Source organism: Azospirillum sp. Marseille-Q6669, assembly GCF_965111635.1.
Map to the genome: position 1 here is coordinate 153,381 of NZ_CBCOOP010000006.1, position 46,620 is coordinate 200,000.

Here is a 46,620-nt window from a genome sequence, read left to right on the forward strand (position 1 = left end):
GCACGACAAACGGCGCAGCGGAACGACCGCCGGCCCCACCGCCGGCTCCTGGCTCTCCCGCCTGACCGGCTGGCGCGAGCGGCGGGCCTTGCGCCGCGCCCTGGCCCGCATGGACGCGCATCTCTGGGCCGACCTCGGCTTCGACGAGGCAGCGGCGCGGGAGGAGATGGACAAGCCATTCTGGAAAGGGTGAGCGGGCCGGCGGTTCAAGGCCGCCGGTAGGCGCTGCCGTCCTCGGCACAGGCGGGCGTCTCGACGTAGGTTCCGTGGTCCGGCACGGCGATCCGGTCGAAATCGCGGGCAAGCTCATGGAGCGCCGCCCGCATTCCGCCTCCACGCATGGCGGGACCGTGGCCGGTGACAACAAGTTCGGGCTCCAACCCCGCCAGCAGAACCACCGAGTCCCGCGCCTTCTGCCAATCCGTCGTGTAGTACATTGGCGGGCCGTGCATCTCCGGGTCCTGCACCGCCACGGCGTAGGCGGATTCCTGGCGCGTCGTGATGAAGGCGTCGCCCGCGATGAGGCTGCGGTCCGCCGCGCGCCAGAAGGAGACGTGTCCAGGGCTGTGCCCCGGCGTCGCGAGCCAGCGCCATCCCGGCATGCCCGGCACGCTGCCGTCCTCCGGAAGGCGGCGCAGCCGGCCGCCCACATTCACCGGCCCGCGGGGGTAGAGCGGCGCCATCAAGGACATCAGGCCGCCGCCGACCGACGGATCGGGCGGCGGATAGGACGCGCTGCCGTCGAGATAGGGATGCTCCAGCCCGTGGGCGTAGACCGGCGCGTCCCAGCGCTCGGCCAGATCCTCAAGGGCGCCGACATGGTCGAAATGCCCGTGGGTCCTCACGATGGCCGCGGGTCGCGAGTCCGGCCCGAAACGCTCCTCCGCCGCCTTGGCGATGAGGCCCGCCGTGCCCATGACGCCGGTGTCGATCAGCACCCATTGCCGGTCGCGGCTGGGCCGATCGCCGGGCCGGTCGCCACCCCCCGGCGCGCCAACGAAGACGACGTTGACGATGGCAAGCCGCCGGTAGGCCATATCAGAGGCGATCTCGTGCGTGCCGTCGTCGCGCGCCCGGTCCCGCTCCGGATCGTCGGCACGCCCCGCGGAGTCGAGAGGAATCTGCCGCGCCATGCGCCGCCCTCCGTGCTGCGATGGGTGAGGGTCGGCACCGCTCACCGTTCGTAGGCAAACTGCAGGTGGCGGCGAAGGTTCCCCAACGCAGGGTGGTGGCGGCTACTCCATCGGCTGGTCGAGCGGGCGGCCCATCGCCCCGCCCGCCGCAGCCCCCAGCGCGCAGCCCAGCGCCGCGGCCGGGCCGGTCGCCGGCAGGGCGGCCCCGCCGGTCGCCGCACCCGCCGCGACGGCGCCTGTCGCCCCCATCGCCCCGCCGGCCAGACAGCCGAGCGTCAGCCCCGCCACCGTGTGCCGGTTCTGGTACAGCGGGGCGCCGCCGAGAATGATCGCGCGCTCAGCCCCGTCGCGCAGCCCGTCCGCACTGTCGGACAGCCAGCCGCGCCACTCCGATGTTGGCGACGCGGCCTGGGCCACTGGTGCGGCCATAAGCACGAGCGTGGCGAGACCCGCCACCGCGAGAGGTCGGCCCGTCCTGTGTCGCATGGGAAGCTCCTCTTCCAGGCCGTGAGGATACGCCATCGCGGCCGGAACGCCGTCCCGAAAGCAGGGATGAGCGACCGCCGACCGGGCTACTCCCTTCACGTCGTGCCTGTAGTAGATACTTACTGCCACACAAACAATCCGCATCACTAACATTTACGCTGGAGCCACCAACCGGAACGGAGCCAGCCCCCATGGCCAAGGCCATCCACATGATGATCCGGGTCCTCGACGAGGAACGGTCGCGGGACTTCTACGCCCGCGCGTTCGGCCTGGAATGCGCCGACCGCTACGCCTTCGACGGCTTCACCCTGGTCTATCTGCGCAACGCCGAAAACGACTTCGAGATCGAGCTGACCATCAACCACGGCCGCAGCGAACCCTACGCCCACGGCGACGGCTACGGCCATCTGGCCGTCTGCGTCGAGGATCTGGACGGGGAACACCGGCGCTTCACGGCGCTCGGCTACGGCCCCAACCCGATCAAGGAGTTCGCGCGGGACGGCGCGCTGATGGCCCGCTTCTTTTTCGTCCAGGACCCCGACGGCTACAAGATCGAGGTCCTGCAGCGTCACGGCCGCTACCGCTGACAAAGGCGCGGCCCCCTCGAAGCAAAAATCATAATCGGTCTTGGGAGGAAGCCATGCGTTCTCCGACGAGCACAACAGCAAAACCCGCCCCGAACCCCACCATGCATCGGCGCGCCTTCCTGGCGGCCTCGGCCACCGCCGCCGCGGCGACGGCCATCCTGGTGTCGGGCGGGGCGATCCTCTGCCCGCGCGAGGCCTGGGGGTATGAGACCAAGGCCCTGGCGCCCGACACCATGCGCTCGCTGATCCGGGTGTCGCGGGACATCTACCCGCACGACCGGCTGGCCGACCGCTTCTACGCCGTCGCCATGAAGGCGCAGGACGAGAAGGCGGCCGCCGACGCCGCGCTCAAGGAGCTGTACGAGTCCGGCATGGCGAAGCTCGACCGGCTGGCCAAGGCCAAGCACGACGCCCCCTACGCGGAGGTCGGCTGGGAGGCCGACCGGGTCCGCCTGCTGCACGAGATCGAGGCCGATCCGTTCTTCCAGACGGTGCGCGGCGGGCTGGTCACCGGGATCTACAACAACCAGGAGGTCTGGCCGCTCTTCGGCTACGAGGGCGAGAGCGCGGCCAAGGGCGGCTACATCGACCGCGGGTTCAACGACATCGAGTGGCTCTGACCACCGTCTCGGGAAGGATGTTTCAGCCATGGCAGCGAAATTCGACCTGAACGACGACAGCGTCGTGGTGATCGTGGGCTCCGGGGCCGGCGGCGGCACGCTGGGCACCCAACTGGCGCTGAAGGGCATCAAGACGGTGATCCTGGAAGCTGGCGGCCGCCACAACATGGAGGATTTCCAGAACGACGAATGGGCCAGCTTCGCCCAGATCTCCTGGCTCGACCCGCGCACCACCTCGGGAAGCTGGCGGGTGTCGCGGGATTTCCCGGGCCTGCCGGCCTGGATCGTCAAGGCGGTCGGCGGCTCCACCGTGCATTGGGCGGGTGCGGCGCTGCGCTTCCAGCCGCACGAGTTCAAGACGCGCACGACCTACGGCGAGGTCGCCGGCGCCAACCTGCTGGACTGGCCGATCACGCTGGAGGAACTGGAGCCGTGGTACGCCAAGGCGGAGGATCGCATGGGCGTCACACGCACCAACGGCATCCCCGGCCTGCCCGGCAACAACAACTTCAAGGTCCTGAAGGCCGGCGCCGACAAGATGGGCTACACGGAGTGCCACACCGGCAACATGGCCATCAACTCGGCGCCCCGCGACGGGCGCGGGAGTTGCCAGCAGATCGGCTTCTGTTTCCAGGGCTGCAAGTCCGGGGCGAAATGGTCGACCCTGATCGCCGAGATCCCCAAGGGCGAGGAGACCGGCAAGCTGGAGGTCCGCGCTAACGCCCAGGTGCTGAAGATCGAGCACGACGCCAAGGGCAAGGTGACCGGCGTCGTCTACGCCGACAAGGACGGGGCGATCCAGCGCCAGAAGGCCCGCATCGTCGCGGTGGCCGGCAACTCCATCGAAAGCCCCCGCCTGCTGCTGAACTCTGCGTCCTCCCTGTTCCCGGACGGTCTTGCCAACTCCTCCGGCCAGGTGGGGCGGAACTACATGCGTCACATGACCGGCTCGGTCTACGGCGTGTTCGAGAAGCCGGTGCGCATGCACCGCGGCACCACCATGGCCGGCATCATCCGTGACGAGGCGAAGAACAAGCCCGACCGCGGCTTCGTCGGCGGGTATGAGATGGAGACCCTGTCGCTCGGCCTGCCCTTCATGGCCGCCTTCCTCGACCCCGGTGCCTGGGGGCGGGAGTTCACCTCGGCGCTCGACGGCTACGACCATATGGCCGGCATGTGGCTGGTCGGCGAGGACATGCCGCAGGAGAGCAACCGCATCACCCTGCACGCCGACAAGAAGGACAAGCACGGGATGCCCGTCCCCAACGTCCATTTCGACGACCACCCCAACGACGTCGCCATGCGCCAGCACGCCTACCGGCAGGGCATGGCGCTGTATGAGTCGGTGGGGGCGACCCGCAGCTTCCCGACGCCGCCCTACCCGTCCACCCACAATCTGGGCACCAACCGGATGAGCGAGAAGGCGCGCGACGGCGTGGTGAACAAGTGGGGCCAGACCCACGATGTGGCGAACCTGTTCGTGTCCGACGGTTCGCAGTTCACCACCGGCGGCGCCGAAAATCCGACCCTGACCATCGTCGCGCTGGCGCTGCGGCAAGCCGACTACATCGCCGGCCAAATGACCAAGAACGCGATCTGACCGCTGCTCTGTCCCATTATTCGGGACGCCGCGCGGATTACAGCCCCTCTCTTCCGGACGGAGGAGGGGGGCACTCTTTTGCGCTCAGGCCGTCTCGCGTTCTTTTTCCGGGGCGGTGAAAGAGGTCGGAATGCCCGCCGGAAGGACGGCGGCGGCCACCGCAGCGAAATCGGTGCGCGCCTCTCGCTCCAGTTCTTCCACGCAGGGGCGGTGGCCCTTCACTTCCTGGGCGTAGGTCAGGCAAGCGCAGCGCAGCAGGCCGGCGAAATTGCGCCGCTCCACCCCTCGGGCCAAGACTTCATCGTGCAACTTTGACAAGAAGCGGCCCAGAGAGACGCCCTGCATCGCCGCGATTTCCTCCAGCGCGTCCCAGAAGGCCGCTTCCAGACAGACACTCGTCGAATGACCGCTGAGGCGGACCCGCCGGGTTACCATGCGGAAACGCTCCGGGTCCTGACCGGCAAAAATTCGGCACATCCCTCGTCTCCTTCCAAACTTCCCCGACTCCTTGAATGCACTATGAACGGAAAATCCGTAATGCGCATTAATTTCTGAAAGACGGAACCCGCTCAGGTCGAGTGAAGAGAGAGACACATCACCAAATCCGCGCGCATCGAAAAGGACTGGAGACGCGCAGTCTTCCCCGGATACCACCCCCGCCCGCTGAAATATGCGCTTACCTCAGCCAACCCGGCGCAAAAGAACGAGCGTTGAAAATATGGGGAACCGTTTTCCGCAACGCATTTCTGTCACGGAACCCACCCCTGCCGACCCCGTTATTGGTTTCCGGTTTTCGACGTCACTCCGCTGCGCCGCAAAAGTCCACTGTATTCGTGGCGAATTCCCCAGCGGCAATCCGATGACACGTCATTGATGAGAGGATGGACACATGAGTTGGGCCGGCCAACACCAGTTCCCAATCGGCAGAAACCGAAAAAGAACACGTCCGACCGCCGACTCTCCGCATTCCAAAACCATCGACATCGCATCGCAGACCCTGATCTGCTTCTCGCACCTGCGCTGGAGCTTCGTTTATCAGCGTCCACAACATCTTATGTCGCGATTCGCGCGCGACCACCGCGTGCTGTTCGTCGAGGAGCCGATCCACAACGACACGCCCGAGCCCTGGCTGGACGTGCGCGAGGATGAGGGCGTCCTCGTCCTGGTGCCCCGCCTGCCCGCCGGCGTGGACGGCGAGGCGGCGGTCACCGCCCAGCGCCAGCTTCTCGACCGTTATCTGGCCGAGGAGGGGGTGACCGATCCGATCCTCTGGTACTACACGCCGATGAGCCTCGGCCTGTCCGGCCATCTGCGCGGGGCGCTGGTGGTCTACGACTGCATGGACGAGCTGTCGGCCTTCCACGGCGCCCCGCCGGAACTGGTCGAGCGCGAGCGGCAGCTGATGGCGCGGGCCGACGTGGTGTTCACCGGCGGCGTCAGCCTCTACGAGGCCAAGCGCACCCTGCACCCCAACGCCCACGCCTTCCCCAGCAGCGTCGACGTCGCCCATTTCGCCGCCGCCCGCGGCATCGTCGAGGAGCCCGCCGATCAGGCGGCCATCCCGCACCCGCGGCTCGGCTTCTACGGTGTTATCGACGAGCGGCTGGACATCGCCCTGCTCGACGCCGCAGCCGCGGCCCGGCCCGACTGGCAGTTCGTCCTGGTCGGCCCGGTGGTGAAGATCGACCCGGCCGACCTGCCCCGCCGTCCGAACATCCACTATCTCGGTCCGAAGAGCTACGACGACCTGCCGCATTATCTGGCGGGCTGGGACGTCGCCCTGATGCCCTTCGCGCGCAACGAATCCACCCGCTTCATCAGCCCGACCAAGACGCCGGAATATCTGGCCGCCGGGCGCCCGGTCGTCTCCACCTCGATCACCGACGTGGTGCGCGGCTATGGCGACAGCGGCGTCGTGCGCATCGCCGACGCGCCGGAGGAATTCGTCGCCGCCGTCGAGGCCGCCCTGGCCGACACCGCCGACCCGGAGCGCCTGCGCGCCACCGCCGACCATGTCCTGCGCGACATGTCCTGGGACAGGACGCAGGGCCGCATGAAGACGCTGATGGAACAGGCCCGCCAGCGCGGACGCGCCGCGCCGCCGGCCCATCGCCCGGCTCCCGCGATCCACCATCCGGCCAAGCACGCCAACGGGCGCGCCGCCGGCCGCCGCTCCGGCTTCGACTATCTGATCGTCGGGGCGGGCTTCGCCGGCAGCGTGCTGGCGGAACGGCTGGCCGCGGGGCTGAACAAGCGCGTCCTGCTGATCGATCGGCGCCCGCACATCGGCGGCAACGCCTACGATCACTACGACGATGCGGGCGTGCTGATCCACCGCTACGGCCCGCACATCTTCCACACCAATTCCAAGCCGGTCGCCGACTACCTGTCACGCTTCACCAAGTGGCGCCCCTACGAGCACCGCGTCCTGGCGCGGGTGGACGAGCGGCTCGTCCCCATCCCGATCAACCGGACGACGGTCAACCAACTGTACGGGCTGGACCTCGACGAGGCCGGCGTGGCGGAGTTCCTCAAAAGCCGGTCGGAGCCGGTGGCCGACGTCCGCACCTCGGAGGACGTGGTGGTCGGCGCGATCGGGCGGGAACTGTACGAGAAGTTCTTCCGCGGCTACACCCGCAAGCAGTGGGGCCTCGACCCGTCGCAGCTCGACAAGGCGGTGACCGCCCGCGTGCCGACGCGGACCAACGACGACGACCGCTATTTCGGCGACAGCTTCCAGGCGATGCCGCTGAACGGCTACACGCGGATGTTCGAGAGCATGCTCGACCACCCGAACATCAAGGTGATGCTGAACACCGATTTCGACGACGTGCGCGACGAGATCGCCTACGACCGCATCGTCTTCACCGGCCCGATCGACGAGTATTTCGGCCACCGCTTCGGCAAGCTGCCCTACCGCTCCCTGACCTTCCGGCACGAGACGGTCGACCAAGAGTGGTTCCAGCCCGTCGCCGTGGTGAACGAGCCGTCGGAGGCGGTGCCCTACACCCGCGTCACCGAGTACAAGCACCTGACCGGGCAAAGCCACCCGAAGACCAGCATCACCTACGAGTATCCCTCCGCGCAGGGCGATCCCTACTACCCGATCCCCCGCCCGGAGAACCAGGAGCTGTTCCGCAAGTACCAGGCGCTGGCCGACGGCACCCCGGACGTGATCTTCCTGGGCCGGCTCGGCACCTACCGCTACTACAACATGGATCAGGTGGTGGCGCAGGCGCTGGCGGTCTATGCCCGCCTGGAGAAGGAGGAGCAGCAGAGCCGCGGTCTCGCCGCCGCCGCGCGGGCCTTCGGCTCGCTGGGCGCGGAGCGGGAAGTGCGGGTCGCGGGGATGGGGGATTAGGAGGAGCTGCGCGCATCCTTGCCCCCACCCTTCCCACGGCTTCGCCGCGGGCCCCTTCCCTCCCCGCTTCGCAGGAGAGGGGAGCTTAATCCCCTCCCCTGCGCAGCGGGGAGGGTTAGGGAGGGGGGGCAATGCCTCCCCGACTCCCCGCCCTCCACGAAGAGCACCCCATGCACACCCCCACCCTGTTCGACAGCGTCTTCCTCGGCGGTTTCGAATGCTCGACGCACCGGCGGCACGACGGGCGCCGGCTCGACCTGATCGCGGCGACCGGCCACGACCGGCTGGCCGCCGAGGACTACCGGCGCATGGCCGCCCACGGCCTGCACAGCGTGCGCGACGGCGTGCGCTGGCACCTCATCGAGACCACGCCGGGCCACTACGACTGGTCCAGCCTGCTGCCCATGGTCCGCGCGGCGCGGGAGGCCGGGGTCCAGGTGATCTGGGACCTCTGCCATTACGGCTGGCCGGACGACATCGACATCTGGCGGCCCGCCTTCGTGGAGCGCTTCGCCCGTTTCGCCGGGGCCACCGCCGCCTTGCTGCGCGATGAGGGCGTTGGTGAGGGCGTGGAGACGCCCGCCTATTGCCCGGTCAATGAAATCTCCTACTGGGCCTGGGCCGGCGGCGACATGAAGCGCTTCATCAACCCCATGGCCGAGCGCCGCGGGGCCGAACTCAAGCACCAACTCGTCCGCGCCAGCATCGCGGCCATCGACGCGATCCGCGCCGCCGACCCGCGCGCCCGCATCGTCCAGGTCGATCCGGTCATCAATGTGCTGCCACGCCCCGACCGCAAGGGCGACGCCGGAGCTGCGGAGGAGGCTAGGCTGGCCCAGTACGAGGCGTGGGACATGATCGGCGGCTACGCCTGGCCAGGGCTGGGCGGCAAGCCCGAGTATCTGGACGTCATCGGCGTCAACTACTACTCCGACAACCAGTGGTTCCTGAAGGGCGGCACCATCGGACGCGACGACCCGCGCTACCGCCCCTTCGCCGACATCCTGGCGGAGGTCCACCAGCGCTACGGCCGCCCGGTCCTGGTGGCCGAAACCGGCGCCGAGGGCGACGCCCGCGTGCCCTGGCTCGACTATGTGACGGGGGAGGTGATCACGGCCTTGAAGGCCGAGGTGCCGGTGGAGGGCGTCTGCCTCTACCCGATCCTCGACTATCCCGGCTGGGCCAACGACCGCCATTGCGAGACCGGCCTCTACGGCCTGTGCGACGAGCAGGGTGGGCGTTGCCTGTATCAGCCGCTGGCCGCCGCGTTGGAGCGCGGACAGGCCCGCATCGGCGCGCTGCTCGGCCAGCCGCAATCCACCCGGCCGGAACTCCAGGCGGCTCAATGAGCGGTTCGAGCAAGGACACCATCCCGGACCGTCCCGGCCGCTTCCTGATGCGCTACATCCGGCGGCGGCCCTGGTCGTTCGGCGGGCTGTTCTCGGTGATCGTGGCGGCGGCGGGCTGTGCGGTCGCCGTGCAGTACGGGATGAAGCTGCTGATCGACGCCATGGCCTCTCCCGACCGGGCGGCGGCGGATGTCTGGACTCCGCTCGGCCTGTTCCTCGGCTTCATCGCGGCGGAGAATGTGCTGTGGCGGCTGGGCGGCTGGCTTGGTTGCCGGACCGTGCTGGCGACCGGCGTCGACATGCGGCTGGACCTGTTCCGGCACCTGACCGGCCATTCGATGCGCTACTTCTCGACGCATCTGGCCGGGTCGCTGGGTAACCGCATCGCCGCCACCGAGAACGCCGCCACCACCATCTTCCGCACCCTGACCTGGAGCATCGTCCCGCCGGTCACCGATTTCCTGGGGGCGGTGCTGGTGCTGCTGACCATCCATTGGGGCATGGCGGCGGCGTTGGTGATGTTCGCCGTGGTGGTCGCCGTCGCCATCGTCGGGCTGGGGCTGCGCGGCCGGACCGTCCACCACGCCTTCGCCGAGCAGTCCGCCCGCACCAACGGCGAGCTGGTCGACGTCGTGTCCAACGTCTGGACGGTGAAGGCCTTCTCCGCCCGCGGCCGGGAGCGCGAGCGCCTGCGGCAGGCCTTCACGGTGGAGGCCGGGGCGCACCGCCGGAGCTGGATGCATCTGGAGAAGACCCGCGTCGTCCATGACGTCTGCCTGTGGGTGATGGCCGGATCGATGCTGCTGTGGGCGCTGCTGCTGTGGCGGGACGGCACGATCACCACCGGCGATGTGGTGATCGTCAGCGCGCTCACCTTCCGCATCCTGCACGGCTCCCGCGACCTCGCCTTCGCGCTGGTCACCGCCACCCAGCAGGTCAGCGCCATTGATGAGAGCCTGCGGGCGATCGCCCGCCCCCACGACGTGCTCGACCCCGTTCCCGCCGAACCCGCCAAGCCCGGCGGCGGCGCCATCGCGTTCGAGCGGGTCTCCTACCGCTATCCCGAAGGGCGCAAGGTGCTGGAGGATTTCAGCCTGACCATCCCGGCCGGGCAGAAGGTCGGTCTGGTCGGCCCGTCGGGAGCCGGCAAGTCCACCATCATCAGCCTGATCCAGCGATTGGACGACGTGCAGCGCGGCGACATCCTCATTGACGGTCAGCCGCTGACCACGCTCGCCCAGGACGACCTGCGGGCCAAGATCGCGGTGGTGCCCCAGGACATCGCTCTGTTCCACCGCCCAATCCTGGAGAACATCCGCTACGGCCGCCCCGACGCCAGCGACGAGGAGGTGTTCGAGGCCGCCCGCCACGCCTTCTGCGACGGCTTCATCCGGCAGTTGCCGGAGGGCTACGGCACGCTGGTCGGCGAGCGTGGCGTGCGGCTGTCGGGCGGGCAGCGGCAGCGGCTGGGCATCGCCCGCGCCTTCCTGAAGAACGCGCCGATCCTGATCCTCGACGAGGCGACCTCGGCCCTCGACACCCAGTCGGAGCAGGAGATCCAGGCGGCGCTGGCCGATCTGGCCCAGGGGCGGACGGTGGTCGCGGTGGCGCACCGCCTGTCCACGGTGTCGGCCTTCGACCGCGTGCTGGTCCTGGTGGACGGCCGCATCGCGGAGGACGGCCACCCCACGGAGCTGCGGCGGCGCGGCGGACTTTTCAACTCCCTGTGGCAGCTCCAGGCGCAGGGCTTCGCGGCGGAGTAAATGACGTCCCCCGCACCGTGGCGCGGAGGCCGCATCAGCCGGAACGGTTAGGGAAAACCGCCCTTCGACGAGCTATCTTTCCGGGCGTTGTGTGTTAAGACACCAGACGCAACCTCGCCTCGGCCCGAAAGCTCGATGAAAGCCACGACCGACGATAGCAGCCTTGAACATCAAACCCTTATTCCGTGCAAAATCCGCGGAGTCGGCGTATGACCGACCTGCCGGTGATTGGCGGCAACTTGGATTTCCTGTCCGGCGGGGGCGAGATGGGAGAGCGGATGCGCTCCCACGACTGGGCATCCACGGCGCTCGGCCCGCCGGAGGGCTGGCCGCAGAGCCTGCGCACCATCGTCAGCGTCGTCCTCTCCTCCCGGCAGGCGATGTTCGTGGCCTGGGGGCCCGAGTTGGCCTTCCTCTACAACGACGGCTATGTGCCGATCTTCGGGGCCAAGCACCCGGAGGCGCTCGGCCGTCCGTTCGCGGAGGTGTGGTGGGACATCTGGCACCAGATCAAGCCGCTGGTCGACCGCACGCTGTCCGGCGAAGCCTCCTGGTACGAGGATCTGCTGATCCCGATGGAGCGCCGGGGCTTCCGCGAGGACGCCTGGTTCACCTTCTCCTACACCCCGGTGCGGGGCGAGGACGGGCGCATTCCGGGGATGTTCTGCGCCGTCGTCGAGACGACCGCACAGGTGCTCGCCGCCCGGCGCACCGCCTTCCATCTGGAGCTGGAATCCCGGCTGCGCCAGCTCTCCGACCCTTTCGCGGTGGCGGCGGCGGCGGCGGAAGCCCTGGGTCGCCACCTGGGAGCCAGCCGCGTCGGTTACGGCGTGATGGACGAGACCGCGCGCTTTTTCACGACGGAGCGGAACTGGACCGACGGCAGCGTCGATCATCAGGCCGGCACCCATGACCTGCTGAGCTTCGGACCGGAACTTCTGGACACGCTGCGCGGCGGCGGGACGCTGACCATCCACGACACAGCGACGGACCCGCGATTCGCCGCGCCGGACCGCCAAGCCGCCTTCGCGGCGCTGAACCTCGCCTCCACCGTCACCACCAGCCTGGTGAAGAACGGGCGGATGGTCGCGGCCCTCTACATCCACGACCGCAAGGCGCGGCGCTGGCATCCGGACGAGGTCCGGCTGGTCGAGGAGGTGGCGGAGCGCACATGGTCCGCCCTGGAGCGCGCCCAGGCCGAGGAGTCGCTGCGCCGCGCCAATGCCCGGCTGGCCGCGGAGGGGGAGCAGATGCGCACCCTGTTCCGGCAGGCGCCCAACTTCATGTGTGTGCTGCGCGGCCCGGACCATGTGTTCGAACTGGCCAACGACTCCTACCGGCAACTGGTTGGCGACCGCCCCCTGATCGGCAAGCCGGTGCACGAGGCCATGCCGGAGGTCGCCGGGCAGGGCTTCTTCGAGTTGCTGGGCCGCGTCTACGACAGCGGGAAGCCCTTCGTCGGGCACGCCCTGCCGGTGCGGGTCGTCCGCCAACCCGGCGCGCCCGTCGAGGTACGCTTCATCACCTTCATCTACCAGCCGATCAAGGACGCCGACGGGCGGGTGACCGGGATCTTCTGCGAAGGCAGCGACGTCACCGAGGCCAAACGGGCCGAGGACGCGCTGCGCGACCTGAACGCCACGCTGGAGCAGCGCGTCGCCGAACGCACCGCCGACCGCGACCGCATGTGGCGCCTGTCCACCGATGTCATGCTGGTGGCGCGCTTCGACGGCGCCATCAGCGCGGTGAACCCGGCCTGGACCAGCCTGCTGGGCTGGTCGGAGGGCGAACTGGCGACGCGCAACTTCTTGGACTTCGTGCATCCGGACGATCTGGAGCGCACGCGGGCCGAGGCGGCACGGCTGGGCGCCGGGCACACCACGCCGCGCTTCGAGAACCGCTACCGCCACAAGGACGGGCGTTATCTCTGGCTGTCCTGGGTCGCCGTACCGGACGACCGCTTCATCCACGCCGTGGGCCGCGACATCACCGCCCAGAAGGAGGCCGACGCCGCCCTGCGGCAGACCGAGGAGCAGCTTCGCCAAGCCCAAAAGATGGAGGCGGTCGGCCAGTTGACCGGCGGCGTGGCTCACGACTTCAACAATCTGCTCCAGGCGCTGGAAGGCTGCCTGTCGATGATCGGGCGCCGCACGGAGGAGCCGCAGGTCCACGCCCTGCTCGACGCCGGGCAGCAGGCGGTGGGGCGCGGAGCCAAGCTGGTGCAGCAGCTCATGGCCTTCGCCCGGCGCGACAGCCTGCGCCCGGAAGCCATCGGCGTGCGCGACCGGATGCTCGCCATGTCGGCCCTGCTGGAACGGGCGCTGCGCGCCGACATCGCGCTGGATCTCCGCCTCGGCGACGATCTCTGGCCCGTCGAGGTGGACCCGACCCAGTTCGAACTGGCGGTCATCAACCTCGCCGTCAACGCGCGCGACGCCATGCCGTCCGGCGGGCGGCTGACGGTGGAGGCGGTCAACACGGTGTTTCCTCCGGGCGATCCGCGGGGGGTGGAGGGCGAATTCCTGCACCTGTCCGTGTCGGACACCGGCTGCGGCATGCCCGCCGCGGTGGCAGCCCGTGCCTTCGAGCCGTTCTTCACGACGAAGGACCTCGGTAAGGGGACGGGGCTGGGGCTGGCCCAGGTCTACGGCCTCGCCCGGCAGGCCGGCGGCACCGCCTGGATCGACAGCGCGCCGGACCGCGGCACGACGGTGCATCTTCTGCTCCGCCGCTCCGCCGTGACTCCGGCGGTGGAGCCCGCCCTGCCCGCCGCCATCGTGCCGCCGTCGGTTGGCGCGCGGCGCCACGGCCGCGTCCTTGTGGTGGAGGACGATCCCATCGTCGCCATGACCGTCAGCACGGCGCTGGAGGACGCCGGGTTCGCCGTGCTCTCCGCAGCCACTGCGGAGGAAGCGCTGCCCCACCTGTCGGACGACGGGGTCGACGTGCTGCTGAGCGACGTGGTGATGCCCGGTGGGATGAGCGGCATCGACCTGGCCCGCGAAGCCCGCGAGCGGCGACCCAGCCTGCCGGTCATCCTGGCGACCGGCTACAGCGAGGACATCGCCCGCGCCACCGGCATCCCGGTGCTGGCGAAGCCCTATCGGATCGACGAACTGGTCGGGCGGATCGACGCGATCCTGATGGGCCAAAACGAGGAATAAAAAGGTCGGGGAATAAAAAAGGCGGAGCCCCCAGGGGGACTCCGCCTTGGCCGGCCGCGATCCGGTTGGTCAGATGTGGTCGGAGGACAGGATGGCCTCGGCGTCGCCGCCGGTGCCGCGGCCCGGCAGGACCGCGTTCAGGACGACACCCATCAGCGCCGCCAGCGCCATCGAGGAGACGACGAAGCCGCCGTCGCCGAACTTCAGCGACGCCCCGCCAATGCCGATCACCAGGATGGTCGAGGAGATCAGCAGGTTGCGCTTGTCGCCCAGATCCACCTTGCCTTCGATCAGGGTGCGGATGCCCGAGGACGCGATGACGCCGAACAGGGCGATGGACACGCCGCCCATCACCGCCGTGGGGATGCTGGACAGGAAAGCCGACAGCTTGCCCACGAAACCCAGGATGATGGCGAGCGTCGCCGCCCCGCCGATCACCCAGACGCTGAACACGCGGGTCACCGCCAACACGCCGATGTTCTCACCGTAGGTCGTCGCCGGGGGACCGCCCAGCGCGCCCGCCACCATGGTCGCCACGCCGTCGCCGAACACCGAGCGGTGCAGGCCCGGATCGGCGATGAAGTTGCGGCCGACGACGCGGCTCAGCACGATCTGCCCGCCGATGTGCTCGGCGATGGTGACCAGCGCCACCGGCGCCACCAGCAGGATCATCGCCCAGGCCGAGACGCCCTCCTTCATGCCGGAGAACAGCAGGTGGAAGTCGGGCATCCGCAGGAAGGGCGCCGCAGCGACCGGTCCGAAGTCCACCATGCCGAAGACCACGCCCAGCGCATAGCCGGTCAGGATGCCCAGCAGGATCGGCACCACCGTGAAGAAGCCGCGCAGCACGATGGAGTAGAGGAAGATGCTGCCCAGCGTCGCCAGCGCCAGCAGGAAGTGCGGCAGGCTGTACTCGCCGCCGCCGGCGGTGTTCTGGGCCATGCCCACGGCGACCGAGGCGAGGCCGAGGCCGATCACCACGATCACCGGCCCGACGACGATGGGCGGCAGGATGGCCAGCAGCCAGCGCACGCCGAAGGCGCGGATCAGCAGGGCGACCGCCACATAGACCGCCCCCGCCGCACAGGCCCCGACCAGCGCGCCGCCGGTCCCGCCGATCTGGGTGGCGGCGACGATCGGGCCGATGAAGGCGAAGGAGGAGCCCAGATAGGCGGGCAGCCGCCATTTGGTGAAGGCCAGATAGATCAGGGTGCCCAGACCGCTGGTGACGAGCGCCACCGACGGGTCGAGACCGGTGAGGATCGGCACCAGCACGTTGGCGCCGAACATGGCGAACAGGTGCTGGAGGCTGAGCAGGAAAAAGGTGGCCGGGGGCGGACGGTCGTGGACGTCCAGCACCCGGTCGCGCGGGGCTGTCATGAACTGCGGTTCCCGTATCGGTGGTTGCGCGGCAAGGGTTACTCCGCGACGGCCTGCCCGGTCAAACGCCACCATGCGGAATTTTTCGGCACAAGGCCCCCACGAGGCCCGGGGGCACCGTCATAGGCGTGAAATCATTCCTTCGTTGCCTCACCATAGGCCATTCGTTAGTATGATGTTTGATAAAAATTCCCGTGAATGGACATGAGACTGCGTTCCCGCACGCGATGCGGGTTTGAGCGCTTGCCTTTAGAGTGATTGACCGCATGGCCGACGAACTGTTTGCACAACTTTCAGACACTCTTTCGTCGGCGAAGACGGTGGAGGAGCTGACGCGGCCCCTGCTGTCGCTTCTGGAGCTGGTGACGGAGCTGGAGGCCACCTACCTCACCCGGATCGAGCTGGAACACGGCATCCAGCGCATTCTCTTCTCCTGCAACACCAAAACCCTGACCATTCCTGAAGGGCTGGCCGTTCCGTGGGAGGGCACGCTGTGCAAGCGGGCGCTCGACGAAGGGAAGCTCTACACCGACGACGTGCCCAACTGCTGGGGCGACTCCGAGGCGGCGGCGGCTCTGGGCATCCGCACCTATGTCAGCACGCCCGTCCATCTCGACGACGGCAGCCTGTTCGGCACGCTCTGCGCCGCCAGCTCGGAGCAAAAGCCGCTGACGCCCAAGGGAGAGCAGGTGCTGCGCCTGTTCGCCTCGCTGATCGCCCTTCACATCCAGCGCGAACAACTCCTGACCCAGTTCCGGGAATTGAACGCGGCGCTGGAATCCTATTCCTACACCGACGCGCTGACCGGTCTGCCGAACCGGCGCGCCGTGGTCGCGGAGTTGCACCGGCTGTTCGCTATGGCCGAGCGGGCCGGCCAGAGCGTGCTGATTGGCTTCATCGACCTGGACGGCTTCAAGGCCATCAACGACACCCACGGGCACGAGGCGGGCGACGAATTCTTAACCGAGGTGGGGCGGCGCATCGGCACGGGGCTGCGGGCGGGCGACACGCTGGGCCGGCTGGGCGGCGACGAGTTCATCATCGTCGGCATGGGCGCCACGCCCGGCGCCGAGGGGGATGACGCCGCCGACGCCCTGCGCGAGCGGGTGACACCGCTGATCCGCGGCGCCTACCGCCTGGGCGGTTGCGCCTTCGACTATCCCGGGGCGAGCGTCGGGGTGGTCAGCGCTGACCCCGGCACCACGACGCCCGACGACGCGCTGCGCGCCGCCGACGCCGCCATGTATGTTCAGAAGAAGATTCGGCGGGCCGCCCGGGCCTGAGGCCCAAGCCAGACGCCGCCCGCGGCGATTGCCGGCGCCTTACGGGCCGTTGGCCACGCTCCAGGGGTCGGGAGCGGTCACATCGTAGGGCTGGGCGATGCCGCCCATCGACAGCGCATGGACCGAATTGCTGGTGAAGCCGCAGGCCTGTTCCGGATTCACGGCGGCGTTGGGACGGACGGCGTAGGGCCGCGGGGCGTCGGGCGACACCGAAGTGGCCTTGGTGCGCACGACCAGCCCATGGCCCGTCGGAACGCTCTGCTCCACCCAAATCCAGAGAACGTCCGGGTTGTCGCGGAAGCGGGCCAGCAGGGTGGACAGCGCCTCCGTGCAGGCGGCGTGGTCGAGCTGGTGGGCGCCGCGATCGATGATGGCCGAGGCCGGCCCGGACGAGGACGCGTCCGCGGGATTCCAGGTGAACGCCATGAGGCCGGACAGAGCGATGCCAGCGATGGAGGTTCCCCAGAGAACCCCGGCGTCGAAACCGGAATCACCGTGACGGCTGGAATGATCGCGCATCGTGACCCCTCTACAAAACACTCAACCGCGGCAACCGGCGTCTGCAGTGTCCCCGTCTGTTTGACAGGAACGCAGGCCCGTGACCTTGATCCAGAACAAGCATTTTATAATGCTCGTCCGGTTCATTGCTTATTGTGCACCGCAACATCTGCCCGTCAACACCCACCGGAAGCATGGCAGGGCTGATTCCGCGCGCTTTCACGCCCGCGTGGCGATGAACGCGGCAATTTGCCGCTCCTCCGTGCCGGAGCACCGTGACGACCAGCGGATGCGCCGTCGGCCGGCAGGCTCCCAGACAACGGTCCCGGCGGCGACATGGTTCCCGTCGCCGTCCGATTCGCCAACAAAGTCAGTTGGTTATATTTACGCACATTCAGGATTACAAACGAAGCCCGTCCTTCAATCCCAGGCCCCGCAGAACGATTGCGAACGCGCGGATGCCATTCCCTTTCACCCGCGCCGCCGCCGCGCGCTATGGTGCGCCCGGCGACCGGTGGACCGGCAAGAGTCCGGGGCGCCCGCAAGACGAGCACAAAGACAAAGAGCACGAGAACCGGAAGGGACGAGCATGAGTGACGAAACCCCCAGCCGCCGCGCCGCCGCGGCCTTCGCCCAGACCGCGGACACCGCGACCCCCGTCGCCTTCGCCGATCTGGTGGCCCTTCTGGAGCGCATCTTCCGGCGCCACGGCGCGTCGGAGCGGGTGGCGGCGATCCTGGCGGAGAACTGCGCGTCCTGCGAGCGCGACGGCTCCACCAGCCACGGCGTGTTCCGCATCCCCGGCTATGTGGGCTCGCTGAAGAGCGGATGGGTGGATGGGCGGGCCGAACCGACGGTGGAGGAGGCCGGTCCCGCCTTCCTGCGCGTCGATGCCGCCAACGGCTTCACCCAGCCCGCCTTCCTGGCCGCCCGCGACCGTTTCCTGGAGATGGTGCGCGACAACGGCGTCGCCGTGATGGCGATCCGCAACTCCCACCATTTCAGCGCCCTGTGGCCGGACGTCGAGCCCTTCGCGCGGGAGGGGCTGGTGGCGCTCTCCTTCGTCAACAGCTTCGCCTGCGTCGTGCCGCCGGGCGGCAAGGCCGCCGTCTACGGCACCAACCCGATGGCCTTCGCCACCCCGGTGGCCGGCGGCGACCCGATGGTGTTCGACCAGGCGGCCAGCTCCATGGCCAACGGCGACGTGCGCATCGCGGCGCGCGAGGGGCACACCATCCCCGCCGGCTCCGGCGTGGATCGCGACGGCAAGCCGACCACCGACCCCAAGGCCGTTCTCGACGGCGGCGCCCTGCTGCCCTTCGGCGGCCACAAGGGCGGCTCCATCGCCTTCATGATCGAGGTGCTGGCGGCGGCGCTGACCGGCGGCAAATACTCGCGCGAGGTCGATTGGTCGGCCCATCCCGGCGCCGAGACGCCCTGCACCGGCCAGCTCTTCATCGTCATCGACCCGGAGCGCGGCGGGACCGGCGCCTTCGCCGACCGCGTCGCCGGCCTCATCGGGAACGTCAAGGAGGCGGGGCAGGACCGCATGCCGGGCGAGCGCCGCTACGCCCGCCGCGCCCGCACCCTGCGCGACGGCATCCCGCTGGCCCCCGCCCGGCTGGCCGAGCTGCGCCCCCTGGCCGGCGACGCCTGACCCCCCTCCCCCCCCTTAAACCCGGGTCGTTTCCCGCCATGACGACGCCCACCATCGCCACCCTGTCCCGCCAGCTCGACGACGGCGCCACCACCAGCCGCCAGCTCGTCGACGCCGCCCTCGCCGCCATCGCGGCCGGAGGCGAGGAGGCGCGCAAGACCTACACCGCCCTGCACGCCGAGCCGGCCCGCGCGGCGGCGGACGCCCAGGACCTGCTGCGCCGGGCCGGGCAGCACCCCTCCCCGCTGGCCGGCCTGCCGATCTCGGTCAAGGACCTGTTCGACGAGGCCGGGAACGTCACGCGGGCCGGGTCGCGGGCGCTGGAGGGCGCCGCCCCCGCCGACCGCGACGCCGACGCGGTGGCCCGGCTGCGCGCCGCCGGGGCGGTGGTGGTGGGGCGGACCAACATGACGGAGTTCGCCTTCTCCGGCGTCGGCATCAACCCGCATTACGGCACCCCCGGCAACCCCGCCGATCCCGCGCGCATCCCCGGCGGCTCGTCGTCGGGCGCCGGGGTGTCGGTGGCGGCCGGCCATGTCCCGCTGGCGCTGGGCACCGACACCGGCGGCTCGGTCCGCATCCCGGCGGCGCTGTGCGGCATCGTCGGCTTCAAGCCGACGCAGCGCCGGGTGTCGCTGCGCGGCGCCCTGCCGCTGTCCTGGTCGCTGGATTCCATCGGGCCGCTCGCCCGGACGGTGGAGTGCTGCGCCATCGCCGACGCCGTCCTGGCCGGCGAGGCGGAGTGGGTGCCCCCGCCGGTCAGGGTGGCCGGGCTGCGCTTCGCCGTGCCGCAAACCGTGGTCCTGGATGGCATGGAGGACGCGGTGGCCGCCGCCTTCGACGCCGCCTGCCGCCGCCTGTCCGAGGCCGGGGCGCGCATCATCGACATCCCCATGGCGGAGCTGGCGGAAGTCGGCCCGGCCAACGCCAAGGGCGGCCTGCCCGCGGCGGAGGCGGCCCACTGGCACCGCGATCTGCTGGCGGAGAAGGGCGACCTCTACGATCCCCGCGTCCGCGTGCGGATCGAGCGCGGCCGGACCATGAGCGCCGCCGATTACATCGAGGTCACTCAGCGCCGCGCCGACCTGATCGCCCGCACCGACCGGACCACGGCGGACTACGACGCGCTGCTGATGCCGACCGTGCCGCTGCTGGCGCCGCGCATCGACGCCTTCGCCGATGATGCGGAGTTCGCACGACTGAACCTGCTGCTGCTGCGCAACTGCGCGCTGTTCAATTTTCTGGACCGCTGCGCCATCAGCCTGCCGATGCAGCGCGCCGGCGACCTGCCCAGCGGCCTGATGCTGGTCGGCGCGGCGGGGGCCGACCGCCGTCTGCTGTCCATCGCCGCGGCGGTGGAACCGGTGGTGGGCGCCTGACGCGAGGGGGGCGGCGCAACCGCCCCTCCCAAGAGGCCCCCATCAAAACCCCAAGGCGCAGCCGTCCTTGCGGTGGTCCGAGCCGGCGATCAGCAGGCCGGCCGCGTGGTCGATCCAGATCGCCTGCCCACCGCCCATCGCCTCGTCCCGGCGGACCACCGCGTGGCCGCGGCGCGCCAGTTCCGCCGCGGTGTCCTCCGCCACGGTGGGTTCGATCTCCAGAACCCCGTTGAAGGCGAAGCTGCGCGGCTGGTCGATGGCGGTCTGGACGTCCAACCCGCGGTCGAGCACCGCCGATACGAAGGCGCCGTGCCCGGCCGCCTGATAATGGCCGCCCATCACGCCGAAGGGGCAGACCGCGCGCCCGTCCTTGCGGATCAGGCCGGGGATGATGGTGTGCAGCGGGCGGCGGCGCGGCGCCAGGGCGTTGGGGTGCCCCTCAGTCAGGCGGAAGGAGGTGCCGCGGCTGTGCAGGAGGACGCCGGTCGCCGGGTCGAGCTGCACGCTGCCGAAGCTGTGGAAAATCGAGTTGATGAAGGAGATGGCGTTGCCGTCGCGGTCGACCACGCTGAGGCAGACCGTGTCCTTGTGCTCCGCCTCCGTCCACAGCGCGGGGGGCTGGGCGCGGGCCGGGTTGATGCGGCGGCGCAGCGCCGCCGTCGCCTCCGCGGACAGCAGCGCCGCGGCGGCGTCCGGTCCGCCCTCCCCCACCAGGACGTCGCGGTGGTGGTAGGCGAGCTTGGTCGCCTCGGCCTGCAGATGGTGGCGGTCCGCGTCGCCGACCGACGGCGACAGGTCGAAGCCGCCCAGCGCGTTCAGGATCATCAGCGCGGCGAGGCCCTGGCCGTTCGGCGGGCACTCGAGAATCTCATATCCGCGGTAGTCGGTCGCGATGGGCGTCACATACTCCGCCCCGTCCTGCGCCGCCACGAAGTCGTCCAGCGTGTGCAACCCGCCGCGGGCGCGCAGGAAGCCGACCAGCGACTCCGCCGTCGCCCCCGTGTAGAAGGCCGCCGCCCCGTGCGCCGCGATGTCGCGCAGCCGCTGGCCGAGCAAGGGCTGGGCATGGCGTTCCCCGGCGCGCGGGGCGCGGCCACCGGGCAGGAAGACGGCGCGGCAGCCCTCGTCCGCCGCCAGAAGGGGGACCGCCGCCGCCCAATCCCGGGCCACCCGCGGGGAGACGCCGTAGCCCTCCTCGGCGTAGCGGATGGCGCGGAGGAAGATCCGGTCGAGCGAAAGCCGCCCGTGGTCGGCGTGCAGCCGCGTCCAGGCGGCGACGGCGCCCGGCACGGTGACCGCGTGGGCGCCGTGGCGCGGGATCTCGCCGGTGACGCCCAGCCCGGCCAGACGCTCCACGCTCGCGGCGGCGGGAGCGCGCCCGCTGCCGTTCAGGGCGACCACCGGCCCGTTCGCCGGGGCGTAGAGGGCGAAGGCATCGCCGCCGATGCCGGTCATGTGCGGCTCGACCACGCATTGCACAGCGACGGCGGCGATGGCCGCGTCCACGGCGTTGCCGCCCGCCGCCAGGATCTCAAGGGCCGCCGCGCTCGCCAGCGGGTGCGAGGTGGCCACCGCGGCCTCCGCCGCCACCAGCGCCGACCGTCCGGGCCGGCAGAAGTCACGCATCACGATGGAAGCCTCCGGACCGGGGGAAGAGGATCAATGCGGGCTGCGGCGCAGGGGGACCACGCGGCGTCCCCGCACCTCCGGCTCTTCCGCGCCGTGGGCGTGCACCTTCTTGAGTTGGATGACGTAACGCTCGGCGCCGTTGACCATCACGGCGATGACGGTCGGCCCGTTCGCCCAGTCGCTGGGCACGAGGTGAAGTTCCTTGATGCGCGCGGTTCCGGCGGTCAGCTCCGCAAGGTCGAGAACCTCGTCCCCGGCGCGAAACCCCAGATATTCATCAACGATCATGGCGTCCGGCGGCAGTGTCTTGGCGGCAGTGTTCCCAAGCCTACCAGCACCGCGGGCGGCGGGCCACCGTACAGGCCGCCGCCCGGCGCTTTTTCATAGAAGACCTTACGGACGGCGCGTCAGGTGGCAAAACGAGTCATATGGCAAAACGAGTCATATGATTGTCCCAGCGGAAGTCGGCCAGCCGCAGGCCGTCGCCCGGCAGGTCCGGCGCCGCGCCGACGGTCCGGAGATTGCCCAGCCCGCTGCTCGCCAGGAAGCCGTCGCCATCCGGGGCAATGCCGCAGCCGTCGGGCAGCGCCGCCGACCCCAGCCACGCGCCGGTGGCGTCGTCCCACAGCCCGATGATGCCGCCCTTGGGCGAACTGGCCGCGACCTTGCCCTTGTCGGCGGCGACGCTGCCGATGTAGCCCTCGAAGCGGGACAGCTCGTCGTCCGGCGTCTCGAACAGGCGCACCGCGCCGCCACCCGGACGGTGCGTGCCGGTCAGCGGCTGGAGCATGCCGACGGGCCGCTCGTCCTGCGCGCCGAAGGCGATGCCGCCGTCGGCCAGAGCGGCGATGTGGCGGATGCCGAGATTCGCGTGCTCCTCCGGCAGGCGCACCTGATCGAGCAGCTTCCCGCTCGCCACCTCGACGTAGGTGATGGAGGAGTCCATCTCGTCCAGGTTCAGCTTGGCCCGGCCGGTGTCCGGGTGGGTGATGACGCCGCCGTTGCCGACCGCCAGGACCGTGCCGTCCGCGATCATCAGAAGCTCGTGCGGCCCCAGCCCGTGGGTCGGCATCGCGCCGACACGGCGGTAGCCGTCCATCGCGTCGTAGACGCCGATCGACCCGGTCTCGCGCGGCACATCGTCCTCCGCCACGTAGAGCAGCCGCCCGTCGGTGGAGAAGGCGCCATGGCCGGTGAAGCGGCGGTCCTCCGGCGCGCGGATCACCGGCCCCGGGTGCCCGTCAACCAAGGACAGCGGCATGAACCAGCGCCCCGGACGGCGGGCGAAGGCGACCGCCTCGGCCCGCGTCGGGTGCGGGACGATGCCATGGGCGCGGCCCGGAGTCGGGGTGGTGAAGCGCACGCCGCCCGCTCCGTCCAGCGCCGCCACGCCATACTCCGGCGATGCCGTCGCGGTGGCGTAGGCGTTGAGGAACAGCGTCCCCCCGGCGGTCTCCGCCCGCGCCGGCCCCAGGAGGGCACCAAGCAGCCCTCCTCCAAGCAGGCCGCCGCCAATCAGCAGCAGGGTGCCCCGGCGGGTCGCGTCCATCGCTCAGTCTCCATCCAGTTCATTGAAGCCGATGCTGATGTCCAGCAGCGGCGCCACCGTGCCGGTCAGCAGGTTGCGCAGGTCCTTGGCCCGTTGCAGGGTGGCCTCCACGGTCTTGCGCTTGGCCGGATCGGTGACGGCGACGTTGATCGGGGCGGGGATCGCCTCGGCGGCGCGGATCGCGGCGGTGAAGCCCTCCTCCAGCGCGCGGCGGGCCTGGGTCCCGGCGTCGCCGGCGGGCAGCAGCGCGGTCAGGCCGGGACCGCCGCCCTCGCCCAGCAGCAGCGCGCGCAGCGCCTCCAGGTTGATGCGGACGTTGCGCGCCGACTGGCCGCTGCGCAGCGCCTCGGCCACCGCGGGCTTGGCTTCCCCGGCGTTGGGGCCGAGCGGCGCCAGCAGCTTCTGGTCGGCGACCACCTGCAGGGCGGTGAGCGCCCCGGTGAACAGGACGTTGACCGCGGACCCGGCGTCGGGGCCGAGCGCGGTCTGTTCTCCGGCGGTCAGCGGCGCCTCCAGCGCCTTCCAGCCGTCGCGGACCTCGCGGGTGATGGCGAGGACGTTCTGCGCCACCGCGGCGGCCAGCGCGCCGCGGAAGCGTCCGGCCTCATCCCCCTGGAAACCAGCGGCGGTGACGCCCTCGTCGAACAGCAGCCGCTCCAGCGCGGTCAGCCCCTGCACCGCGGCGCTCTGGCGGGCCAGCCCGCCCGGCTCCAGCAGCTTCGGATCGCGGGCCTTCAGCATGGCGAGGATCTGGCGCTGCACCACCCCGGCCCGCTCCGGCCAGAAGGCGATGCGGTCGGCGCGCAGCTCCATCGACAGCGGGCCGGCGCGCAGGTGCTGGACGCCGGCCCAAGCCTCGTAAACGGCGCGGTGGGCGGCGCGGCAGCTTTCCAGCCCGTCCGCCGTCGGCGCCGCGGTGAACTGGGCCAGCCGCTCCGCGTAGATGCCAGCGGCACTGGCCAGCGCGTCGAAGCGCGGCAGGGCGTGGGTTCGGACCAGACCGCCCAGCACGGCGGCGTCCCCCGCCGGCTCCCGCGCCGCCAGGGCGAGCTTGCCCGGCAGGAGGATCGACAGGGCGGCGGCCGACATCAGGCCGATCATGCGGCGGCGTTGCATCTCATCACCTATGCCATTCAAACCGTGTGGACTTTAGAGCCCCAGAACGAAACGCACCAACTTTTCCCGGTCGCCGCGCGGCAGGGCCATGAAGGCGCCGCGCGCCCTGTCCGCCTCGCCGCCGTGCCACAGGATGGCCTCGGTCACGCTGCGCGCCCGCCCGTCGTGGAGCAGGGCCAGCGTGCCGTCGGACTGCGCCAGCCGCTTCATCCCCCACAGCGGCGTCGTGCGCCAGTCGCGGCCCCGCGCCTCGCCCATCGCCACGCCGTCGGCCAGATCCTCGCCCAGGTCGTGGAGAAGCAGGTCGCTGTAGGGGAAGATCGTCCGGCGGGACAGCGCGGGATGCGCGGCGTCCTCCGCCGTGGTGAAGGAGGGGCGGTGGCAGGACGCGCAGCCGGTGGCGGCGAACAGCGCGCTGCCCGCCGTGTCACGCGGCGCCTCCAGCCCGCCGTCGGGCGGCAGGGTGCGCAGATAACCGTCGATCAGCCCGATCACCGTGGAGGGGATCTCCAGCCCCTCATACTGCGGGGAGTCGCCGTGCGGGGCGTTCCGGCATTCGGTCTGCGCCGGGGTGCAGTCGCCCCAGGGCTCGGGATAGGCCGGGGTCGACATGCCGATGTCGAGGCTGAAGGCCTCAGAATTCTGGCGGTGCAGCGTCGGGTGGACGGCCTTCCAACCGAAGCGGCCGAGTTGCCGTGTGCCCTCCGGCGCCACCCAGTTGGGGCGTCCGGCGATGCCGTCGCCGTCGCGGTCCTCCGGATCGGCGCCGGACAGGATGTCGGCCTCGGGAATGCGCTCCAGCAGGCCCATGCCGCGCACGGACGGGGCGATGCGGGCGGAGATCGCCGTTGCCTCGGCCAGCGGTCCGTAATTGAGGTCGATGACGGTCACCAGCGGGCGGCGCAGCGTCGCCGTGTCGCCGTCGGGGAATCGCACCGTCTCCTCGCGGTAGGTCAGGACGGGCTTGCCCTCGATGGCGAAGCCGAGCACCGCGTTGGTCTGGATCTGCCGCCCATAGACGGGATCGCCACTGAGCTTCAGCGCGTAGCCGACGCCGCGGTCGTCGGGCGTATCGGGGTCGGGCGGGCGCCCCTGACGGGCCGCCGGATGGCAGGCGGCGCAGGAGCGGGCGTCGTAGAGCGGACCCAGCCCGTCGTTGGCGTGCGTCACCGTGGGGGCGCTGACCCACATCCTCCGGAACAGCTTTTCGCCGATCCGGACGTCGAGGTCGCCCGCCACCGCCGGCAGGGCCGGCAGCAGAGCGAGCAGGAAGGCGAGGCGGGCTTTCATCGGTCGGGCGGGCATCGGTCGGGCGGAGTGCCCCATTTCATAAAGACGAAAAGGCCGGGCTGCGGTCCCTCCCCCGCGCGGGCGGTCGGCGGGGAGCGGACAACGCCGCCCCACGCGGGAAAGAGGGACCGCAACCCGTGGCCCGCCGGCTTACTTGCCGACGGCCGACGGGTTGTCGAGGCTGTCCGAACCGGCCAGCTCGACCGAGACGCCCAGGGCGGCGACGACGCCTTCCAGGGCCTTCTTCTGGTCGACCAGACGGTCCACCGCGGTCGAAATGATCGCGTTGCCCTCGGCGTTGTCGGTGCCGATCATCTGATCGTAGGCCATCTTGCCGCTGTCGGCGGTGTCCTTCATGACCTTCATCGCAGCGGTGGTGGCGGTCATCGCCTCCTTCACCTTGGCGTCGGCCTCCGGCGCGGTGGCGGCGACATACTGCGACAGCGACGGGCCGGTCACGACCTTGCCGTCCACGCGGGTGTAGCGGCCGCTGTAGACGTTGACCATGCCGATCTGGTCGTAATAGTGCGAGTTGTGGGTGTTGTCGGAGAAGCAGTCATGCTCCTCCTCCGGATCGTGCAGCATGAGGCCGAGCTTCATGCGCTCGCCGGCCAGCTCGCCGTAGCTGAGGCTGCCGAGGCCGGTCAGGATGCGGGCAACGCCCTCCGACTCCTTGGCCTTGGCGACGGACGCGCGGGCCTTACCCTTGGCGCCCCAGGCCTTGGCCATCTCCTCCAGATCCTCGACCAGCATCTGGGTGGCGACGGTCAGGAACTGGGCGCGGCGGTCGCAGTTGCCGTTGGTGCAGTCCTTGCCCTTGGCGTAGTCGGTCGCCTTACGGTCGCCGGCTCCCGGACCCGTGCCGTTCAGGTCCTGGCCCCACAGCAGGAACTCGACGGCGTGGTAGCCGGTCGCCACGTTGGCCTCGACCTTGCCGGCCTCGTGCAGCTTGTCGGCCAGCAGCTCCTTGGTGATCTTGCGGGCGTCGATGGTCTTGTCGCCGGCCTTGATCTTCGGGTTGGCGATCACGTTGGCCTTGGCGAACGGGTTGCTGTCGCCGCCAGCATAGCCGTCGTCCACATAGTCGATCAGGCCCTCGTCCAGCGGCCAAGCGTTGACCTTGCCTTCCCACTCGTCGACGATCGGGTTGCCGAAGCGGAAGGCCTCAGTCTGCATGTAGGGGACGCGGGCGTTCAGCCACGCCGTGCGAGCGGCGGCCAGCGTCGCCTCCGACGGGTTGGCCACCAGCGCGTCGACGGCCTTCTTCAGCGCCTTGGCGGTGCTGGCGGAGTCCTCGTAGCTGGCCTGGGCGATGTCGGCGTAGGTCTTCACCACGTCCTTGTAGGCGGGCTTGGACGACTGAGCGTCGGCGGCGAGCGGCGCCAGCGCGATGAGAGCCGCGGCGGCAAGGCCGGAGGCGTGCTTGAACATGAAGGTCTCCTCAAGCGTCGGTGATCGTTGGCGTGAGAGCCATGAAAGTGCGAAGCATTCTCAACATGCGCCGCTAATCACTCTTATTGTCAAGATGCAATTGCCAAGCAGGCTGCGCATTGCCGAATTTGCGGCGGACGGCGGGGCCATCGCGGCGGCCCCGCCCACCCACGCTCACTTCACCAGCGGTTCGTAGCGGGCGTCGGTCAGCGTCTTCATGAAGGCGACCAGCGCCTTGATTCGGCGGTCGTCGAGCGCCGGCCCCTCCTCCAGCTCCTTGATGGAGACGGTGGCGGCGATTTCCGGATTGGCCCAGGGCTTGCCGGTTTCGGGATTGATCTGGTCCGCCGGCTTGGTGCTGTTGTACTTGTTGTAGAAGCGGACGACGGTCTCCAGGTCCTTGAAGACGCCGTTGTGCATGTAGGGGCCGGTCACCGCGACGTTGCGCAGGGTCGGCGTCTTGAATTTCCCCTCATGCGCCTTCTGGCCCTTCAGCGCCGGATTCTCGGCCAGCCCGCGGTCGATGTGCGTCGCCGCCACCCCGTTGGCCGCCCGCAGCTCCGCGTTCACCGGAACGCCGATGTTGTGGTACTCGTAGTTGGTGAAGACCTCGTTCTTCGCCGCCGGCATGGCGTTCAGCTTGTGGCAGACGTTGCAGTTGGTGAACTGCTGCGAGAAGAACAGGGTCATCCCCAGCTCCTCCTCGCCGGTCATCTTGTATTCGCCGCGCAGATAACGGTCGTACTTGGAATCGAAGGGCGAGAAGACGTCGGTCGTCTCGAAGGCGGCGATGCTGTCGGTCATCGCGTCATAAGCGCGGTCGGCGTCGTCCAGCACCCCCGCGCCATAGAGGGCGACGAAACTCCGCGCGTAGTCGGCGTTCTCCTTCAACCGCCCCTGCACCTCCGCCTTGGAGGCCATGGCCATCTCGGCGGGGTTCAGCGGCGGGCCGCCGGCCTGCTCCTGGAGAGTGGCGGCCCGGCCGTCGTGGAACTGCCCGCCGAAGGGAACCCCGCTGGCCTTGAAGCCGAAGCGCGGGGAAAGGTGGGCATAGGCGGCGGTCGGCGCGTTGCGGTCGCCCAGCGACTTGCCGTCGGCTCCCAGCGACGCCGCGCCGCGCGGGTCGGCGAAGCCGAACTCCGGGTTGTGGCAGGTCGCGCAGGACTGGCTGCGGGTGGAGGACAGGTTGTTGTCGAAGAACAGCGCCTTGCCCAGCTCGGCCTTGGCCTTCTGCAGGTCCGCCTTCTGCATCTCCGCCGGATCGGCGGCCAAGCCGGAGCCACCGGCGATCAACAGGGCGGACAGCGCCGCGGCCGGCGCGACATACTTGCCGAACAATGACATCCTGACTCTCGCTCCTTGACGGCGGTGGCCCGCGGCGGCAATCCATGGCGGGGCCTGCCGGTCAGTATCCATGCCCTTCGGCCTGGATGATAGTTATTCTCATTATCACGAACATGCGACCTATTGCCACTGGTCGTAGGACCGGCGGGATTAACCCCTCGCCCCATTCGTCCGGCCCCGTTCCCGGACGGACGATCCGGTCCGGGCGCTTCGGTCTGACGGAAAAGGGTACCCCGACCCGGCTACCGACTCTGCTTCGCCAACCGGCAGGCCTGCCACCATTCCGGGGAGAGGCGCCACCACCGTCGGGACTCCAAATGCTCCGCACGCTACGAAGGGAGTGGCGGCCCCGGTGCCGGCACAATCCCGGCATAGCTCGATAATCACTTCAAATTCTAATCATTTCCTTTCAAAGCAATCCGATTGTCATTCACGCCCCCGCGTTGCGCTCTCCTTCCCGTTTCTTTGACCCGACGCCGCTGCACATGGCGATTCCTGCACTTTGCCTGAAGGCAGCGCTAAAAGTTGCGTTGCGGATCGCAAAGACAACGATGCCGGCCCGCCGGACTACCCCAATCGATAGGTTTATTAAAATACCGGCTTTCGACATCCTGAAATCACAGACGCCGTGCATTCCCTGAAAATCAGTAATCAGCCCCTCCGCTTCACAATGTCGAAGCAAAAACCCTTCGCATAACAATTATCAACGGAGAAAATCAATGACCCTGTTCGCCAACATCCGCGCCATCATTTCCCCGGTCCAGGCCGCCACCAAGGACCGCAAGGGCATCACGGCCCTCGAATACGGTCTGGCGGCGGCACTTGTCGCGCTGGTCATCATCGGCGGCGCCCGCACCTTCGGCACCAACGTCAGCACCCTGTTCACCGGCATCGGCTCCACGGTCAGCGGCACCTCGACGAAAATTCCGTAAACACCGCTCCTCCCCTCCCACGCAAAGCTCCCGCCATGGATACGATCGCGGTCTTCGATCCCCTCTCCCTGGTACTGCCCATGGCGGGGCTTGCGCTGGGCTGGGCGGCGGCGGACGACCTGTGCCGGCGCATCATTCCGGACACGGTGTCGATCCTCCTCGCCAGCCTCGGTCTCGCGCTTCCGCTGTGGCAGGGCGCCCCCTTTCCCTGGGCCAGCCTTGCCGCCGCCGCCACGCTGTTCCTCATCCTGTGTGCCCTTCATGGGCGGGGCTGGCTGGGCGGCGGGGACGTGAAGCTGGCCTCGGCCATCCTGCTGCTGGTCGGGGTGGAGCGGGCCGCCCCCTTCGCGACCACCACCGCGCTGGCCGGCGGAGTGCTCTCCCTTCTCTATCTCGCCGGATGGCTCGCCCTGCGCAACGCGCGCCCGGCGCGCCGGTTGCTGCGCTTCTTCGGCGGCCAGCCCGGCCCGGCCCGGATCGTTGCCCATCTCCTGGCGGCCGAGGCGCACCGCATCGCCACCCGCCATTCCGTGCCCTACGGCGTCGCCCTGGCCGCCGGCGGGCTGCTCACCCTCTCCAACCCCACCGGAGGAGCGGCATGGTTCTGAGAGTGCTTTTCCTGTCCCTGCTGCTCGTCGGGCTGTCGCTGGTGGGCTACGTGTCCTTCTCGATGCTGCCGGCCCCGACCGCCGCCGTCGCGGTCCCGGCGCCCCAGGCGCCCATGGATTCCGTGCTGGTCGCCGCCCGCCCGATCTCCACCGGCATGCTTCTGCGCGCCGAGGATCTGCGCTGGGAGCCCTGGCCGCCGGGTCGCCTCGGCGACGGCTACATGGTGCGGGGCCGCGTTGCCGAAAGCGCCTACAGCGGCGCCGTCACCCGCCGGTCCTTCGCGGCGGGCGAGCCGATCATGGCCGGCCACATCGTCGCGCCGGGGGAGCGCGGCTTCCTCGCCGCCGTCCTGTCGCCGGGCAGCCGCGCCGTCTCGGTGGCGGTGGACGCGGTCAGCGCGACCGGCGGGCTGATCTGGCCCGGCGACCGCGTGGATCTGATCCTGACCCAGAATTTCGAATCCCAGGCAGGGCGCGACCTGCGCAGCCGGGCGGTCGGCGAAACCGTGCTCCAGAACCTGCGCGTTATCGCCATCGACCAGCAGCTCGGCGAGGCGGGCATGGCGAAGAACGGGCCGGACGGACGCATCCCCCGCACCGTGACGCTGGAGGTCACCGCCCGTCAGAGCGAGACGGTCACCGTCGCCGCCGCGATGGGCAAGCTGTCGCTGGCGCTGCGCAGCCTGCTTTCCGACGAGACCGTCCTTGCCGCGGGCGATGCGGAAGCCGCTTCGGCCCCGACCTGGGCCGAAGACGTGTCGCCCGCCCTGCGCCAGCTTCCCGCACCCCACAGCGCGGAGGCGCCCGCCGCCCGCCGCCCGCCGCTGCTCATCATCCGCGGCTCCAAGACGGAAACGCTCGAACGCTGAACCGGTGCGCCGACCCAGGGGGGACGAAGTCATGACGATGGCAACCATCAACACCACAAGCCGGGTCGCGGCCCTCAGGATCATGGGGGCGGCCCTCCTGGCCGGGCTGTTCGCGGCGCTGGCCGCGGCGCCCGCCCAATCCCAGCAATCCCAGGCGCAGCAGCGCCCCCGCGAGATCACGCTGGAGGTCGGCGGCGGACAGCCGGTCAACCTGCCGGCCCCGGCGGCCAGCGTCTTCACCTCCGCCCCGGAGATCGCCGACGTGCAGGCGTCCGGCCCGCAGGCCTTCTTCATCGTTGCCAAGACGCCGGGACGGGCCAGCGTCTACGCCCTCTCGGCGGACAACAAGCCACTCGCCGCCTTCAGCGTCGTCGTCACCATGCCGGTCGGCGACCTGCGGTCGAAGCTGGTCGCCCAGGTCCCCAACGCCGCCATCGACGTGCAGAGCACCGGCAACGGCATCACGTTGACCGGCACCGTCTCCTCCCCCGCCACGGCGCGGCAGATGGTCGAGCTGGCCGAGCGCTACGTCGGGCAGGGGCAGACCGTCACCAACCGCCTGACCGTCGCCTCCCCCGCCCAGGTGAACCTGCGGGTCCGCGTCGCCGAGGTGTCGCGCCAGGTAACCAAGGAACTGGGCGTCAATTTCGAGAGCATGTTCAACATCGGCTCCTTCGCCTTCGGGATCGCCACCGGGCGCCCCATTCTCGACGCAGCCGGCAACCTGATCCGCGCCCTCCCGCCGACCAACTCCTTCGGCGGCAGCTACCGCTCCAGCAACGGGCGGGTGGACATCAACACGGTGGTGGACGCGCTGGCCGAGGACGGGCTGATCACCGTGCTGGCCGAGCCGAACCTGACCGCCCTGTCCGGCGAGACCGCCAGCTTCCTGGCCGGCGGCGAGTTCCCCATCCCGGTCGCCCAGTACGACCGCACCACCACCATCCAGTTCAAGAAATACGGCGTCAGCCTGGACTTCACCCCCACCGTGCTGGGCGGCGGCCAGATCAGCATGCGCGTCCGCCCGGAGGTCAGCGAGCTGACCAACAACGGCGCCGTCGTGGTCGACTCCATCCGCATCCCCGGCCTGTCGGTGCGCCGCGCCGAGACGACCATCGAGCTGGCCAGCGGGCAGAGCTTCGCCATCGCCGGCCTGCTCCAGAACAACACCTCGGCGACGCTGGACGCCGTGCCGGGGCTGGGCGACGTGCCGGTGCTGGGGGCGCTGTTCCACTCCAGCAAGTTCCGCCGCAACGAGACGGAGCTGGTCATCGTCGTGACCCCCTACCTCGTCCGCCCGGTGTCCGCCGCCAACGCCCTGTCCGCCCCCACCGACGGCTTCGTCGCGGCGACCGACGTGGAGCGCATCTTCCTGAACCGCGCCCAGAGCCTGCAGCCCCCGGCCGGCGGCAGCAGCGCGGCCGGCACCGCCCCGCTCGCCGCCCCGATGGTGATCGGGCCGGGCGCCGCCCGCCTGCACGGCGACGCCGGCTTCAGCCTCCAATGACCCCTTTCGCGGAGCACAGCGCCATGTCCAAAGCCATGCGAACGCCGATGCTGCTTCTGCCACTCCTCACGGGTCTGCTGGGCGGCTGCGCCGTGCCGCAGACTCCCCCGCCGATGCCCACCGCCCAAGTACCCGCCGTGAGGGCGCTCAGCAACACCGTCCCCTTCGCCATCGACCCGCGCAGCGGCGCCATCGCGGCGGAGGAGCGCGGCCGGGTGGTCCGCACGGTGGCCGGGCTCGGCCGCGACACCACCCCCCATGTGACGGTCACCGGTCCGCTGCTGGCCGCCCCGGCGCGGTCCGCCGTCGCCTCCCTGCTGGGCGCGGCCGGCGTGCCGCCGGAGAACGTCACCTTCACCCCCGACCAGACCGGCGCCCCGGCGCTCCAGGTGACCAGCTACGTCGCGCTGGCCCCGGACTGCGCGGCGTGGAGCGACATCTACAGCGGCTGGTACCAGAACAGCCCGACCGAGGCGCTGGGCTGCAGCAACCGGCGCAACCTCGCTCTGATGCTGGCCGACCCGCGCGACCTGGTGCAGGGCCGCGAGACCGTGCCTGCCGACGGCCAGCGCATGGCCGGCGCCGTCCAGCGCTACCGCGCCGACCAAGTGAAGCCCTTCGTGAAGGGCAACGGCACCAGCGCCTTCGTGCTGTCCCCCGCCCTGAACGGAAGCCAGGAGGAGCAATGAGCCTGCTCGCCACCCTTCTCGGCGACGCGCCGTCGCCGGCCGACGCCGCCCGCGGCACCGGTCCCCGCCTGCTCGCCTACGTCGCCGACGCGGCCAGCGCCGCCCTGCTGAGCAGCGCAGCCCCGTCCCTGCTGCCCTGCGAGGTGCGGACCGGCGACATCCGCAGCGCCGTCCGCGATCTCGCTCGCCAGCGCTCGCCGGATCTGCTGCTGGTCGATCTGTCCGGCGTCGCCGACCCGCTGGCCGCCATGGAGGCGCTGGCCGGAGTCTGCGACCCGTCGGTGCGGGTCATCGCGGTCGGCGACAGCAACGACATCGGCCTCTACCGCGACCTGCGCCGGATCGGAGTCACCGACTATCTGTTCAAGCCGTTGTCCCGCGATCTGCTGGAGGGGGCGCTGCGCGCCGCCGGCGCCGGCAGCGGGGCGGACGAGGCGCCGGGACGGCTGGGCAAGCTGGTGGCGGTGGTCGGCGCGCGCGGCGGCGTGGGGACGACGACGGTCGCGGTGCATCTGGGCTGCTGGCTGGCCGACGGGGCGCGCGGGCGCACGGCGCTGGTCGACCTCGACCTGCAGAACGGCACGGTGGCGCTGGCCCTCAACCTGCGGCCCGAGCCGGCGCTGCGCGAGGCGGTCGAGGCCCCCGACCGTGTGGACGACGTGTTCATGGAGCGCGCCATGGTCGCCGCCTCCGACCGGCTGTCCGTTCTGGCGGCGGAGGAGCCGGTGGAGGACGTGATCGACATCGCGCCGACCGCGGCCCTGTCGGTGCTGAACCGTCTTCAGGCCCGCCACAACTACGTCGTCGTGGACGCCGGCCGCGCCCAGGGCGGGGCCGCCCGCGCTGCGCTGGAGGCGGCGTCCATCGCGGTCCTGGTCGGCGACGCCAGCGTCGCCGGCCTGCGCGATCTGGTGCGGCTGCGCGCCGCCATCGCGCGCCGGTCCGGCGGCGGACGTCTCGTCACCGTCCTGAACCGGCGCGGCGCCCCCGGGGAGCTTCCCGCGGCGGACCTGATGCGCACGCTGGGCGAGCCGCCGGAGCACGCCCTGCCCTACCGCCCGGTACCGCTGGCCGTCGCCGCGGGCGTCGGCGAGCCGGCCTTCCGCCATTGCCGCCGCTTCCGCGAGGCGATGGAGCGGCTGGGCGCCGACGTCGCCGGCCAGCCCGCCGCCCAGGACGGCCTGTTCCGCCGCTGGGTGCGGCGATGAGCACGCTGTTCGGCCGCAAGGCCGCACCCCCCTCCCTGACGGTCGCCAGCCCGCCGCCCGGGGAGCCGAAGCCCGCCCCGGTCGCCGCACCGGCGGCGGCGCCCGTCCCGCCGCCACCGGCCGCGCTGCGCCCGGTCAACCGCTCGCTGAACGACATCCGGTCCCAGGTGCTGGCCCGCATCGACCCGGCGACCATCGCCGACATGCCGGCGGAGACGCTACGCCCGCTGGTCGAGCGGCTGATCGACGACATCGCCACCACCAGCCGCAGCCAATTGAACGGGCGCGAGCAGGCCACGCTGGCGACGGAGCTGGTCCACGACATGATCGGGCTGGGGCCGCTGGAACCGCTGCTGGCCGACGACGCGATCACCGACATCATGGTCAATGGCCCCTCCCGCACCTTCGCCGAGCAGCGCGGCAAGCTGGTGGAAATGCCGGTGCGCTTCCGCGACGCCGGGCATCTGCTGAACATCGCGCAGCGCATCGCCTCGGCGGTCGGGCGGCGGGTGGACGAATCCAGCCCGATGGTCGACGCCCGGCTGGCCGACGGCAGCCGCGTCAACATCGTGGTGCCGCCGCTGGCGCTCGACGGCGCCTGCATCTCCATCCGCAAATTCGCCCGCCGCACCATCGGCTTCCGCGAACTGGTGGAGTTCCGCAGCATGTCCGAGCCGATGGCCCGCGCGCTGGAGATCATCGGGCGCTGCCGGCTGAACGTCATCATTTCCGGCGGCACCGGCTCGGGCAAGACGACGCTGCTCAACGCCATGTCCCGCCCCATCGAGGCGACTGAGCGCGTCATCACCATCGAGGACGCGGCCGAACTCCAGCTCCAGCAGCCCCACGTCGTCCGGCTGGAGACGCGCCCGCCCAACCTGGAGGGCCAAGGGCAGGTGACGCAGCGCGACCTCGTCCGCAACGCCCTGCGCATGCGGCCCGACCGCATCATCATCGGCGAGGTGCGCGGGGCGGAGGCCTTCGACATGCTCCAGGCCATGAACACCGGCCATGACGGGTCGATGTCGACCATCCACGCCAACAACCCGCGCGACGCGCTGAGCCGCGTCGAGAACATGGTGCTGATGGCCGGGATGAACCTGCCCAGCCGGGCCATCCGCCAGCAGATCGCCGGGGCGGTCAACGTCATCGTCCAGGTCCAGCGAATGCGCGACGGCGTGCGCCGCATCACCCACGTCACCGAGCTGGTCGGCATGGAGGGCGACGTGATCCTGACCCAGGACCTCTTCACCTTCGAGTTCCGCGGCGAGAACCGCGACGGCATCCTGGAGGGGCGCTACGCCGCCACCGGCCTGCGCCCGCGCTTCGCCGACCGGCTGGCCTATTTCGGGCAGGAGGCGGCCTGGAACACCGCCACCACCGGCCTGTAGCGGGAGGGAACACGCGATGGACCGCATCCAGGCCCTTCAGCTCGCCACCCTCCTCCTCGGCGTCGGGACGCTGCTCTTCGCCCTGTCCACCCTGCGCGCGTTCCGCCGCCGCAAGGCGCTGCGCCGCCGGCTGGCCGCCCTGTCGGCCGAGGCGCGGTCCGTGGTGGAGGACGGCAGCCCCGACATCACCGGCGCCGGCCCCCTGACCATCGCCGACCGGGTGAAGCGGCGCATGTCGCGTTTCTACGCGCGGCGCCAGACCGTCTATCTGCCGCCGGGCATCCGGCTGTGGCGGGCGCTTCTGTACGCCGTGATCGCCGCCGGCCTGTGCTGGTGGCTGGGCGGGCCGGTGATGGGCGACGCGGGCGCCACGACCACCGCCGCTGTGGCCCTGCTGGTCACCCCCCGCCTCGTCTTCGCCGCCAGCCGTCGCAAGATGCTGGAGGCGTTGATGAATCAGCTTCCCGACGCGATCAGCCTCGTCGTCCGCGCCACCCGCGCCGGCATCCCGGTCTCGGAAAGCCTGCGCATGGTCGGCACCGAGCTGTCCGAGCCGATCGCCCCGCTGTTCCGCCGCATCGTCGACGAGACGGCCATGGGCATCGACCTGGAAACCGTGCTGACCCGCGCCGCCGCCAATGTCCGCCTGCCGGAGTTCCGCTTCTTCGTCGTCACCCTGTTGCTGCAGCGGGAGACCGGCGGCAACCTGACGGAGCCGCTGGAGAATCTGGCCGACATGATCCGCCAGCGCCGCCGCGTGCAGATGCGCACCCGCGCCCTGACGTCGGAGGCGCGCAGCTCCGCCGCCGTGCTGGCCGCCCTGCCCTTCCTGGCCGGCGGCGGCATGGCGATGCTGAACCCCGACTACGCGTGGCGGCTGATCGACGAGCCGAGCGGCCAGACGATGCTGATGGTGGCCGGCGGGCTGCTGCTGGTCGGCGTCGGCTCCATGCAGCTCCTCATCCGGAAGACCCTGTCATGAGCGGCGGCCTGATCCCGCAGCCGGTCCTGCTCGGCTTCGGCGTCCTGATGATCCTGACCGGTGTGGCCGGGCTGCGCTCCTGCGCGCTGCGCGAGCGGCTGCTGGCCCGGCTGGAGCGCCTGCGCGCCGGAACCGCGCTCTCCGCCGCCCCGGAGACGGAGCGCCGCAGCCTGCTGAGCCGGATCGGCGCCACGCTGGCCCGCACACCGCTCGTCGGTTCCACCGACCGGGAGCGGATGCGCAAGAGCCTGATCGCCGCCGGCTACAACCAGCCCGGCCACCTCTATTCCCTGCTCGGCATCAAGCTGCTGTGCATCGGCGCCGGGATGGCGCTGGTCCCTGCGGCGGCGGGGGACCTGCTGCCCTCGCTGATCGGCGCGCCGGGTGCGGCGGCGCAGGTGGTGGCCGGCGCCCTGCTCGGCTGGCGGCTGCCCGATCTGGCGCTGGGCCGGATGCGCGACCGCCGTCTGGAGGAGGTGCGCAACGGCCTGCCCGACGCGCTCGACCTGCTGGTGATCTGCGGCGAGGCCGGCCTCGGCCTGGAAGCGGCGGTGGACCGCGTGGCCCGCGAGGTGGCGACCGCCTACCCGGCGCTGAGCGCCGAGCTGTCGGCCACCGCGGCGGAGATGCGCGTGCTGTCCGACCGCGGCGGCGCACTCAACAATCTGGCCGCCCGGCTGGACATGGAGGGCGTGCGCGGCATGGCGACGACGCTGATCCAGGCCATGCGCTACGGCACGCCGCTGGCCCAGGCGCTGCGCGTCCTGGCCGGGGAGATGCGCGCCCAGCGCCTCGCCCGGTTCGAGGAGAAGGCGGCCCGCCTGCCGGTGCTGCTGACCCTGCCCATGGTGGTCTTCATCCTGCCCTGCGTCTTCATCGTCGTCGGCGGCCCCGCCATGCTCGACGTCTCGCGCAGCTTCGACAGCGCCGGCACCAGCCAGCCAACCCATTCCAGCCAATCCCACTCCAACCCGCCCCACAGCCAGACCAAGGGAGGTCAGCCATGATCGCCACCCCGTCCCTCCTCCCGTCCAGCCAGCGCCCGACCCGCAAGCGTCTCTCCGGTCTGGGCCGCGCCGCGGCCGCCGCCCTCCTGCTGCTGTCGGTCAGCGCCTGCGCCTCGGCGCCGGGCGGCGGGCCGGTGGGGTCGAAGAGCGGCCCGACGGCCAACGCCACGCTGGACGACAAGGCGCGCGTGCAGCTCCGCCTCGCCCGCGCCGCCCAGGAGGCCGGCAACACCGGCTCCGCGGTGCGCTTCTACCGGGCGGTGCTGGATCAGGCGCCGGGCCATGTCGGCGCCCTGCTCGGGCTGGGTGAAACCCTGTCGGAGAGCGGGTCCGCCGCCGACGCGGTGGTCGAGCTCCAGAAGGCCGCCGCCGCGGTGCCCGACAATGTGGAGGTGCAGACGGCGCTGGGCCGCGCGCTGGTTCGCGCCAACCGTCCCGCCGATGCGCTGAACCGCTTCGACGCCCTGCTCCGCCGCAACGACGACGACCTGCGCGCCCGCTTGAACCGCGGCGTCGCCCTCGACCTCGCCGGGCGGCACGCGGAGGCCCAGGGCGAGTACCGCCACGTCCTGAAGGCGGAGCCGAACAACACGGCGGCCATGGCAAACCTCGGCCTGTCGCTGGCGCTGAACGGCAGCGCGGAGGGCGTGGCGATTCTGGAAGGGCTGGTCCAAGGCGGGGTGGACTCCCCCCGCGTGCGCCAGAACCTCGCGCTGGCCTACGGGCTGAAGGGCGATCGGGAGGCGGCGGCCCGCGTGGCCCGGCTCGACCTCGACGACGCCAACGTCCGCTCGAATCTGGCCTTCTACGAGACGGCGCGCCAGTTCGTCGCCTTCAAACCGTGAGGCGGCCCCATGCGCAGCCGCAGACGCTCTCTTCCCGGCCCTCTTCCCGGCCTCCGTCTCCCGCGTGACCGCCGGGGCCTGACCACGCTGGAGCTGGCGATCGTTTCCCCGGCGCTGATCGCCGGCATGATCGCGCTGGCCGAGGTGTCCTATTCGCTGACCGTGGACGGCCTGCTGAACCACGCCGCCCGCGCCGCCGCCCGCAGCGGCTTCACCGGGGAGCTGGCGACCGGCTTCACCGACCGCCGTGCCCAGGTCTGCGACACGGTGTACCGCTTGACCAGCCGGGTGCTCGACCAGAGCCGCCTGTCGGTGCGCAGCCACAGCTACGCCTCCTTCACCACCCTCGGGCAGGTCAACAGCGGGATTCCGCCCTCCACCTCGCTCACCGACCTGAATTGCGGCTCCGCCGACTGGGACGCCAATCAGACCGGGACGGCGCTGGGCGGCAGCGGGCAGGTCGTAGTCTACACGCTGCGCTACACCCAGCCGGTGCTGACCGGGCTGGGCGCCACGGTCCTGGGACGGGCGGAGCTGATCCACGAGGCCCGGCTGGCCGTGCGCAACGAACCCTTCATGGTGGGGGAGTGACCGGCATGATGGAGACACAGGCCCCGGAATCCCGGCGCCGGCCCCTGCCGCACGACCGTCGCGGCGTCGCGGCGCTGGAGATGGCGCTGCTGGCGCCGGTCCTTCTGCTGCTGGTCACCGCCACGGTGGACGTGGTGCGCTACGTCAGCATCACCCTGACCCTGAACCGCACCGCCGCCAACGTCAGCGACATCGCCACCCAGTTCGACAAGCTGCGCGCCGGCATGACCGTGGTGAAGGGGAACGAGGTCGGCGTGCTGTTCCTCGCCGCGACGGAGGTCGCCCAGCCGCTGGACCTGATGGCCGGCGGGCAGGTGATCGTCACCTCGGTCGCCAACATGGGCCAGGGATCGCGGGTGATGTGGCAGGAACGGGCCGGCACCGGCTCCGCCATCAGCCATTACGGCGCCGCGGGCGGGGCGGCCACGCTGCCGCCCGGCTTCACCCAGCAGCCCGGCGACAACGCCATCTTCACCGAGCTGTTCTACCGCTTCACCCCCTATCTGCTGAGCGGACCGTGGCTCGGCGACGCCGGGACCTCCACGACGCTCTACGCCAGCGCCGTCTACCAGCCCCGGCTCGGCACGCTCACCACGCTGGAGACCGGGCCATGAGAACACGCTTCCTGACCGCGGCCCGCCTGCTCGCCTCTCTGGGCGCCACCTCTCTGGGCACGGTGCGGCGGGACCGACGGGGTGCCACGGCGTTGATGTTCGCCGCCGCCGCGGTGCCCCTGCTGGGCATGGTCGGGCTGGCGGTGGATTACGGCCGGGCCTTCCTCGTGCAGTCGCGGCTTCAGACCGCCATCGACGCCGGGGCGCTGGCCGCCGGCAAGATGCTGAACTCCACGGCGGACGCCCAGAGCGACATCGCCATGTTCGTCGCGGCCAACCTGCCGCCGGGCTTCCTGGGGGCGGCCATCGGCACCCCGGCGGTGACGCTGGACCAGACCAACCAGCGCGTCGGCGTGTCGGTCACCGCCACCCTGCCGACGACCTTCCTGCGGGTCCTGCAGGTGAACGAGCTGACCATCTCCGTCACCAATCAGGTGCAGCGCGCCAACGCCGGGCTGGAACTGGCGCTGGTGCTCGACGTCACCGGCTCCATGGCGACCAACAACCGCATCGGGGAGCTGCGCAGCGCCGCCACCGACCTCGTCAACATCCTGTTCGGGCCGGGCAGCGCGCCGCCGAAAAACCTGTGGGTCTCCATCGCCCCCTACGCGGCGGAGGTCAACATCGGCAAGACCCGCACCAACTGGCTGGCGGCGGGCAGCTACGACGCCACCAAATGGGCCTCCCAGGGCTGGCGCGGCTGCGTCCTGGCGCGCACCCAGCCGCAGGACCAGACCGACACCCCGCCGGCCTCCGCGCCGTTCAAGCCCTTCTGGTACCCGAACAACCAGTACAACGGGACCAACAACGACAACCCCTGGACCCCCACGAACATCACCGACGACGGCACCTACCGCCAGACCAACGACATGGCCGGGCCGAATCTCGGCTGTCCGCCGCCGATCATGGCGCTGACCAACGACCGCTCGGCGCTGCTCGCCAGGATCGCCGGGCTGAAGCCGGTGAACCGCGGCGGCACCATGGCGAACCAGGGGCTGCAGGCCGGATGGTTCACCCTGTCGCCGAAGTGGCGCGGCCTGTGGGGCGGCACGACGCCGGACACGCTGCCGCTCGATTACGGGACGCCCGACATGTCCAAGGCGGTTGTCCTGCTGACCGACGGCAACAACGAGTGGTACAAGTACAAGCCGCAGGGCGACTACACCAGCTACCAGCGTCTCAGCGACGGGCTGCTGGGCACCACCGACACCAATCAGGTGACGACGGCGATCAACAACCGCATGCTGACGCTGTGCAGCAATATGAAGGCGGCGGGGATCACCCTCTTCACCATCACCGTCGGCGACAGCGCCAGCAGCGCCACCCGCACCCTCTACGAAAGCTGTGCCTCGCCCGGCCCGAACCATTATTTCGACAGCCCGACGCCGGCGGATCTGCAGACGGTGTTCCGCACCATAGCCGGCCAGCTCAGCAACCTGCGAATCATCCGCTGATCGGCCTGCGCTGAACGGCCGGCACCTTGGCCGGGGGCGGTATGGCGGAGACAGCGGTTTATGACCTATTGCGCATTGGTCCGCCGCCGCCCAATGGGCTACAGGAATCGGGACCGTGCAGACAAGAGGCCCGCCCGTCATGTCCCAGACCTTCCCCCAGACCTTTCACGTGATCGTTGCCGAAGACGACCCCGTCGTCGCGGTCACCATTGCCGAAACCCTGGAGGAGCGCGGCTTCCGCGTGACCATCGGGCGCAACGGGTTCGATGCCTTCAAGATCGACCAGAACGATCCCGCCGACATCCTGATCACCGACCTGCGCATGCCGCACTTCGACGGCACCAGCCTGATCGCCCGCATGCAGGAGCAGCGCCCCGAGTTGCCCATCCTGGTCACCACCGGCTACAGCGACAACCTGCCCAAGGAGGAGCCGGGCCAGCTGTCCGTCGTCCAGAAGCCCTTTTCCGAGGACAGCATCGTCCGGGCGGTGCAGAGCCTGCTCGGGGTCGCCTGACCGGACCGCCGGAGGGTGGCAGCGAAAAAAGTTCGCTCTCCGGTGAAGTTCCTGCTTGCGCTGCGCCGCAGGGACCCGTATAAGCCGGCCTCCGTTCCGGATTAGCTCAGTCGGTAGAGCAGCGGACTGTTAATCCGCGTGTCGCTGGTTCGAGTCCAGCATCCGGAGCCATATTGCGGGTGTAGCTCAGTTGGTTAGAGCGCCGGCCTGTCACGCCGGAGGCCGCGGGTTCAAGTCCCGTCACTCGCGCCACATTGCGGGCGTAGCTCAGGGGTAGAGCACAACCTTGCCAAGGTTGGGGTCGAGGGTTCGAATCCCTTCGCCCGCTCCAGTTTCGGGGCACGACAGTGTCTACAGGGGCCGCTTGTGCATCAAGCGGCCCCTCGTCGTTTCAGACGTCGCTTGGTGCCAACCCGTTCCTTCCCCATTCCGCTCAGCCGAAATAGGCCGATGGCGTCACGCCCAGCGTCCGCTTGAACAAGGCGATGAAGGCGCTGACGCTGTCGTAGCCGAGGTCGATGGCCACGGTCGTCACCGGCGCGCCCTCGGCCAGCATCTCCAGCGCGCGCATCAGGCGCGCCCGCTGCCGCCACGCGGTGTAGCTGTAGCCGGTCTCCGCCACGAAGCGGCGGCTCAGCGTCCTTTCGGACACGCCCGCCCAGGAAGCCCAGGCGTCCATGCCACGCCGATCCCCGGGATCGTCGAGCAAGGCCCGCGCGATCCGGAGAAGGCGCGGATCGCGCGGCATGGGCAGGGCAAAGGGATCGATGGGCGAGGCCCTGAGTTCGTCGAGGAGGACCATGGCAAGGCGCCATTGCGCCTCGTCCAGCTCCCACCCCCGCCATCCGGAGGCGCGGATCACCGCCTCGCGCAGCAGGCCGGATACCTTGATGATGCAGGACCGGTCCGGCAGCGTCGCGCAGGCGGCTTCCGCGATGTAGCAGCTCCACCCCTCGACGGCCCCGTGGGTGTAGCCGTGGTGCGGCTGGTGGGGCGGAAGCCAGACCGCATGCTCAGCGGGAACCACCCAGGTGTCCGTCTCCGTGCCGATGGTGAGCAGCCCGCGGCGCAGACCGGAGAGCTGGCCGCGCGGATGGCTGTGCAGTCCCAGCGCACGATGTTCGGCCTGCGTCTCGTAGATGGCGACGATGATCGGTTCGCACGCATCACTCGCGGCGAAGGCGAACCGTTCCTCGGACATGGCGTCAATCCGCTATCGAATGGCCGCCATAGCTTAGCGCTGCCTTCGGTCGCCCGCTAGACTGCTCGCGACAGGAGGAAGCCATGATTCCGCAGAATTCCCCTTCCCCCACGCCCGACCTCGACCGGCTTTACGACCCGCCGATGGAGCATGTCCAGAAGGCGGTCATGACGGAGTTGATCTCCTTCCACGCCGATTACCTCGCCAAGGCCACCTTCTTCTGCCTCGCGACCGGTCGCGCTGCGGGTCTGGACGCCTCGCCGCGCGGCGGCCCGCCGGGTTTCGTCAGGATGCTCGATGCCAAGACCGTCGCCTTCGCCGACTGGCCCGGCAACAACCGGATCGAGTCCATGCGCAACCTGCTGGAGGACGACCGCTTGGGGATGCTCTTCCTGTTCCCCGGCCTGGACGTCTTCATGCGGATCAATGGACGCGGCCGCGTCTCGGACGACGCGGATCTCCGCGCCAACCTTGCCGAGGGGACGAAAATTCCCAAGACGGCCATCGTCGTGAGCGTGGACGAGGTGCTGTTCCACTGCGGCAAGGCGGTGAACCGGGCCAAGCTGTGGGCTCCGGAATCCCGGATCGGGCGCGGCGCGCTTCCGACCCCCGGCCAGATGCTCGCCGCCATGACCAGGCAGGACGCCTCCGCCGCGGAGGCCATCGATGCGCACTACGACCATGCGATGCGAAACGACCTCTACGGCTGAGCTGCAGGAGTTTCAGGACCGGAAAAACGCCCTCTGTCGGACACGACGAAAAGCCGGCGCTTTCCGTTGGGAAAGCGCCGGCCTTGCCGTTCATGAAGCCGATTGTCAAGTGTGTTTGAAACCCATCCATCCAAGTCCTTGATGGCTTGGCGTGTGCCGTGGTGACCTGGCGGCGACCTACTCTCCCACGTCTTAAGACGCAGTACCATCGGCGCTGAGGCGTTTCACGGCCGAGTTCGGAATGGGATCGGGTGTTGGGAGCCTCGCCATGACCACCAGGTCACCAAGGCACACGCGAACCATCCGGACCGGACGGGCGGGTTTCGTTAAGTTTGAGGACGTCTGCTCTTGTTCTTTGCGGTGTTGGCTCGTGCGCCCAGGGCTTGCCGCTGCGCGCGGGCCGCCTGCTGGGAAGGATCAAGCCGATCGAGCGATTAGTAAGGCTCAGCTTCAGGCGTTGCCGCCCGTCCACATGCCTCCTATCGACGTGATGGTCTGTCACGGCTCTCAAGGGAGTTCTGGTTTTGAGGTGGGTTTCCCGCTTAGATGCTTTCAGCGGTTATCCCGTCCATACTTAGCTACCCGGCCATGCCACTGGCGTGACAACCGGTGCACCAGAGGTATGTCCATCCCGGTCCTCTCGTACTAGGGACAGATCCTCGCAAAACTCCGACACCCACGGCAGATAGGGACCGAACTGTCTCACGACGTTCTAAACCCAGCTCACGTACCACTTTAATCGGCGAACAGCCGAACCCTTGGGACCTGCTCCAGCCCCAGGATGTGATGAGCCGACATCGAGGTGCCAAACGACTCCGTCGATATGGACTCTTGGGAGTCATCAGCCTGTTATCCCCGGCGTACCTTTTATCCGTTGAGCGATGGCCCGTCCACGTGGGACCACCGGATCACTATGGCCGACTTTCGTCTCTGCTCGACTTGTCTGTCTTGCAGTCAGGCGGGCTTATGCCATTGCACTCGTCGAGCGATTTCCGACCGCTCTGAGCCCACCATCGCGCGCCTCCGTTACACTTTGGGAGGCGACCGCCCCAGTCAAACTACCCGCCATGCAGGGTCCCGGCTCCGGATCAACGGAGCGCGGTTAGATGCCAGAGACCTCAAGGGTGGTATTTCAAGGATGGCTCCACCCGAGCTGGCGCCCGGGCTTCCTAGCCTCCCACCTATCCTACACATGAGATCCCTAGCACCACTGCAAAGCTGTAGTAAAGGTGCACGGGGTCTTTCCGTCTGACCGCGGGTACTCCGCATCTTCACGGAGAGTTCAATTTCGCTGAGTTGGTGTTGGAGACAGCGGGGAAGTCGTTACGCCATTCGTGCAGGTCGGAACTTACCCGACAAGGAATTTCGCTACCTTAGGACCGTTATAGTTACGGCCGCCGTTTACCGGGGCTTCAATTCGGAGCGTGAACCCCTCCTCTTAACCTTCCGGCACCGGGCAGGCGTCAGACCCTATACGTCGCCTTGTACGGCTTCGCAGAGCCCTGTGTTTTTAGTAAACAGTCGCCACCCCCTGGTCTGTGCCCCCCGCCCCGGCTTGCGCCGCGACGGGGCCCTCTTCTTCCGAAGTTACGAGGGCAATTTGCCGAGTTCCTTCAACACCATTCTCTCAAGCGCCTGGGTATACTCTACCAGTCCACCTGTGTCGGTTTGGGGTACGGTCTGATGCGGGGGCTGTTTCCTGGAACGGGTCCCCAGCCGGGCCAATCCGATAAGGCCCGACACGCTTTCCCATTCGTCACACACCCGCTGGCCCACGAATATTAACGTGGTTCCCATCGACTACGCCTTTCGGCCTCGCCTTAGGGGCCGGCTCACCCTGCGTGGATTAACCTTGCGCAGGAACCCTTGGACTTTCGGCGACAGTGTTTCTCACACTGTTTGTCGCTACTCATGTCAGCATTCTCACTTCCGATACCTCCAGGCGGCCTCACGGACACCCTTCGCAGGCTTACGGAACGCTCCGCTACCACGTGATCAAAGATCACATCCGCAGCTTCGGTACACGGCTTGAGCCCCGATACATTTTCGGCGCAGGCCGGCTTAACTAGACCAGTGAGCTATTACGCTTTCTTTAAAGGATGGCTGCTTCTAAGCCAACCTCCTGGTTGTCATGGCCTTCCCACATCCTTTCCCACTTAGCCGTGATTTGGGGACCTTAGCTGGCGGTCTGGGCTGTTTCCCTCTCGACGATGGACCTTAGCACCCACCGTCTGTCTGCCGGGCTGTGCTCCACGGTATTCGGAGTTTGGTTAGGTTTGGTAAGCCGCGAGGCCCCCTAGCCCATCCAGTGCTCTACCCCCGTGGGCAATCGCCCGACGCGCTACCTAAATAGCTTTCGCGGAGAACCAGCTATTTCCCGGTTTGATTGGCCTTTCACCCCTAGCCACAGGTCATCTCCGACTTTTTCAACAGGCGTGAGTTCGGTCCTCCAGTGCGTGTTACCGCACCTTCAACCTGCCCATGGCTAGATCACCGGGTTTCGGGTCTACAGCAAGCAACTCAAGCGCCCTGTTCAGACTCGCTTTCGCTGCGCCTCCGGCTATCGCCTTAAGCTCGCTGCTTACTGTAAGTCGCTGACCCATTATACAAAAGGTACGCCGTCACTTCGCAAGGAAGCTCCGACTGCTTGTAGGCATCCGGTTTCAGGAACTGTTTCACTCCCCTCGTCGGGGTGCTTTTCACCTTTCCCTCACGGTACTGGTGCACTATCGGTCACTGAGGAGTACTTAGGCTTGGAGGGTGGTCCCCCCATGTTCGGACAGGGTTTCACGTGCCCCGCCCTACTCGAGGATTGAACCTGGTTTACCCGTACGGGACTATCACCCGCTCTGGTGCGCCTTTCCAGACGCTTCCGGTTA

The 46,620-nt window shown here is 69.5% G+C and carries 39 protein-coding genes, 3 tRNA genes and 2 rRNA genes (2 of these 44 running past the window's edge); 29 read left to right on the plus strand and 15 right to left on the minus strand.

Annotated features, from left to right (window positions below; all coding sequences use genetic code 11):
- A protein-coding gene (locus ACWPXE_RS29270; RefSeq protein ID WP_454020644.1) for a DUF1127 domain-containing protein crosses the window boundary here: on the plus strand, positions 1-193 show its 3' portion. It extends 20 nt beyond the left edge of the window; the window shows 193 of its 213 coding nt (coding positions 21-213); its start codon lies beyond the left edge, outside the window; it ends in the stop codon at positions 191-193.
- Positions 194-206: 13 nt separating this feature from the next.
- Here ACWPXE_RS29270 and ACWPXE_RS29275 read toward each other — a convergent pair whose 3' ends face one another.
- Both ACWPXE_RS29275 and ACWPXE_RS29280 read right to left on the minus strand, forming a co-directional pair.
- A complete protein-coding gene (locus tag ACWPXE_RS29275) occupies positions 207-1,133 on the minus strand; it encodes an MBL fold metallo-hydrolase (RefSeq protein ID WP_454020645.1) in 927 nt (308 codons plus the stop codon).
- Between the two features lie 102 nt (positions 1,134-1,235).
- On the minus strand, positions 1,236-1,619 hold the full coding sequence (locus ACWPXE_RS29280) for a hypothetical protein (protein WP_454020646.1): 384 nt from the start codon (positions 1,617-1,619) through the stop codon (positions 1,236-1,238).
- A gap of 191 nt (positions 1,620-1,810) precedes the next feature.
- Between ACWPXE_RS29280 and ACWPXE_RS29285 the strand changes: the two genes are divergently transcribed.
- From ACWPXE_RS29285 to ACWPXE_RS29295, 3 genes are read left to right on the plus strand one after another with little or no spacing between them, the layout of a single operon-like run.
- A complete protein-coding gene (locus tag ACWPXE_RS29285) occupies positions 1,811-2,206 on the plus strand; it encodes a VOC family protein (protein WP_014200037.1) in 396 nt (131 codons plus the stop codon).
- Positions 2,207-2,259: 53 nt separating this feature from the next.
- Entirely contained in the window at positions 2,260-2,826 is a 567-nt protein-coding gene (locus tag ACWPXE_RS29290; protein WP_454020647.1) for a Twin-arginine translocation pathway signal, read from the plus strand.
- Between the two features lie 28 nt (positions 2,827-2,854).
- Positions 2,855-4,426, plus strand: a complete 1,572-nt coding sequence (locus ACWPXE_RS29295) for a GMC family oxidoreductase (protein ID WP_454020648.1) — start codon at positions 2,855-2,857, stop codon at positions 4,424-4,426.
- Positions 4,427-4,510: 84 nt separating this feature from the next.
- On the opposite strand, the gene ACWPXE_RS29300 is transcribed toward ACWPXE_RS29295, so the two are convergent.
- A complete protein-coding gene (locus tag ACWPXE_RS29300; protein WP_454020649.1) occupies positions 4,511-5,020 on the minus strand; it encodes a ribbon-helix-helix domain-containing protein in 510 nt (169 codons plus the stop codon).
- A 460-nt stretch (positions 5,021-5,480) separates the two neighbouring features.
- Between ACWPXE_RS29300 and glf the strand changes: the two genes are divergently transcribed.
- The 4 genes from glf (at position 5,481) to ACWPXE_RS29320 (ending at position 14,063) form a co-directional block, all read left to right on the plus strand.
- Positions 5,481-7,787 (plus strand): UDP-galactopyranose mutase, encoded by a 2,307-nt coding sequence (gene glf, locus ACWPXE_RS29305; protein WP_454020650.1) that lies wholly within the window; start codon positions 5,481-5,483, stop codon positions 7,785-7,787.
- Between the two features lie 170 nt (positions 7,788-7,957).
- The gene (locus ACWPXE_RS29310; protein WP_454020651.1) at positions 7,958-9,136 is read left to right on the plus strand and encodes a beta-glucosidase; all 1,179 of its coding nucleotides are present in this window, start codon (positions 7,958-7,960) and stop codon (positions 9,134-9,136) included.
- Positions 9,133-10,899: an ABC transporter ATP-binding protein gene (locus ACWPXE_RS29315; protein WP_454020652.1), complete on the plus strand. Its 1,767-nt coding sequence runs from the start codon at positions 9,133-9,135 to the stop codon at positions 10,897-10,899. Before ACWPXE_RS29310 ends, ACWPXE_RS29315 begins: the two co-directional genes overlap by 4 nt.
- Before the next feature lie 209 nt (positions 10,900-11,108).
- Positions 11,109-14,063 (plus strand): PAS domain-containing protein, encoded by a 2,955-nt coding sequence (locus ACWPXE_RS29320; protein WP_454020653.1) that lies wholly within the window; start codon positions 11,109-11,111, stop codon positions 14,061-14,063.
- A gap of 69 nt (positions 14,064-14,132) precedes the next feature.
- On the opposite strand, the gene ACWPXE_RS29325 is transcribed toward ACWPXE_RS29320, so the two are convergent.
- Positions 14,133-15,443 (minus strand): solute carrier family 23 protein, encoded by a 1,311-nt coding sequence (locus tag ACWPXE_RS29325; protein ID WP_237908103.1) that lies wholly within the window; start codon positions 15,441-15,443, stop codon positions 14,133-14,135.
- 266 nt (positions 15,444-15,709) lie between these two features.
- On the opposite strand from ACWPXE_RS29325, the gene ACWPXE_RS29330 reads away from it, so the two are divergent.
- Positions 15,710-16,726: a sensor domain-containing diguanylate cyclase gene (locus ACWPXE_RS29330; protein WP_454020654.1), complete on the plus strand. Its 1,017-nt coding sequence runs from the start codon at positions 15,710-15,712 to the stop codon at positions 16,724-16,726.
- A 39-nt stretch (positions 16,727-16,765) separates the two neighbouring features.
- Here ACWPXE_RS29330 and ACWPXE_RS29335 read toward each other — a convergent pair whose 3' ends face one another.
- A complete protein-coding gene (locus ACWPXE_RS29335; RefSeq protein WP_454020655.1) occupies positions 16,766-17,245 on the minus strand; it encodes a hypothetical protein in 480 nt (159 codons plus the stop codon).
- Positions 17,246-17,813: 568 nt separating this feature from the next.
- On the opposite strand from ACWPXE_RS29335, the gene ACWPXE_RS29340 reads away from it, so the two are divergent.
- Together ACWPXE_RS29340 and ACWPXE_RS29345 are read left to right on the plus strand one after the other, a co-directional pair.
- Complete coding sequence (locus ACWPXE_RS29340; RefSeq protein WP_454020656.1) at positions 17,814-18,881, plus strand: Ldh family oxidoreductase; 1,068 nt, start codon at positions 17,814-17,816, stop codon at positions 18,879-18,881.
- A 38-nt stretch (positions 18,882-18,919) separates the two neighbouring features.
- On the plus strand, positions 18,920-20,260 hold the full coding sequence (locus ACWPXE_RS29345) for an amidase (RefSeq protein WP_454020657.1): 1,341 nt from the start codon (positions 18,920-18,922) through the stop codon (positions 20,258-20,260).
- A 42-nt stretch (positions 20,261-20,302) separates the two neighbouring features.
- On the opposite strand, the gene ACWPXE_RS29350 is transcribed toward ACWPXE_RS29345, so the two are convergent.
- The 7 genes from ACWPXE_RS29350 to ACWPXE_RS29380 form a co-directional block, all read right to left on the minus strand.
- The gene (locus ACWPXE_RS29350; RefSeq protein WP_454020975.1) at positions 20,303-21,886 is read right to left on the minus strand and encodes a gamma-glutamyltransferase family protein; all 1,584 of its coding nucleotides are present in this window, start codon (positions 21,884-21,886) and stop codon (positions 20,303-20,305) included.
- 33 nt (positions 21,887-21,919) lie between these two features.
- On the minus strand, positions 21,920-22,177 hold the full coding sequence (locus tag ACWPXE_RS29355) for a hypothetical protein (RefSeq protein ID WP_149167507.1): 258 nt from the start codon (positions 22,175-22,177) through the stop codon (positions 21,920-21,922).
- Positions 22,178-22,313: 136 nt separating this feature from the next.
- Entirely contained in the window at positions 22,314-23,438 is a 1,125-nt protein-coding gene (locus ACWPXE_RS29360; protein WP_454020658.1) for a DUF1513 domain-containing protein, read from the minus strand.
- Between the two features lie 3 nt (positions 23,439-23,441).
- The gene (locus tag ACWPXE_RS29365; protein ID WP_454020659.1) at positions 23,442-24,554 is read right to left on the minus strand and encodes an imelysin family protein; all 1,113 of its coding nucleotides are present in this window, start codon (positions 24,552-24,554) and stop codon (positions 23,442-23,444) included.
- A 33-nt stretch (positions 24,555-24,587) separates the two neighbouring features.
- On the minus strand, positions 24,588-25,844 hold the full coding sequence (locus ACWPXE_RS29370; RefSeq protein WP_454020660.1) for a di-heme oxidoredictase family protein: 1,257 nt from the start codon (positions 25,842-25,844) through the stop codon (positions 24,588-24,590).
- 150 nt (positions 25,845-25,994) lie between these two features.
- Positions 25,995-27,275 (minus strand): imelysin family protein, encoded by a 1,281-nt coding sequence (locus ACWPXE_RS29375; RefSeq protein ID WP_454020661.1) that lies wholly within the window; start codon positions 27,273-27,275, stop codon positions 25,995-25,997.
- Positions 27,276-27,449: 174 nt separating this feature from the next.
- Complete coding sequence (locus ACWPXE_RS29380) at positions 27,450-28,619, minus strand: cytochrome-c peroxidase (protein ID WP_454020662.1); 1,170 nt, start codon at positions 28,617-28,619, stop codon at positions 27,450-27,452.
- 719 nt (positions 28,620-29,338) lie between these two features.
- Here ACWPXE_RS29380 and ACWPXE_RS29385 point away from each other — a divergent pair.
- The 17 genes from ACWPXE_RS29385 to ACWPXE_RS29465 all read left to right on the plus strand — a co-directional run bounded on the left by ACWPXE_RS29385 (position 29,339) and on the right by ACWPXE_RS29465 (position 42,161).
- Positions 29,339-29,551 (plus strand): Flp family type IVb pilin, encoded by a 213-nt coding sequence (locus ACWPXE_RS29385; protein ID WP_454020663.1) that lies wholly within the window; start codon positions 29,339-29,341, stop codon positions 29,549-29,551.
- 35 nt (positions 29,552-29,586) lie between these two features.
- On the plus strand, positions 29,587-30,159 hold the full coding sequence (locus ACWPXE_RS29390; RefSeq protein ID WP_454020664.1) for an A24 family peptidase: 573 nt from the start codon (positions 29,587-29,589) through the stop codon (positions 30,157-30,159).
- Positions 30,150-31,028, plus strand: coding sequence for a Flp pilus assembly protein CpaB (gene cpaB, locus ACWPXE_RS29395; protein WP_454020665.1), 879 nt, complete (start codon positions 30,150-30,152; stop codon positions 31,026-31,028). Before ACWPXE_RS29390 ends, cpaB begins: the two co-directional genes overlap by 10 nt.
- 31 nt (positions 31,029-31,059) lie before the next feature.
- Complete coding sequence (locus ACWPXE_RS29400; RefSeq protein ID WP_454020666.1) at positions 31,060-32,535, plus strand: type II and III secretion system protein family protein; 1,476 nt, start codon at positions 31,060-31,062, stop codon at positions 32,533-32,535.
- A 23-nt stretch (positions 32,536-32,558) separates the two neighbouring features.
- A complete protein-coding gene (locus tag ACWPXE_RS29405) occupies positions 32,559-33,224 on the plus strand; it encodes a CpaD family pilus assembly protein (protein WP_454020667.1) in 666 nt (221 codons plus the stop codon).
- On the plus strand, positions 33,221-34,432 hold the full coding sequence (locus ACWPXE_RS29410; protein WP_454020668.1) for an AAA family ATPase: 1,212 nt from the start codon (positions 33,221-33,223) through the stop codon (positions 34,430-34,432). Before ACWPXE_RS29405 ends, ACWPXE_RS29410 begins: the two co-directional genes overlap by 4 nt.
- Positions 34,429-35,823 carry a CpaF family protein gene (locus tag ACWPXE_RS29415; RefSeq protein WP_454020669.1) on the plus strand — a complete coding sequence of 465 codons (1,395 nt, stop codon included), beginning with the start codon at positions 34,429-34,431 and terminating at the stop codon, positions 35,821-35,823. The genes ACWPXE_RS29410 and ACWPXE_RS29415 overlap by 4 nt, the downstream gene beginning before the upstream one ends.
- 16 nt (positions 35,824-35,839) lie before the next feature.
- Positions 35,840-36,805, plus strand: a complete 966-nt coding sequence (locus tag ACWPXE_RS29420) for a type II secretion system F family protein (RefSeq protein WP_454020670.1) — start codon at positions 35,840-35,842, stop codon at positions 36,803-36,805.
- On the plus strand, positions 36,802-37,812 hold the full coding sequence (locus ACWPXE_RS29425; protein WP_454020671.1) for a type II secretion system F family protein: 1,011 nt from the start codon (positions 36,802-36,804) through the stop codon (positions 37,810-37,812). Before ACWPXE_RS29420 ends, ACWPXE_RS29425 begins: the two co-directional genes overlap by 4 nt.
- A complete protein-coding gene (locus ACWPXE_RS29430; RefSeq protein WP_454020672.1) occupies positions 37,809-38,657 on the plus strand; it encodes a tetratricopeptide repeat protein in 849 nt (282 codons plus the stop codon). The genes ACWPXE_RS29425 and ACWPXE_RS29430 overlap by 4 nt, the downstream gene beginning before the upstream one ends.
- Before the next feature lie 9 nt (positions 38,658-38,666).
- Positions 38,667-39,248, plus strand: a complete 582-nt coding sequence (locus tag ACWPXE_RS29435) for a TadE/TadG family type IV pilus assembly protein (RefSeq protein WP_454020673.1) — start codon at positions 38,667-38,669, stop codon at positions 39,246-39,248.
- A 5-nt stretch (positions 39,249-39,253) separates the two neighbouring features.
- On the plus strand, positions 39,254-39,862 hold the full coding sequence (locus ACWPXE_RS29440) for a TadE/TadG family type IV pilus assembly protein (protein ID WP_454020674.1): 609 nt from the start codon (positions 39,254-39,256) through the stop codon (positions 39,860-39,862).
- On the plus strand, positions 39,859-41,316 hold the full coding sequence (locus tag ACWPXE_RS29445; protein ID WP_454020675.1) for a pilus assembly protein TadG-related protein: 1,458 nt from the start codon (positions 39,859-39,861) through the stop codon (positions 41,314-41,316). The genes ACWPXE_RS29440 and ACWPXE_RS29445 overlap by 4 nt, the downstream gene beginning before the upstream one ends.
- Positions 41,317-41,455: 139 nt before the next feature.
- Positions 41,456-41,830: a response regulator gene (locus ACWPXE_RS29450; RefSeq protein WP_035682866.1), complete on the plus strand. Its 375-nt coding sequence runs from the start codon at positions 41,456-41,458 to the stop codon at positions 41,828-41,830.
- 95 nt (positions 41,831-41,925) lie between these two features.
- Positions 41,926-42,001: transfer RNA gene (locus ACWPXE_RS29455), tRNA-Asn, on the plus strand.
- 4 nt (positions 42,002-42,005) lie between these two features.
- Positions 42,006-42,082 (plus strand) — tRNA-Asp (locus ACWPXE_RS29460).
- A 4-nt stretch (positions 42,083-42,086) separates the two neighbouring features.
- Positions 42,087-42,161: transfer RNA gene (locus ACWPXE_RS29465), tRNA-Gly, on the plus strand.
- Between the two features lie 102 nt (positions 42,162-42,263).
- On the opposite strand, the gene ACWPXE_RS29470 is transcribed toward ACWPXE_RS29465, so the two are convergent.
- Entirely contained in the window at positions 42,264-43,031 is a 768-nt protein-coding gene (locus ACWPXE_RS29470) for an AraC family transcriptional regulator (protein WP_454020676.1), read from the minus strand.
- Positions 43,032-43,114: 83 nt separating this feature from the next.
- Between ACWPXE_RS29470 and ACWPXE_RS29475 the strand changes: the two genes are divergently transcribed.
- Complete coding sequence (locus ACWPXE_RS29475) at positions 43,115-43,741, plus strand: MSMEG_1061 family FMN-dependent PPOX-type flavoprotein (protein ID WP_454020677.1); 627 nt, start codon at positions 43,115-43,117, stop codon at positions 43,739-43,741.
- Positions 43,742-43,905: 164 nt separating this feature from the next.
- On the opposite strand, the gene rrf is transcribed toward ACWPXE_RS29475, so the two are convergent.
- Positions 43,906-44,021 (minus strand): 5S ribosomal RNA (gene rrf / locus ACWPXE_RS29480).
- Between the two features lie 133 nt (positions 44,022-44,154).
- Positions 44,155-46,620: ribosomal RNA gene (locus ACWPXE_RS29485) — 23S ribosomal RNA — on the minus strand (it continues 281 nt past the right edge of the window).

What these genes read in the sequence shown, in the direction of transcription:
- ACWPXE_RS29360 (WP_454020658.1), bottom strand. Translation starts at nt 23,438, where the DNA reads ATGGACGCGACCCGCCGGGGCACCCTGCTGCTGATTGGCGGCGGCCTG.
- ACWPXE_RS29355 (WP_149167507.1), bottom strand. Translation starts at nt 22,177, where the DNA reads ATGATCGTTGATGAATATCTGGGGTTTCGCGCCGGGGACGAGGTTCTC.
- cpaB (WP_454020665.1), top strand. Translation starts at nt 30,150, where the DNA reads ATGGTTCTGAGAGTGCTTTTCCTGTCCCTGCTGCTCGTCGGGCTGTCG.
- ACWPXE_RS29315 (WP_454020652.1), top strand. Translation starts at nt 9,133, where the DNA reads ATGAGCGGTTCGAGCAAGGACACCATCCCGGACCGTCCCGGCCGCTTC.
- ACWPXE_RS29290 (WP_454020647.1), top strand. Translation starts at nt 2,260, where the DNA reads ATGCGTTCTCCGACGAGCACAACAGCAAAACCCGCCCCGAACCCCACC.
- ACWPXE_RS29350 (WP_454020975.1), bottom strand. Translation starts at nt 21,886, where the DNA reads ATGCGTGACTTCTGCCGGCCCGGACGGTCGGCGCTGGTGGCGGCGGAG.
- ACWPXE_RS29400 (WP_454020666.1), top strand. Translation starts at nt 31,060, where the DNA reads ATGACGATGGCAACCATCAACACCACAAGCCGGGTCGCGGCCCTCAGG.
- ACWPXE_RS29385 (WP_454020663.1), top strand. Translation starts at nt 29,339, where the DNA reads ATGACCCTGTTCGCCAACATCCGCGCCATCATTTCCCCGGTCCAGGCC.
- ACWPXE_RS29380 (WP_454020662.1), bottom strand. Translation starts at nt 28,619, where the DNA reads ATGTCATTGTTCGGCAAGTATGTCGCGCCGGCCGCGGCGCTGTCCGCC.
- ACWPXE_RS29370 (WP_454020660.1), bottom strand. Translation starts at nt 25,844, where the DNA reads ATGAAAGCCCGCCTCGCCTTCCTGCTCGCTCTGCTGCCGGCCCTGCCG.
- ACWPXE_RS29435 (WP_454020673.1), top strand. Translation starts at nt 38,667, where the DNA reads ATGCGCAGCCGCAGACGCTCTCTTCCCGGCCCTCTTCCCGGCCTCCGT.
- ACWPXE_RS29335 (WP_454020655.1), bottom strand. Translation starts at nt 17,245, where the DNA reads ATGCGCGATCATTCCAGCCGTCACGGTGATTCCGGTTTCGACGCCGGG.
- ACWPXE_RS29440 (WP_454020674.1), top strand. Translation starts at nt 39,254, where the DNA reads ATGATGGAGACACAGGCCCCGGAATCCCGGCGCCGGCCCCTGCCGCAC.
- ACWPXE_RS29320 (WP_454020653.1), top strand. Translation starts at nt 11,109, where the DNA reads ATGACCGACCTGCCGGTGATTGGCGGCAACTTGGATTTCCTGTCCGGC.
- ACWPXE_RS29280 (WP_454020646.1), bottom strand. Translation starts at nt 1,619, where the DNA reads ATGCGACACAGGACGGGCCGACCTCTCGCGGTGGCGGGTCTCGCCACG.
- glf (WP_454020650.1), top strand. Translation starts at nt 5,481, where the DNA reads ATGTCGCGATTCGCGCGCGACCACCGCGTGCTGTTCGTCGAGGAGCCG.
- ACWPXE_RS29445 (WP_454020675.1), top strand. Translation starts at nt 39,859, where the DNA reads ATGAGAACACGCTTCCTGACCGCGGCCCGCCTGCTCGCCTCTCTGGGC.
- ACWPXE_RS29410 (WP_454020668.1), top strand. Translation starts at nt 33,221, where the DNA reads ATGAGCCTGCTCGCCACCCTTCTCGGCGACGCGCCGTCGCCGGCCGAC.
- ACWPXE_RS29375 (WP_454020661.1), bottom strand. Translation starts at nt 27,275, where the DNA reads ATGTTCAAGCACGCCTCCGGCCTTGCCGCCGCGGCTCTCATCGCGCTG.
- ACWPXE_RS29275 (WP_454020645.1), bottom strand. Translation starts at nt 1,133, where the DNA reads ATGGCGCGGCAGATTCCTCTCGACTCCGCGGGGCGTGCCGACGATCCG.
- ACWPXE_RS29325 (WP_237908103.1), bottom strand. Translation starts at nt 15,443, where the DNA reads ATGACAGCCCCGCGCGACCGGGTGCTGGACGTCCACGACCGTCCGCCC.
- ACWPXE_RS29475 (WP_454020677.1), top strand. Translation starts at nt 43,115, where the DNA reads ATGATTCCGCAGAATTCCCCTTCCCCCACGCCCGACCTCGACCGGCTT.
- ACWPXE_RS29285 (WP_014200037.1), top strand. Translation starts at nt 1,811, where the DNA reads ATGGCCAAGGCCATCCACATGATGATCCGGGTCCTCGACGAGGAACGG.
- ACWPXE_RS29365 (WP_454020659.1), bottom strand. Translation starts at nt 24,554, where the DNA reads ATGCAACGCCGCCGCATGATCGGCCTGATGTCGGCCGCCGCCCTGTCG.
- ACWPXE_RS29295 (WP_454020648.1), top strand. Translation starts at nt 2,855, where the DNA reads ATGGCAGCGAAATTCGACCTGAACGACGACAGCGTCGTGGTGATCGTG.
- ACWPXE_RS29420 (WP_454020670.1), top strand. Translation starts at nt 35,840, where the DNA reads ATGGACCGCATCCAGGCCCTTCAGCTCGCCACCCTCCTCCTCGGCGTC.
- ACWPXE_RS29430 (WP_454020672.1), top strand. Translation starts at nt 37,809, where the DNA reads ATGATCGCCACCCCGTCCCTCCTCCCGTCCAGCCAGCGCCCGACCCGC.
- ACWPXE_RS29415 (WP_454020669.1), top strand. Translation starts at nt 34,429, where the DNA reads ATGAGCACGCTGTTCGGCCGCAAGGCCGCACCCCCCTCCCTGACGGTC.
- ACWPXE_RS29405 (WP_454020667.1), top strand. Translation starts at nt 32,559, where the DNA reads ATGTCCAAAGCCATGCGAACGCCGATGCTGCTTCTGCCACTCCTCACG.
- ACWPXE_RS29450 (WP_035682866.1), top strand. Translation starts at nt 41,456, where the DNA reads ATGTCCCAGACCTTCCCCCAGACCTTTCACGTGATCGTTGCCGAAGAC.
- ACWPXE_RS29470 (WP_454020676.1), bottom strand. Translation starts at nt 43,031, where the DNA reads ATGTCCGAGGAACGGTTCGCCTTCGCCGCGAGTGATGCGTGCGAACCG.
- ACWPXE_RS29390 (WP_454020664.1), top strand. Translation starts at nt 29,587, where the DNA reads ATGGATACGATCGCGGTCTTCGATCCCCTCTCCCTGGTACTGCCCATG.
- ACWPXE_RS29330 (WP_454020654.1), top strand. Translation starts at nt 15,710, where the DNA reads ATGGCCGACGAACTGTTTGCACAACTTTCAGACACTCTTTCGTCGGCG.
- ACWPXE_RS29310 (WP_454020651.1), top strand. Translation starts at nt 7,958, where the DNA reads ATGCACACCCCCACCCTGTTCGACAGCGTCTTCCTCGGCGGTTTCGAA.
- ACWPXE_RS29345 (WP_454020657.1), top strand. Translation starts at nt 18,920, where the DNA reads ATGACGACGCCCACCATCGCCACCCTGTCCCGCCAGCTCGACGACGGC.
- ACWPXE_RS29425 (WP_454020671.1), top strand. Translation starts at nt 36,802, where the DNA reads ATGAGCGGCGGCCTGATCCCGCAGCCGGTCCTGCTCGGCTTCGGCGTC.
- ACWPXE_RS29340 (WP_454020656.1), top strand. Translation starts at nt 17,814, where the DNA reads ATGAGTGACGAAACCCCCAGCCGCCGCGCCGCCGCGGCCTTCGCCCAG.